The following is a 42,610-nucleotide window of genomic DNA, read 5'->3' as shown; positions in this document are numbered from 1 at the left end:
CGGCTGCCGGGCTCCCCCTGGACCGAACTCGTGACGCTGGCGTTCCTCGCCTCCGTCCTGGTCCTCATGTACGCCGACGGCGGCGCCGGACGCACCACCGTGCTCTGTCTTCCGCTGATCGTCGCAGCGCTGCTCGCGGGCTGGTATGCCATCCGCGGCCGCATATCCCGCACATCCACCGGCGCCGACGCGTGACCCGCGTACCGGCCGACCCCGACTCACGATTCAGGCAGTGATGTACAGCAGTTCCCCCGCCGACGCACCCGTCGTCCGCGAACCCCTCCACGCCCCCGTCGCCCACCTCGTCCGCGGCGGGGTCGTCGAGGGCATCCACTACGGCTCCGTCGTCGTCCTCGGCGCCGACGGCACGGTGGAGTTCCAGCTCGGCGACATCGAGGCCGCCTTCTACCCGCGCTCGGCCGTCAAGCCCCTCCAGGCCGTGGCCATGCTGCGGGCCGGGCTGCCACTGGACGGCGCACTGCTGTCGCTGGCCGCCGCGAGCCACTCCGGCGAGGAACGCCACCTCGCCGGGACCCGGCGCATCCTCGAACTCGCCGGACTCACCGAGGACGACCTGCGCAACGTCCCCGACATGCCGTTCGACCCGGTCGTCCGGGACGCCTGGGTGCGCGAGGGCCGCCTGCCCTCCCGGCTCGCCCAGAACTGCTCCGGCAAGCACGCGGCCATGCTGTGGACCGCCCAGCTCAACGGCTGGTCCCTCACGGACTACCTCGACCCGGAGCACCCGCTCCAGCAGGCGATCCAGGAGATCGTCGAGGACCTCACCGGCCAGCGGGTCGCCCGGGTCACCGTCGACGGCTGCGGTGCGCCGCTGTTCTCCATCTCCCTGCACGGCCTGGCCCGCGCCCTGTCCCGGATCACCACGGCGGCCCCCGGCACCCCCGAGGCGCAGGTGGCCGATGCGATGCGCGAGCACGCCGAGATGGCCTCCGGCTCGGCGCGGGACGTGGCGGCACTGATGCGGGCCGTGCCGGGGCTGCTCGCCAAGGACGGGTTCGAGGGCGTTCAGGTCGCCGCGCTGCCTGATGGCCGAGCCATCGCCGTGAAGATCGCCGATGGGGCGAACCGGGCGCGGATACCGGTCGCGGCGGCGGCGCTCGCCCGCGTGGGCGTCGACCCTGAGCTGCTCACTGAGTTCGCGGGGGAGCCGCTGCTGGGTGGTGGGGAGCCGGTGGGGTGCGTGCGGGCTGTGCGTGCGCTGGATCCGGTTCCGTTCACTGCCTGCGCGTAGTGCTCCGCTGGATCGGCCGTCTTGGATCTGCGGGTCCGTTGTGGCTGGTCGCGCCCACGCGGCGGAGCCGCAAATCGATACAGCCCCGCGCCCCTATTACTCTCAACCCCCTCAGAAAGTGGACCGTACCCTCATGACCGCCGCCACCACCCGCAGCGAACACGATCTGCTCGGCGACCGTGACATACCCGCCGACGCGTACTGGGGTGTGCACACCCTGCGCGCGACGGAGAACTTCCCCATCACCGGTACGCCGATCTCCGCGTACCCGCATCTGATCGACGCCCTGGCTGCCGTCAAGGAGGCCGCCGCGCTCGCCAACGAGGAACTCGGGCGGCTGGCGCCCGAGAAGGCACGCGCGATCGTCGCCGCCTGCCGGGAGATCCGGGCGGGCGAGCTGCACGACCAGTTCGTCGTCGACGTCATCCAGGGCGGCGCCGGCACGTCCACCAACATGAACGCCAACGAGGTGGTGGCCAACCGCGCGCTGGAGCTTCTCGGCCACGAGAAGGGGCAGTACGCCCATCTGCATCCCAATGAGGACGTCAACCTGGGCCAGTCAACCAATGACGTCTACCCGACCGCCGTCAAGATAGCGACGGTGTTCGCGGTACGTGGACTGCTCAAGGCGATGGCTGTACTGCAGGACTCGTTCGCCCGCAAGGCCGTCGAGTTCCGTGACGTGCTCAAGATGGGCCGTACGCAGTTGCAGGACGCCGTGCCGATGACGCTCGGTCAGGAGTTCTCGGCGTATGCCGTCATGATCGAGGAGGACCGCAGCCGTCTTGCCGAGGCCGTCGAGCTGATCCATGAGATCAACCTGGGTGCCACGGCCATCGGCACCGGCCTCAACGCCCCCGCCGGATATGCCGAGGCCGCCCGCCGGCACCTGTCGGCGATCACCGGGCTGCCGCTGGTCACCGCCGCCAACCTGGTCGAGGCCACCCAGGACTGCGGTGCCTTCGTGCAGATGTCCGGTGTGCTGAAGCGGATCGCGGTCAAGCTGTCCAAGAGCTGCAACGACCTCAGGCTGCTGTCCTCCGGTCCGCGTGCGGGCCTCGGCGAGATCAACCTGCCGCCGGTGCAGGCCGGTTCGTCCATCATGCCGGGCAAGGTCAACCCGGTGATTCCCGAGGTGGTCAACCAGGTCGCCTTCGAGGTGATCGGCAACGACGTCGCCATCACCATGGCCGCCGAGGCCGGACAGCTCCAGCTCAACGCCTTCGAGCCGATCATCCTGCACTCCCTGTCGGAGTCGATCACGCATCTGCAGAGCGCCTGCGTGACGCTGGCCGAGCGGTGCGTCAACGGCATCACCGCCAACACCGAGCGACTGCGCGCCACCGTGGAGAACTCCATCGGCCTGGTCACCGCGCTCAACCCGCACATCGGCTACACGGCCGCGACCGACATCGCCAAGGAGGCCCTCGTCACCGGCCGTGGCGTGGCCGAACTGGTGCTGGAGAAGGGCCTGCTGCCGGCCGAGCGGCTGGCCGAGCTGCTCCGCCCCGAGATCGTCGCGGGCAGCGGGGCACCTGCTGCCTGACCTGCGGCGACGCAAGCCCGACTACGCTCCGGGACCGACCGGAAGGCACAATAGTGATCATGACAACGACGTCGTCCCTCACCTTCCTGCCGGTCCTGGAGCGCATCGCCGAGGAGATAGAGCGCACGCCCGGCCGCGGCCGGCCCGCCGACTACATCCCGGCCCTCGCCGCCCGCGACCCCCGCCGCTTCGGCATGGCCGTGGCCGAGCTGGACGGCACGGTGTACGGGGTGGGGGACTGGCGGGAGCCGTTCTCCGCGCAGTCCATCACCAAGGTCTTCACGCTCGCGCTGGACCTGGCCCGCGAGGGCGACGAACTCTGGGAGCACGTGGGCCGCGAGCCCTCCGGCAACCCGTTCAACTCCCTGGTCCAGCTGGAGTACGAGAACGGCATTCCACGGAATCCTTTCATCAACGCGGGCGCCCTCGTCGTCACCGACCGCCTGCAGACCCGTAGCGGAGACGCGGCCGGCGAGCTGCTGGCCTTCCTGCGCGCCGAGAGCGGCAACGCCGACCTGGACTTCGACCTGGAGGTCGCCGCCTCCGAGACCGCCCATGGCGACCGCAACGCCGCCCTCGCCCATTTCATGGCCTCCTACGGCAACATCGACAACGACGTGCCGACCCTGCTCGACCAGTACTTCCGGCAGTGCTCCCTCACCGCGTCCTGCGCCGACCTGGCCCTCGCCACCGGCTTCCTCGCCCGGCACGGCATCCGCGCCGACGGCGGCCGGCTGCTCACCCGCAGCCAGGCCAAGCAGGTCAACGCGGTCATGCTGACCTGCGGGACGTACGACGCGGCCGGGGACTTCGCCTACCGCGTGGGGCTGCCCGGCAAGAGCGGGGTCGGCGGCGGGATCATCGCGGTCGTACCCGGCCGGTGCACGCTGTGCGTGTGGAGCCCGGGCCTGGACGAACGCGGCAACTCGGTGGCCGGAGTGGCGGCCCTCGACCGGTTCACCACACTGACCGGGCTCTCGGTGTTCTGAGCACCCGTGCGGCGGACCCGGTCAGTCCAGGAACTCGTGCAGCAGCGGCAGCAGCAGGGCCGTACGGCGCATGAGCGCCATGTGTGTGGTGCCGGGCAGCACCGCCAGCCGGGCGTCCGGGATGAGTTCCCGCATCTGTGCCGCGTGCTCGATGCGCACGAAGTCCGAGTCCCCGATGACCAGCAGCGTCGGCGCCCGCAGCCCGCGCAGGTCGTCGGCGCTCCAGGGCAGCGGGGCCCGCGCGGCGGCCGAGCACCTGGCCAGCAGGTCCTGGAAGCGCTCCGGATGCGGCGCGACGGCCGCGTAGGCCTCGGCCATCTCCTGGAAGTCCGCCGGGCCCGGCAGCCGCGGTGAGCCGAGATCCGGCTCCCGGACCTCCGGGTAGTAGCCGTCCTGGCGGTACTGGGTGGCCGCCAGGACGAGCCGTCCCACCCGGTCCGGATGCCGTACGGCCACCTCCAGCGCGGTCAGCCCGCCGAGGCTGAAGCCGAGGAAGTCGGCCTGTCCGACGGCGAGTTCGTCGAGCAGGGCCACCACGTCCGACGCCAGCGCGGGCACCGTCATCGCCCGGCCGGGGTCGGCGGTGTGGCCGTGGCCCTGGAGTTCCGGGGCGATCACCTGGCGCGCTCCGGCCAGCGCGGGCAGCACGGCACCGAAGCTCAGCCCGACGGTGCACAGGCCCCCGTGCAGGACCACCAGGGGCCGCCGGCCGGAGTCCTCGCCGTGGATCTCGTAGTACATCTCCAGGTCGCCGACCTTCGCGTAGGCGGAGCTGCTCGCCACTGTCATCACATCCGTTTCCCTCGGTTTCGGCCGCAGTGATGACCTCCCGGACGTCCGGAAGTCATCGTTTCTCACACGCCGGTCACGTGCGGGCCGCCCGCCGGTGAGTGGAGCGTCGCCTTCCGGCCACCCGGCGTTGACACGCTAACCCAGTGTTGGCCATGGCATTTCCCGTCGATCTCCGCCGCTGCCAGGTGCTCGGGCTGGCCGGCACCGCCTTCCTCGCTCTGGGTGGTGAGACGGCCGGTGCCCTGCCCGTGCAGGATCTCCTGGCTCCCGCCTCGGTGCAGGTGGCGCTCGGCCTGGTCGGGGTGTACTTCGGTGTCGTCCTGCTGATAGCGGCCTGGGTGCTCCTCGGCCGGCTGGTGCGCGGCCCCCGGCCGCCCACCCCGCGCGCCCTGCTGCTGGTGCTCGCCGTGTGGGCGACACCGCTGCTGCTGGCACCGCCGCTGTTCAGCCGGGACGTCTACAGCTATCTCGCGCAGGGCGCCATGGTCGACGCCCACATGGACGTCTACGCGCACGGCCCCGCCCAGCTCGGCGGACCGCTCGCCGGCGAGGTCGCCCCGATGTGGCAGCACACCGGCGCCCCCTACGGTCCCGCGTTCATGGCCCTGGCCTCCGCGCTGTCCGGTCTGACCCGTGGCCAACTGCCCGCCGGTCTGCTGGGCATGCGCCTGGTCGCCCTGCTCGGCGTGGCCCTGATGGCGCTCGCGCTGCCGCGCCTCGCCCGGCACAGCGGCGCCGACCCGGCCGCCGCCCTCTGGCTCGGCGCCCTCAATCCGCTGGTCCTGCTGCACCTGGTCGCGGGCGCCCACAACGATGCCCTGATGCTCGGTCTGCTGGGGCTCGGCCTGGTCGCCGCACGCGGGCCCCGGCCGGTGGGCGGTGTCGTCGGAGCGGTCCTCGTCACCCTGGCCGCCCTGGTCAAGGCGCCGGCCGCGCTCGGTCTGCTGGCGGTCGTGGCCCTCCAGGCCCGCTCCGGCCGCCGCCCGCTGCCGGCCGCCCTGACCACGGCGGCGGCCTCCGCCGCGACCACGGTCGCCGCCACCGCCGTCGCCGGCACGGGCTATGGCTGGATCGGCGCCCTGGACACCCCGGTCTCCCCGCACAACTGGGCCCTGACCAGCCTGCTCGGCCGTGCCACCGGCGCCCTGCTGGAACACCTCGGCAGCAGCCTGGCCCCGCTGGCCGTCCCGGCCTGGCATCTGCTCGGCCTCGCCGCCACCGCCGTCGCCGTGGCACTGATATGGCTCCGGCTGCGCCTCAGACCCGTGTACGCCCTCGGGCTCAGCCTGCTGACGGTCGCCGTGTGCGGTCCGGCGATCCGCCCCTGGTACGTGCTGTGGGGACTGTTCCTCATCGCCGCCGCCGCGCCGAACACCTCGGTACGGCACCGGGGCGCGGCCCTGGCCGGCATCCTCGCACTCGCCGTCCTGCCGAGCGGCGGCCCCGCCGACCCCGGGCAGCTGGTGCTTGCCGTCTCCGGCGGGGTGCTCGGCGTGGTCGTCCTGTGGCAGGCCCACCAGGCGGCCCAGGCCCCGGCACCGGGACGTACGGCGTGAGCGGGCTGCCGAGGCCGCGTACGGAGCGCGGACGGGTGCTGCTCGTCCTCGTCCTCGTCGCGGCCGTGACGGTCTTCACCGCCACCGTGCCGCTGCTGCGCGGCTTCTTCGACCTGCGTGTCTACTACGGCGCCGTGCACACCTGGGTGCACCACGGCGGCCGGATCTACGACTACCAGGTACCGGGCACCTCGTACGGCTTCACGTATCCGCCGTTCGCGGCGGTCGCGATGCTGCCGCTGGCCCCGCTGGACCGGACCTCGGCGATCGTGGTGTCGCTGCTGGTCAACCTGGCCGCGCTGGCGGCGATCCTGCGGATCCTGGCCGGTGGGGACTGGCGCCGGCACGGCTGGTTCCGCTGGGCGCTGTGCCTGTGCCTGCTCGCGCTGTTCGAGCCGCTGCGGGACACCTTCAGCTTCGGCCAGGTCAACCTGGTCCTGCTCGCCCTCGTCCTCGGCGACTGCCGGCTGCTGGCGAGCGGCCGGGAGCGCTGGGCGGGTGCCGGGATCGGGCTCGCCGCCGCGGTGAAGCTCACGCCCGCCCTGTTCATCGGCCTGCTGCTGCTCGCCGGGCGCCGCCGGGCGGCCGGGGTCGCGACGGCCGTCGCCGCGGCGGCGACCGCGCTGGCCGCCTGGGCGGATCCTCGGGCGTCCCGTTTCTACTGGACCGAGGCGCTGTGGGACACCGGCAGGGTGGGCCGCCTCGACTATGTGTCGAACCAGTCGCTCCAGGGCGTGCTGGCCCGCCTCGGCGAGCCGGGCCGCCCGCTGTGGGCGACCGCGGTCCTGCTGACCCTGTGCGTCTGGGCGTGGCGGGCCCGCAGGGCGGTGACGGCCGGCGACTGGACGGCGGCCTTCGCGCTCACCGGGGCGACGGCCTGCCTGGTCAGCCCGATCACCTGGGTGCACCACCTGGTGTGGCTGCTGCCGTCCTTCGCCGTGCTGCTGCGCACGGGGCACCGGCGGATCGCGGGCGCCCTGTACGCGGTGCTGTGCACGAGCGTGGTCTGGCTGTGGTTCGACGACGCCTCCGGCATCGGCGGCTTCATCGGCAGCAACACCTACACCTGGATCACTCTGGGGCTGCTGCTCGGGCTGCCGACGGGTCAGTCGCGGGTGGCCCGGCTGCGCCTGGCCCGTACTCTCAGCACCACGATTGCCGCGCCGAGCCCGGAGAGCCCCGCGACGACCGCGGGCCCCGACCAGTCCGAGCCGTCGTCCGCCGACTGCGAGGTGCCCGCGGCCACCGGTACCGCCGCCGACGGCTGCCGCGACTTGCGCAGCCCGTCCAGCGAGCCGACCGGATCCACCCGCCCGGCCGCCTCGAAGCCCCAGTCGAGCAGCTCGCGCGCCTCGTCGTACACGGCGAACCCGCCACCGTCCTGAGGGTTCATCACGGTCACCAGCAGTGTGCGCCCGCCCCGGCGCGCGGCGGCGACCAGTGTGTTGCCCGCGTTGGTGGTGTAGCCGTTCTTGATGCCGATCAGCCCCGGATACCGCTCCACCCCGTCCGCGCCGGTCAGCAGCCGGTTGGTGTTCTGGATGCCGTACGAGGATCCGTCACCGGGGAAGTACGCCTCGGCGGTGGAGCAGTATCGGGCGAAGTCGGGGTTGCGCAGCCCGGCGCGGCCGAAGACGGCCAGGTCGAAGGCGGAGGACACCTGGCCGTCGGCGTCGTAGCCGTCGGGGGAGACCACATGGGTGTCCAGGGCGCCGAGCGAGCGGGCCTTGGCCTGCATCCGCGTGGCCGTGGTCTCCCAGCCGCCGTTCAGCGCGGCCAGCACATGCACGGCGTCGTTGCCGGAGCTGAGGAAGACGCCGCGCCACAGATCGGCCACCTGGTAGGAGTGGCCCTCCTGGATGCCGACCAGGCTGCTGCCCTGGCCGATGTCCGCCAGCTCCTCGTTGCTCACGGTGTGCTTCATCGTGGAGGGCAGCGACGGCAGCACGGTGAGGGCGAACAGCGTCTTCAGGGTGCTCGCGGGCGGCAGCCTGCGGTGCGCGTCGCTCGCGGCCAGCACCTCGCCGTTGCCGGCGTCGGCCACCACCCAGGACAGCGCCGACACCTCGGGCACCTCGGGAGCGCCCCGGCGCAACCGGACCTGGGTGCCGTCGCGGTAGAGCACGGACGGTCCCGGCATCGCGGCCCGCGGGCCCGGTGGGGCGGGTTCCCCGGCCCGGGATCCGGCGGACGCGGTGGCCGGCATGAGTGCCAGCATGCCCGCCACACACAGGGAACACGCCGATGCCGCCGCCCGATGAGAGAATCCGGTGATCATGTGATCAACGTACGAAGCGGACTGTCATCCCTCGCGCCGTGAGGGCCGTTCGGCCCACGCGAGCAACCCGGTCGCCGGACCCCGGCCTTCGCGAGCTGCGTCAGCCGGCGGGCAGGGTGGGACGGATCTGCCGCAGGAACGCGGCGTTGTCGGGGGTGGAGCGCAGCCGCTCCAGGAGGGTCTCCAGCGCGGACGCGCCGCCCTCGCGGGAGCGCAGCACACGGCGCAGACCGTGTGCGGCGGTCAACTCGGCCGGGGTGAGGAGGAGTTCCTCACGGCGGGTGCCGGTGGCGTCGAGGTCCACGGCGGGGAAGAGGCGCCGGGCGGCGGCCTCCCGGTCGAGCCGCAGCTCCATGTTGCCGGTGCTCTTCAGCTCCTCGAAGTAGTAGCCGTCGGCGCGGGAGCCGGTGTCCACCAGCACGGTGGCGAGGATGGTCAGCGAGCCGCCCTCCTCGGCCTGGCGGGCGGCGCCGAAGAACCGCTTGGGGCCGAGCAGCGCGCCCGCGTCGACACCGCCGGTCAGGGTGCGGCCGCCGGCGGCGGAGGCGTTGTTGTGCGCCCGGCACAGCCGGGTCAGCGAGTCCAGCAGGACGACGACGTCCTCACCGGTCTCCACCAGGCGCTTCGCCCGCTCCACGACCAGCTCGGCGAGGGCGATGTGCTCCTTGGGCGTCCGGTCGAAGGTGGAGGCGTACACCTCGCCGCACACCGAGCGGCGCATCTCGGTGACCTCCTCGGGCCGCTCGTCCACCAGCAGGACCATCAGCCGGCACTCGGGGTGGTTGCCGGCCACGGCGGCGGCGAGCTGCTGGAGCAGCACCGTCTTGCCGCTCTTCGGCGGGGCCACGAGCAGTCCGCGCTGGCCCTTGCCGACCGGCGCGAAGAGATCGGTGACGCGCCCGGCCAGGCCGGACGCGGGGTGTTCGAGACGGATGCGGTCGTGCGGGTGGAGCGGGGTGAGATCGCGGAAGTGGCGCCGGCCCCGCAGTTCCGCCGGATCGCGTCCGTCGACGCGTGTGACGTCGGTCAGGGCGCGCTGGGCGCCCCGGACGCCTTCGACGAGGTCGCCCTTGCGCAGCCCATGGCGCCGGATCAGCGCCGCCGCGACCTGCGGATCGGCGGGCGAGGGCAGGAGGCCCGTGGCCCGCAGATGCCCCTTCCCGTGCGCGTCGATGTCGAGGACACCGGTGACGAGCCGGGCGGCCGGGGCCTGCTGGACCACGGGAGGGTGCTCGAGAGTGGTGGTCATGGTGGGAAGTCCTTTCACGGACGGAGAGAAGAGAGAGCGGGAAGGGGGGAGAGGCCGCGAGCGGGAGGCGCTGACAGCTGCCTCCGGGCGGCGGGAACGGCACCTCGGGTATGGCGGAAACGCCCTGGTCACGAGGTGGTGCAGAGAAGAAGCCCGGGCCGGTTCGAAGCCTCGGCCGAGGGCTGGTGGAGAAGACAGCGGCATCGGTGTCCGTACGACGGGACACGCACACGCGCTGATCGCACTATACCCGTGCGTCCGCCTACGTCAACATGACGGCGTCCGCCTCTATTCCCATGGCACGCGGCACCTCGCGGAGGAAACGACTGCTGGTTCTCGGTGGGTTCACCCTCGCACTCGGTGAACTCCTCAACCCGTCGTCCTCGGCCGCTCACGCTGGCGGCAGCGGCGCCGAGCGTGTCCGTGTGAGCGAGCGCGGACAATGGTGGGCCGGGGCTCTGTGCCCCGCCCCTCGTCCGCCAGGTGCGGTTCCCCGTTGCCATGTCATGTCGGAGAATCGGACCAGATGTCCCCAGGCCGTAACGATCCCGGACGTCAAGGGACTTGACCGTCAACCATGGACTATGTTCAAGACATGTCCACGCCACCGCCGCCCCCACAGCCTGCCGGTCAGCCCGCTCCGCAGCCCCAGCAGCAGCCGGCCGTCCCGCCGCAGCCGACGGCCTACCCCTACCCGAACCCGCAGTCCCCGCCGCCGGGCAACTTCTACGCCCAGCCCACGATGGTGGGCCAGCCCGCTCCCCAGCCGGCACCGGGGCAGGGCCAGTTCGGTCAGCCGCAGCCGGGGAACCCCTACGCACAGGCACCGCAGTTCGGTCCCGCGGTGCCTGTGCCGCCGTCCGGTGGGGGCGGCGGGGCCGGCAAGGCGGTGCTGTGGGCGGCGGTCGGCGCGGTGGTCGCCTCCGCAGCCTGGGCGGGCGGTGTCTTCCTCATCGGCGGCAAGGGCGACAGCGCGGACCTGCGAGGCTATGTGGCGCCCTCCGACATGTGCTCCAGTGCCGACTACTCCTCCTTCAAGACCGCGTACCCCGAGGGCGACTCCTCACCGACCAAGAGTTCCCTCAAGAACGCGGCGCTGGACGAGAGTTACTGCTATGTGGACCTGAAGAAGACGGGCTCCTCGTATGCCGACGCCTATCTGTCCATGCAGGTCGACCTGCACAAGAAGACCGACCCGGGGCCCGAGTTCACGGCCATGTGGAAGAACTACGCCGACAGCCACAGCGGTTACGACGTCTCCTCGGTCAGCGGCATCGGCGACGAGGCCTACCTCGTCAGCCAGGACACCAGCAAGGGCTCTTCCAGCAGTGGATCCCGCTACGTGACACTGGCCGTCCGCGACGGCTGGGTGACGTACACGATGAGCTACAGCGTCTACTTCTCGTCGTACGACCAGGACAAGAACCCGCCCTCGCTCAGCGAGGTGGACGACTGGCTCAAGAAGGATGCCAAGGCCACACTGGGGAAGCTGAAGAAGTGACGGGCCTCGGTTGCTTCAGGGCCGGGCCGGCGCGTCGGTGACGCCCGCGGGGCCCAGGCGCGCTCACGCCGACCGTGCCTCCGCCTCCTTCACGATGTCGTCGAACCGCGCGCCCATGGCCTCGGCGAGGGCGTGCGCGCCGGACAGCGGGCGGACCATGACCGTCAGCTCGTCGATCAGGCCGTCCTCGTTCATGTGCAGGAAGTCGCAGCCGGTCAGCTCCCGGTCGCCCACCCGGGCCGTGAAGACCAGCGCATGGTCGGGGCCGGCCGCATCCCCGATCTCGCGGACGTACCGGAAGTCCTCGAACACCCCGGAGACCGCACGCAGGATCGCCGCGGTGATCGCCTTGCCCGGATACGGCTTGAAGACGACCGGGCTGGTGAAGACGACGTCCTCGGCCAGCAGCGCCTCGACGGCGTCGATGTCCCCGGCCTCGACCGCCCTGCGGAACGCGTGCATCGGACCACCTCGCATAGTCAATTAATTGAATAGGTGCGGATGAGATTAATCAACACCTGCTAGCCTGTCCATATGTCGCTCAAGTACGCCGTCCTGGCCGCCCTGCTGGAGGGCGAGGCCTCGGGCTACGAGCTGTCGAAGACGTTCGACGTCTCGCTCGCGAACTTCTGGCCCGCCACCCCGCAGCAGCTCTACCGGGAGCTGGAGCGCCTGGCGCAGGACGGTCTGGTTCAGGCCCGGACGGTGCAGCAGGAACGGCGGCCGAACAAGCGGATGTTCACGCTCACCGAGGCCGGCCGGACCGAGCTGAGCGCGTTCGCCGCCACGCCCCCGAAACGGCCCACGGCCATCCGCGACGAACTCCTGATCAAGATCCAGGCGATGGACGGCGGCGACCCCGAGGTCACCCGCGCGCTGATCGAGGAGCGCATGGGCTGGGCACGCGGAAAGCTGGACCGCTACCGGCGGGTGCGGAGCCGCCTGCTGGACGGCCGCACCGAGGACGAGTACCTGCGCGGTGCCGACCGTGTCGGCCCCTACCTCACCCTCATGGCCGGGATCGGCTTCGAGGAGGAGAACCTGCGCTGGTGCGAGCGGGCCCTCGCGGTCCTTTCCGAGCGGGTGGCCCTAGGCTGAGGAGATGTTCGGTCCCGAAGGCCCCAGCCTGCGCGAACTCGCCGTACAGGCACTGTCCTCCGTCGAGCACGGCTACGACCTGCTCGCCCCGAAGTTCGACCACACGCCGTTCCGGACGCCCGACGAGGTGCTGCGGTCCGTCGCGAAGGCGCTCGCCCCGTTCGGCCCGTTCGAGGACGGGCTCGACCTGTGCTGCGGTACGGGGGCGGGTGCGGAGGTACTGGCCGGGCTGTGCCGTCGCAGCCTGACCGGGGTCGACTTCAGTGCGGGCATGCTCGACGTCGCCCGGCACCGGGCGGGGCCGGCCGGCGGGCCCGGGGTCGCCTGGGTGCGCGGCGACGCCCGTGCCCTGCCGTTCCGCTCCGCCTTCGATCTCGTGGTGTCCTTCGGGGCGTTCGGTCACTTCTTGCCGGACGAACTGCCGGGGCTGTTCGCCCAGGTCCACTCCGTCCTGCGGCCGGGTGGCCGGTTCGCCTTCCCGGTGCTTGCCCCGCCCCGTCCGACGCAGGCCGGTTTCTGGATGCTGCTCGGTTTCGACACGGTGATGCGGGTGCGCAACGCCCTGTGGCGGCCGCCGTTCGTCATGTACTACCGGGCCTTCCGACTCGGCTGCGTGCTGGGGGAGTTGGAGCGCGCCGGGTTCACCGTGGACCTGTGCGCCCTGCCCGAGTTCGGCCGGCGCGGCGACGGCAGCCCGCGGGCCCGGCTGGTGGTGGCCGGGCGGGCTCAGCCCGCGGCGGGCAGCGTGAACTCGTAGACGAGGGTGTCCCGTTCGGCGTCCACCACCAGATCGGTGATCTCCAGCGGCCGGGCGTACTGGTCGTGCACGCGCCGGGTCACCCGTACCGAGGAGGCGCCGTCCACCTGGCTGATGGAGTCGCGGTGGTGCAGGGACAGACCGGCCTTGCGCATCCAGTCGTAGGCCCGGCGCAGCTGCGCGGGGGTGGCGCCGTCGGCCCGGCCCCGGTACCGGGCCAGCTCCGCGACCTCGGCGAGCGCCACCGCCGAGAACGACGTCACCGCCGTCCGCAGCGACCGGCCGTCCGGCGTGGCCGACCGGTAGCGGTGCACCAGCGTCGGCCGGAGCGGCGCGAGGCCCAGCGCCTGGGCGTGCTCCGGCGGCGGCGCCTCCCAGGTCACGGTGGCCTGGTCGATCGCGGCCGGGTCCGCCGAGCGGACGCCCAGCGGGAAGGCCGGAGTCCCCTGGGCCTCGACCGGCAGGGCGGGCAGTGTGGCATGGCTGCCCCGCCGGTCGGTGGCGACCAGACCGCTGCGCCGCAGCACCTCCAGCGCCTGCCGGACGGTCTCCCGGCTGACCTGGAAGTAGGCGGCCAAGTGCCGTTCCCCCGGAAGCCGTTCGCCCGGCGGTATGGTGCCGTCGCGCAGTTCGTCGAGCAGCAGCGCCGCGATCCGTCCGTACAGGGGCCGGTCGTCGCTCGATTCGGGTTCATGCGGGGTGGTGCGGGCCATGCCGCGCCCTCCTGTTGTGACAAGACGTAGCCGTGCGGGCTCATTGCGCGACCACAATTAGCATTGGTCTAAACCACGAGGGAAGAGTGCCCTGCCGGTTCGGCCGAAACCCGCCCACCCGCACGTTTCCGCTGCCCCGGGGGCTGTGCAGGCAGCCCCCGCTGCCTCAGGCGTACGACCGCAGCCAGCGCACCTGCTCCGCCTCGTGGAAGGGGCCGCCGCCCTCGTGGTCGTTGAAGTCGTAGACCTCGATCGCCTTGTCCTCGTGCGGCCAGGCGTTGAATGCCGCGAACACCGTCGACGGCGGGCAGGTCTGGTCCTCCAGTCCCGCCGAGAACAGCGCGGGCGCCCGTCCCCGCACCGCGAAGTGCACCCCGTCGAAGTACGACAGCGTGCGCCGCACCTGGGCCGAGCGGCCGCGGTGCGTCTTCAGGAACAGACCGATCTCGCGGTACGGGTGACGGTCCGTCAGGGTGGTGGCGCGCGGGAAGTCGCACAGGAACGGCACGTCCGGGGCCACCGCGACCAGGTCGGGAACCAGACCGCCGACGGCCAGCGCGATGCCGCCGCCCTGGCTCGCGCCGAGCGCCACGGTCCGCGCCGCGTCGGTCAGCGGGTGCGAACGGGCCGCCTCGACGGCGCGCACGGCGTCCGTGAACACCCGGCGGTAGTAGTAGTTCTCGGGCGCGTCGATGCCCCGCGTCATGAATCCGGGGTACGCCGGTGCCGCGCCCACCGGGTCCGCCGTGCCGCCGCCGCCCCAGGCGCTGCCCTGGCCCCGGGTGTCCATGACGAAGTGCGCCCGCCCGGTCGACGCCCACAGCAGATGCTCGTGCGGCAGCCCGCGCCCACCGCCGTAGCCGACGAACTCCACGATCAGCGGCAGGGGTTCGGACGCACCGGCCGGCAGCAGCAGCCAGCCCTTGACCGGGTGGCCGCCGAACCCGGCGAACGTCACGTCGTACACCTGGACCGTGGACAACCCGGTGTCCACCGGCTCGAAGCGCGCGTCCAGCTGGTAAGCGCGTGCCTGCTGCAGGGTCTTGTTCCAGAAGGCGTCGAAGTCCTCGGGCTCGGTGGAGTCGCTCCGGTGGGTGCGCAGCTCGTCCAGGGGGAGGTCGAACAGGGCCATCGAGAACCGCCTTTGTGAAAGAAGCAGCGACAGCTCACCGTACGTGGGGGACTGAGGACTGGCTAGTAAGCGTTTGCTGTCTCTTGGTGGCGGGTCGCCCTCACGCCTGCGGCTGGTTCCACCTCGGTCCGGTCCGCTCCCATTCCCGTTCCCACTCCGCGAGCCGGTGCCGCAGCGCGATCCGGCGCTCGACGGCGTGTCCGAGGAGTACGACGGCCGCCGTGCCGCCCGCCGCGCACACCCCGACGGTCACCGCGTGCTGCAGGAGCGCGGCGCTGCTCGGCGGTGGTGGGACACTGCGGCCGCGGGCGTCGAACCACACGGCGACCGTGTCTCCGGCGCGGGCCCCCGCCGGCACCCGGGCCGACGCCGTACGGGTCCCCTTGCCGGGCTCGGTCCAGCGGACCTCGGCGCGGTACGGATGCTCGCGGCCGCTCTCCACGGTGGACAGCGACCCGAGCCGGTCGCCGATCACCAGCGCGCGCACCTGATGCCGCTCCGCCCGCTGCGCGGCCGCGACGGTCCGGGCGTGTTCATGGACGCGCAGGCCGACGGCCACGCCGACCAGGGGCGCGACAACGAACAGCAGGACGGCGGCGATCAGCACCGTCCATGCCTCCAGGACATCCGAGCGGCGCCGTAGCGGATTGCGCCGCCAGCGCCAGCCACGCACCCGGGTACGCATGTCCGCCTCCTCGCACCGTCGGAGTCGGAGAGCCGACGAGCCGGTGCATCCGGCCCGTCACCCCCCGCCGCTCACGCACACGAGCGTCCACATACGTCTCGTACCCCGTACGGAGCACCTCGCCCACATCACGAACCGCGAGTTCAAGCCCACCTGGAGCGCGGGAACGCGCCACGCGCCCCACGATCACGCGACCGACCCCGGCGTGCGACCCCAGGGTCAGCCGAAGCGCTCGATACGGATCCGGTCCACCGGCTGGCCCGATGCGACCAGCAGCCGGGACGCATGCTCGGCAAACCCGTTGGACCCGCACACATAGGCCTCCCATCCACCAGGAGGCTGCTCGGCCAGGAGTGGCGCCACATGTGCGGCGGCCATACGTCCCACCGGCACACCCTCTGGGGCGCTCCGGGTGAACACGGCCGTCGTCTCCGTGCCCAGCTCCGACGCGTAGATCAGCTCCTCGGGACTGCGCGCCGACACCAGCATGCGCAGCGGCACCGTGAGGCCGCGCCCGCGGTGGTGCCGCACCATCGACATCAGCGGGACGATCCCGGAGCCGGCGCCGAGCAGCAGCGCGGGCCGGTCGCCCGGCCAGGCGAAGAAGCCGCTGAGCGGTCCGCGCACCTCGACCGTGTCACCGGGGCGGGCGACGGTGTGGAACCAGCCGGAGACCTCGCCGTCCGGCACCTGGTCCAGGGTCAGCTCGATGTGCCCGGAGCCGTCCGGCGCCGACGCGATCGAGTAGTGGCGCTGCGCCACGTAGCCGTCCGCCGCGGTCAGCCGCAGCATCAGGTGCTGGCCGGGCAGATGCCCCGCCCACTCGGGCACCGCCAGCCGGAAGGTGGCCGCGTGCGGTGTCTCGCGCCGGATCTCCGTCAGCGTGGCCGTCTGCCACGCCGCCGCCACCTGCTCGCCCACCGCGATGCGCCCGGGCACCGCGAACCGCGGCGCGGGAACGCCGGAGCCGGTGGCCGGGGCGATCGGGTGCGCCGTCGCCGTGTCGTTCGTCGTCACCGGGTCCCTCACCGAGTCCGTCACCGAATCAGTCGCCGCGTCAGTCACCGGAGTACCGCTGCTCCTCCCACGGGTTGCCCCGCCCGTGGTAGCCGTTGCGCTCCCAGAAGCCCGGCTCGTCGTGGTCGAGGAGGGTGAGGCCCGCGATCCACTTGGCGCTCTTCCAGAAGTACAGATGAGGCACCAGCAGCCGCGCCGGTCCGCCGTGCTCGGACGGCAGCGGCTTTCCGTCGCACTCCCAGACGATCCAGGCCCGCCCGCCGGTGAGGTCGGCGAGCGGCAGGTTGGTGGTGTAGCCGGTGTGGGAGGCGGCGATCACATGGGTGGCGGACACATGGGGCCGCACCACATGGAAGAACGCGTCCAGCGAGACCCCGCCGAACCGCACGCCGAACTTCGACCAGCCGGTCACACAGTGGATGTCGCCGTCGTACGCCGACGCCTCCAGCGCGTGCGCCCCGTCCCAGTCCCAGGTGTGCGGCTGTTCGACCAGACCGTCGATGTGGAAGGACCAGTCGGCCGGCGCGAGGTCGGGGGTGACCTCGGCGGACAGGACGGGCCAGTCCGTGCCCGCGTCGTACTGCCCTGGCGGCAGCCCGGGGTTGTGGACGCGCGGGCGGCCTGTGAAGCCTCGCGTAACGTTCATCCTTCAACCGTACGCTGTCGCTCCGGGTGCTCCGTCCCTGGTCATCGCCCGGATGGCGCCCGGCTGGCGCCCGGATGATTGCGGCCGTATGAACTCTTTCAGGCCAGGGGAATAGCTCTCCGGCGCTTCTCCTTGGCGCTCGATGCCGGCACCGGTACACCGGTGGCAGCGCGAGAGAAGCGAGGAACGAGCATGCCCAAGGCGTATGTCTACACGCGGCACGGAGGACCGGAGACCGAGGCGCTGATCGACCTGGACCGCCCGCGGCCCGGCCCCGGCGAGATCCTGATCGCGGTCCGCGCGGCAGGCGTCAATCCCGTCGACTGGAAGCTGCGCCAGGGCTTCCTCCGCCCTGCCGCGAGCGAGGGCGCCTTTCCCGCGGTCTTCGGCAGCGAGGCCGCCGGCGTCGTGGAGGAGGTCGGCGCGGGGGTCTCCGGCTTCGCCGTCGGTGACGAGGTGTTCGGCAGCACCGTCCAGGGCGGCTACGCCGAGTACGCCCTGCTGGCCGCCGGAGTGAGTGCCCGCAAGCCGGCCGCGTTGTCCTTCCGGGACGCCGCCGTCCTCCCGGTCGCCGCCGCCACCGCGTACGACGGTGTCCGCCAGCTCGACCTGCCGGGGGGTGCGACCCTGCTGGTCACGGGCGCGGGCGGCGGGGTCGGCAGCGCGGCCGCGCAGATCGCCCGCGCCCTCGGACTGCGGGTCGTGGGTGTGGCGAGCGAGGGCAAGAAGGACTTCGTGGAGTCCCTGGGTGCCGTGCACGTGTCGTCCGGGCCCGAGCTGGCCGAGCGGGTGCGGGCCGTCGCTCACGACGGGATCGACGGGGTGTACGACCTGGTGGGCGGCCCGGTGCTCGGCGAGGCCGCCGAACTGCTGAAGGACCGCGGCAAGCTGGTCACCGCGGGCTCCCCGCCGGATGCCGTGGCCGCGCTGGGCGGCGCTCCCGTCCAGCGGGTCCGCACCGCCGCCGTCATGGCGGCGGTGGCCGACCTCGCCGCGCGCGGCGCGCTGAAGCCGCATGTCACCCGCGTCTTCCCGCTTCAGGAGGCCGGCGCGGCGCTGCGTGCCGTGGAGGACGGGCACACCCTCGGGAAGATCGTGATCGAGGTGGGCGCGTGAGTCTCATAACCGGCTCGGGCGCCGAGGAGCGGACCCCCGCCGACGCCCCGCACGTCCTCGACAACCCCGCTCGCGCCGCGCTGACCGGCCCGCACGCCCACTTCGCCGAGCGGCGCGGCCGGGTGCTCCGCTATCCCGTCGACGTGTCGCCGTGGCTGGCGCTGCCCGATGAACCGGACGCGCGGGACTGGGCGGACCTGGCCGCGCTGGCCGGTCCCGGCGCGGAGATCCCGCTGCCGGGCTACCGGGGCGAGGTGCCGGACGGCTGGGAGATCACCTTCCGGGTGGAGGGCGTGCAGTTCGTGGACGACGGCCTGGCCGCCGCGCCGGACGCGGAGGCGGTCCGCCTCGGCCCGGCGGACGTCCCCGAGATGCTCGACCTCGTGGCCCGCACCCGGCCCGGCCCCTTCGAGCCGCGCACCATCGAACTCGGCACCTACCTCGGGATCCGCCGCGCCGGCGCGCTGATCGCCATGGCGGGGGAGCGGCTGCACCCGCCGGGCTGGACAGAGATCAGTGCGGTCTGCACCGACCCGGCCGTTCGCGGTGAGGGCCTCGCCACCCGGCTGATTCTCGCGGTCGCGCACGGCATTCGGGAGCGTGGTGAGACGCCGTTTCTGCATACCGGCGCGCAGAACGTGGGCGCGATCCGGCTCTACGAGCACTTGGGCTTCCGGTTGCGCCGCCGTACGGCGTTCCTCGCGGCCCGTGCCCCGCAGCGGCCGGTTGTCGACCGGGCCGCGGTACCGGCGCCGTGACCGTCGGGTGCGCACTCGTGGCCCGGTGTCCTCGGGACCGGCGGGTCAGTCGGACCCGGTCTCGCCCGGACCTGCGTTGTACCGCTCCAGATAAGCCGCGAAGCGCACCAGGTCCTCCTCCGGCCAGTCCGTGAGCCGCTCGCGGAACGCGGCCCGGCGGCTGCGGGTGACCTGGTCGAGGATCGCCCGGCCGGCGTCCGTCAGATGCAGCACCTGGACCCGGTGGTCCTCCGGGTCCAGGCGGCGCTCGATCAGGTCGGCCCGCTCCAGCGCGGCCACCTGGCGGCTGACCGTGGACTTGTCGAGCGCGTAGTGCGCCGCCAGGTCCGTCGCCCGGCAGCCGCCCTGCTCCTCCAGATGACCGAGCAGGGTGTACGACACCAGCGACAGCTCGGGATGCATCCGCCCCGCCGAGGCGCGGGCCCGGCGGGCGAAGATCGTCATCTCGCGCTGGATCGTCTCGACGGCCGACTCCGCTCTGGTCACGGAATACCTCCTCAGGCGTTCTAGTTGTATAGTACAACTTGAGCTTGAAGTTGTATAAGCCAACTATTGGAGGTCGCCCGAGATGAGGTCACCGGCACTGCGCCATGCGCTCACGCACCTGATCACCCCGCTGCTGATGTGCGTAGGCATGGGGCTCGCGTACATGGGGGCCTTCGTCACCCCCGAGCCGCACCACCTGCCCGTCGCCGTCGTCGGCACCGCCCCGCAGGCGAAGGTGTTCGCCCAGACGGTGAAGGACACCGCCGGGGACAAGCTCGACGTCCGCACCGTCGCCACCCGAGACGAGGCCGTCGACCTGCTGAAGTCCCGGGATGTGACCGGCGCCTACGTGCCGAGCGCCAAGGCGCCCGAGCTGCTGGTGGCGAGCGCCGCGTCCGACATGGGTGCGACGGCCGTCGAGAAGGTCTTCACGCCGGTCGCCGCCCGGGAGGGCGTGCCGCTGAAGGTCACCGACGTGGCCGCGCCGGTCGCCGACGACCCCACGGGGCAGGGCCTGTTCTTCCTGCTGATCGCCCTCAGCATCGGCTCCTACGCCTCGGTCGCCGCCCTCGGTGCCGCGGGCGCCGGGCTCGCCATGCGGGTGCGGGCCCTGCTGGCGCTCGGTGTCTCCGCCGTGGTCAGTGGCATCGGCGCGCTGCTCGCCGGACCGGTGTTCCATCTCGCGCACCACGACCTCGCGGGCGTGTGGGGCATGGCCTGGCTGTACTCGGCCGGCATCCTCTTCATCGGCGTCGGCCTGCACACCTTCCTCAAGCGGTGGACCACGCTCACCATGATGGTGCTGTTCGTGATGCTCAACTTCACCAGCTCCGGCGGGCTGTTCCGCCCCGAGCTGCAGAACGGCTTCTTCGGCACCCTGCACGCCTTCTGGAACGGCGCCGGATTCGTCGAGGGCATCCGCAGCCTGCTGTACTTCGGCGACGACGGTCTCGCGCACAACGTCTGGACCCTCGTGATCTGGCTGGTCATGGGCCTGCTGATCACCGCCGTCGCCGCCCTGTACGAGCGGCCCCGGCACGCCCGGCACGCGGCCGGCCACGGCGAGAGCGCGCCCGAGACGGCCTCCGTGCCGGCCCCCGCGCGGTCGGCCGAGAAGCAGGCCGAGGAAGAGATCGAGGAGGAAGTGGAGGAGACGGTCGGCGTCTGAGCCGATGCCGGACAGGACCAGGGACAGGGACAGGGAGCGCGCCCGGCGACGGGCGGGGGCTCCCTGCCGGCCTTTCATCCCGTCACCCTGTCACCCCGTCGCCGACCCGATCGCCACCACCCGCGCCCACGCCGGCGGCACGTCCGGCCGGTAACCGGGATCGTCCTCGTCGTACGAGCCGCCGGTCCGCGGGAACAGCCCCACCACCGTCCGGCACGCGGGCCGCGCCTCGGGCCACGGCGTCTGCCCGTCGGTCAGGACCACCACCACGTCGGGCCGCGTCCGCAGCGCCCGCGCGAACCCGGTGCGCAGATCCGTCCCGCCGCCGCCCATCAGCTCGATGCCCTCCGTCCGGCACACCGGCTGCACGGTCTGGGCCGCGGCATCGCAGGACAGCACGGAGACCAGGTCCCGCCGGCCGCCCACGGCCCGGCAGATCGCGGCCACCTCCACCAGCGCGCTGCCCAGTTCGGCGTCACTGACCGACCCCGAGGTGTCGACGACCACGCACACCCGAGGCGGCCTGCGCCGCAGACTCGGCAGCACGACCCGGGGCAGCCCGGCCGAACGCCGCGCCGGGCGGCCGTAGTGGTAGTCCTCGCCCGCACCCGGAGCGGAGACCGCCGAGCGCAGCGCCGAGCCCAGCAACTGGCGCCACGGCTGCGGCGGATGGAACACCTCCTCCGCCCAGCGCCGCCAGCCCGCCGGGGCGCTGCCCGGACGGCCCCTGATGCCCTGCGCCACCCGGAACCGCACCGCGTCCCGCTCCTGCTCGCTGAGCCCGTGCGCGCCGTCCGGCCCCAGCTCCCACCCGCGGTCCAGCCCGTCGGCGCCGCTGCCGCAGTCCAGCCACGCCAGCCGTGCCAGGTGCGACCCGAGCCGGAACTGCCCCAGGTAGTCCTCCATCAGCTCGCCCGCGCGCAGCCCCAACCTCTCCGGTGTCACAGCGTCCTCGGGCCGCACCAGCCCGTCGCCGTACACGTCGTCGTTGATCTCGCAGTCCGCCGCGATGTTCATCCGCAGCCGTTCCGCGGGACCGGTCAGCCGGTGCTCGCGGGCGTACCGGTCGCCGCGCCCGTGATGGTCGCGCAGCAGGTGTGCCACCTCGTGCACCCACACCGCGGCCAGTTCCGCCACCGGAGTGCGGTCCACGAACGCCGGCGACACATAGCACCGCCAGTACCGGTCGACCCCCATCGTCGGCACTTCCCGCGATTCCACGGGCCGCAGCGCGAACAGCGCCGTCGCCAGATACGGCCGGACGCGCGCCGCGTGCAGCCGTGCCGCGAAGAGCTTGCCGAGGTCCAGCGTGCCGGGCGGGTCCGCCGTCATCGGCGGGCTCCGGCGGTCCGCGCGGCCGCGCGGGCGGCGTCGTCGGCTCTCCGGGACACCGACACCACCCCGGCGAGCCGCTCGATCGCCGCCGGCACCTGCCAGTCCTCCCGGCGCAGGGAGGCCAGCGTGGTCGCCGGGACGACCACCACGTCCGGCGCCCCCGTCTCCATCGCCCGCACCAGCAACGCCCAGGCGGCGTCCCAGCGGCCGCGCTCCGGACGCCCCCGGACCGCGGCCACCACACCGTCCAGCACGGCCTGCCGCAGATCTCCGCGCTCGGGCAGTTCGGCACCCGCCGGGTCGGCGAGCAGCGTCTCGGGGTCGGGCAGGTCCATCCGGTCCAGGCTGGCCAGCAGCTCCAGCCCGGGGCCGTCTCCCACGGTGCCCCGCACCAGCAGCGACAGCACGTCCCGGGAGGAGCGGGCGGCGGTCGCGAAGGCGATCAGTCGCAGCGTCGCCTCCCAGCTGCGCGGCGACGGCCAGGCGCCGCCCCGGCGGCTCTCCCCGCTGGGCAGCCGGTGGACGAGCCCCGGCCGCGCGACGAGGAACTCGCACACCGCGCGCCGCGCGAAGGCCACGGCCTCCGGCAGCAGCTCCGGGTCGAGCACCGGCAGGGCCGCCCGCGGCCAGGTCCCGCCGAGACCCCGTACGACGACGTCGTGGTCGTGTACCCACTGCAGATGCACGAACCGGTTGGCCAGCGGCGGGCTCAGCTCCCAGCCGTCGGCCGCCGAGGAGCGCGGGTTGGCCGCGGCCACGATCCGCACCCCCGGCGGCAGCCGCAGGGCGCCGATCCGCCGCTCCAGCACGAGCCGCAGCAGGGCCGCCTGCACCGCCGGCGGAGCGGTGGACAGCTCGTCCAGGAACAGCAGCCCCCGCCCGGCCCGCACGAGCCGCACCGCCCAGTCCGGCGGGGCCATCGGGACGCCCTGCACCGCCGGATCGTCGCCCACGACGGGCAGGCCGGAGAAGTCGGACGGCTCGTGGACGCTCGCGATCACGGTGGTGAGCGGCAGGTCGAGGGAGGTGGCGAGCTGGGTCAGCGCCGCCGTCTTGCCGATGCCGGGCTCACCCCAGAGCAGCACCGGGAGATCGGCGGCCACGGCCAGCGTCAGCGCCTCCAGCTGGATGTCGGGGCGCGGCTCGGTGGTCGTGTCGCCGAGCAGGGTCAACAGGGCGTCGGCGACGCGGAGTCGGGAGGTGTCCGGCCGATTCGCCGGCAGGGTCGCGGCAGCGCGAGAAGTCATGAGGGAATCACCTGTGGTGTGAAGTCGGGTGGAAGGAAAGGAGGTTCAGAAGAACGTGACGGTGCGGGACTGCCGGCGGGTGGGGTGGCGGCCTCGGCCGGTGCGGGTGCCGCGGGTGGTGGAGACGTCGCCGGAGCCGGTCAGGCCGGCCCGGTACAGCCCGTAGGCGATGCGTCGCTCGGCGGCCGCCGCCAGTTTGTCCCGCAGCGGCCCCTCGCGCAGCACCGCGCCGGGACCCAGCAGCCCCTCGACCACGGCCAGCGCGCCGTCCGTGTCACCGTGGTCCAGCCGTTCCCGCACACCGGTGAGGCAGTCCGGCCGCCGGTGCGCTTCGTCGATGATCCGCAGACAGGGCAGCGGCGGCCCGCCCAGCGCGAACAGCAGCTCCTCTCGCCGGATCTCGTCCGGATCGTGGTCCAGCGCCACCAGGACGCCGTCGACCAGACCGAGCCGGTGCTGGGCGCCCCGGCACTCCACGAGCCGCGCCCGCGCCACCGGGTCGGCGTCCTGGCCGGGACCCTCGGTCCGGTGACCGGGTGCCAGCGCGGCCGCGACCAGCGGATGCAGCCGGTCCGGGGTGAGCAGGCCGGCGTGGAGCAGCTCCAGGTCGGGCGGGATCCAGGTCGCGGCGTCGGGCAGCACCGGAACGGCGGGCAGGCCACCCGGCGGCGGCTCGGTGACGACCCGAAGGCCCGGCGCACCCCCGCCGTCCCCGAGGTCGCACGCGTGGCCACCGTGCCCGAACCGGGCCGGACCCGGCGCGCCGCCGGCCGGGTCGCGCCGGCACCAGGCTGTATCCGGGGCCGTGCCGTTGCCATCCGGGGCCGCACCGTCGCCCGCGCCCAGCGCCAGAACCAGCCGGCGACGGCCGCCGATCCGTACGGCGAAGGGCGCGCCGGGCCGGCCCTCGGCGTGCAGCAGGATGCCGGCCTCGGCCGCCCACCGGGCGACGGCACAGCCGAGGCCGGGCGGCGCGAGTCCCAGGGGATCGTGGTCCGGTGGCGCGGGCCCGTCCGCGCCCGCACGCGCCCGAAGCTCCCCGGCCCGGCCCGCGTCCCACAGATGCCGGTGCAGGTCGAGCCGGAAACGGCGGTGCGGGCGAGGATGCGGATGCCGGCCGCCCGGGGCCTGGGCCGGATCCCACAGGGCGAGGCTGATCCGCTGGCCGGCGTCCGCCCAGGCGGGCGGCGTACGGGCCACCAGATGCAGGGGGCCGGCCCGGCCGGGCCGCTCGTACCGGACCAGGGTGAGGGTCAGGCCGGGGCGCAGCAGCCCGTCGGGCGCGATCCTCGGCATGTGCCAGCGCAGCAGGTCGGGGGCGAGAGCGCGGAGGTCGGTGCGGAGCCGGGCGGCGATCTCCCGGCCGTGGGCGCGGGCGACGGAGCGGAGATCGAGGTCGACGTCGATCCGGGCGGCGGCGCAGGCCCCCGCCCAGTCGCCGGCCGTACGGCGGGCGGTGGCCCGCTCGATCATGGACGGTGGCACGGCGTACGTCCGTACGCGCAGCCACAGGGAAAGCCGGGAATCCCCGTGCGCGGTGGAAGGGAGCATCAGCGCTCACCTTGCGCGGACGGGTCCCCCAATCTCTGAGAGGCGTGAGTCGTCATCGCGGCGATGGTAGCCGGGCGTACCCCGGCGCGTCACACGGTTTTCCGGCAACTCCGCGCGGCCGAGGGCCGATCGTCCTCGGCCGCGGACGGCGAAGGGCTCGTGATCGTTGGGGTATGGTAGCCGTCCGGTCGTGGACGGTAGCGGCCCTGATCGCCGAGGAGGTGGGACCCATCACCGCTGTGTCAGCCGGGGTGCTCTCCCCTCAGGACGGCGCGGTGCACCGGCAGCGGTGACCGCGGGAGCGCCCCAGAAGCATCGCGCTCCCGAAAGGCTCTTGCCCTTCATGCACTCACCTTCTTCCCCTTCCCCTTCCGCCGTCGTCTCCGCGCTGCGCGCCGCCGGGTGCGTCTTCGCCGAGGACGAGGCGGAGTTGATCCTCGCCACCGCTCGCACCGAGCAGGAGCTGGCCTCGATGGTGGAGCGGCGCGTCGCCGGGCTGCCGCTCGAACAGGTCCTCGGCTGGGCCCGGTTCCACGGACTGCGCGTCGTGGTGGAACCGGGGGTCTTCGTCCCCCGCCGCCGTACCGAGTTCCTGGTCGACCAGGCGCTGGCCCGGGCGCCGCACGCGACCGTGGTCGTGGACCTGTGCTGCGGCTCCGGAGCGCTCGGTGCGGCCCTCGCCGCCGCCCTGGACGGCGCCGAGGTGCACGCCGCCGACATCGACCCCGCCGCCGTACGGTGTGCCGGGCGCAACCTCGCCCCCTACGGCGGCCGGGCGCACGAGGGCGATCTCTACGACGCGCTGCCCGCCGCCCTGCGCGGCCGCGTCGGCATCCTCACCGCCAACGTGCCCTACGTGCCCACGGCCGATCTGCCCCTGCTGCCCGCGGAGGCCCGCGACCACGAACCGCGCGTTGCCCTGGACGGCGGCGCGGACGGCCTGGACGTGCTGCGCCGGGTGGCCGCAGGAGCGGCCGAGTGGCTGGCGCCGGGCGGCTGCCTGCTGACCGAGACCAGCGAGAGCCAGGTGCCGGCCGCCGTACGGGCCTTCGCCGACGCGGGCCTCGCGACCTGTCCGGCGGTGTCGCGGGAGCTGTCCGCGCATGTGGTGGTCGGCGTACGGCCGTGACCGTCAGGCCAGTTCCTGCGCCCGGGCGATGAGCAGGGCCACGTCGTCGTGGTTGTCGGGGTGGTGCAGGGTCAGCAGAAGGAGGTCGCAGATCTCCTCCAGGGGGCGGGCGGGGTCGTCGAGCAGGGACAGAAGGAAGTCCAGGCGCTCGTCCAGGGAGTGGCAGCGGGTCTCCACCAGCCCGTCGGTGTAGAACACCAGCTCGTCGCCCGGCTCGAAGTCGACGGTGACGGTGGAGAACGCGACCCCGCCCACGCCGAGCGGCACCCCGGTCGGCAGGTCGAGCAGTTCCGGCGGCCGGCCCGGGCGGACCCGGGCCGGCGGCAGATGGCCGGCGTTGGCGATCCGGCACTGCCGCAGATGCGGATCGTGGACGGCGTACACGCAGGTCGCGATGGAGTGGTCCAGGGCCGAGGTCGTCTTGTCCAGGTGTTCCAGCAGCAACGCCGGGTCCAGGTCGAGGGCGGCCAGCGTGGTCGTCGCGGTGCGCAGCCGGCCCATGGTCGCAGCCGCGCTGATCCCGCTGCCCATCACATCGCCCACGACGAGCGCGGTCTTGCCGCCCTCCAGCGGAATGACGTCGAACCAGTCGCCGCCGACCTCGCTGGTGGCCCCGGCGGGCTGGTAGCGGGAGGCCACCTCCAGACCGGTCGTGACCGGCGGACGGCTGGGCAGCAGACTGCGCTGCAGCGTGAGGGCGGTGTTACGGGCGTTCTGGTACCAGCGCGCGTTGTCGATCTGCACGGCCGCGCGGGCGGCCAGCTCCCGGGCGAGCACGACGTCGTCCTCGCCGAACGGCTCCGGATTGCGGGTCCGTTTGAGGTCCAGGGCGCCGAGCACCTCACCGCGCGCGATCAGCGGCACCGCCAGATACGAGTGCAGTCCCGCCCGGCCCAGCAGTTCGGCCGCCTCGGCGGAGCGGGCGATGCGCGGCAGGTCCTCGTCCTTCACCTGTGGCACCAGCACCGCCTCGCCCGAGCGCACGCACTCGGTGACCAGCCGGTCGGGCTCGTACCGGGCGATCCGGCCGGGCGGGTCGGCGGCCAGTACGGCGTCCGAGCCGTCCTCGGGGCGCACCGCGAGGGCCCGGATCACCGCCGCCTCCGACGGGCCGAGCGTGCTGGGCCGGCCCTCCACCACCGAGTCCAGCAGGTCCACCGCGGCGACATCGGCGAGTTCCGGTACGGCAACATCCGCCAACTCACAGGCGGTGCGGTCCAGTTCGAGCGTCGTGCCGATCCGGGTGGAGGCGTCGGCGATGACCGCGAGCCGGCGCCGGGCGGCCTCCGCCTCCAGGGAGGCCCGGTGCTGCTCGGTGATGTCGACGACCGAGACCGCGACGCCGAGCACATTGCCGGTGGCGTCGTCGAGCCGGTACAGCGAGTGCGCCCAGGTGTGGTCCTCGTCCGGGTCGGCGGGGGTACGGCCGACCAGCATGTTGTCGATCACCGGCACGCCGGTCTCCAGCACCCGCCGGGCGTCGGCCTCCACGGGCTCGGAGTTCAGCATGGGGAGCACCTCGCGCAGCGTCCGCCCCATGTGCTCGGCGGCCGGCACCCCGTTGATCTTCTCCAGGGCCGGGTTGACCGAGACGTACCGCAGCTGGGTGTCGAGGACGGCGTAGCCGATCGGCGACTGCTTCACCATCCGCTCGGACAGCGCCACGTCCTGCTCCAGCCGCCGTACGGTCGACTGGTCGGCGGCGAGGCCGAGCGCGTACACCTCACCGCGGCCGTCCAGCAGCCGCATGTTGCGGAACTCCACCAGACGGGTGCTGCCGTCCTTGTGCCGGATCGGGAAGCCGCCCGCCCAGCTCTGCCCGGTGCGCATCACATCGGCGAAGAGCTTGCCGACCAGCTCCAGGTGCCGCTCGTGGACCATGAGCCGGGCGGCGTACTGGCCGAGTGCCTCCCGGGCGCTGTACCCGAACAGCTCCTCCGCCTGCGGGCTCCACAGCATGATCCGGCCGTCGGTGTCCAGCACCACCGACGCCACGCCCAGCACGTCGAGCAGACCGCCGGGCCGCACCGGACCGCGTACGGTCTCGCCGCCCTCCGGTACCGGAGCCTCGGCTGCACTCATGCCATGTACCGCCTTCGCCCGTTCGCACGGCACGTCGTCCCCCGTGCCGACTCCCCTTGATCCACCGTGCTCACACCCGACTCTCCGGCGCCGTCGCCGGTTACCTCCACCATCTCTCACCACAGCGGTGCACGTCCGCCGAGACCCGTACGCCGGGGCCGGCCTCCCTTCCCGGACATCCTGCACGCCCCTGCGGCGGACCGGGAGTGTTCACGCTCATGTTGCCGTATTGGTCTGTACATGACTATCGCGCCACGCCAGACTGTCCGCCGACCGAGTGCCCCACCCCCTGTCCGAGGAGTCGGCCATGCCCGCGTCCGCCCGGCAACGTTGTCACGCAGTCCTCGCCGGACTCGCCACCCTCGCCACCGCCGCCGTCGTGTCCCTCGCCGCGCCCGCGCCCGCCTCCGCGGCCGACAACTGGACCGAGACCGGCTCGGACCGCGCCGACCCGCTGACCGAGAGCCAGGGGCTGACCTCCGTCGAGGTCCCGGCGAACAGCCCCAACCGGTACACCGGTATCGGCACCATCCCCTTCAGCGTCTACACCCGCGGCTGGAACCACGTCGGCGACCCCGACGCCTCGTACAACGGCTACTACATCGAGCCCTACCAGCAGGACTCCGGCAACTCGAAGATGTACCGCGTGCAGGCGCCCGACGGCACCTGGTCGGAGTACGTCCACACGCTGAGCCCGGGCGAGGCCCTGAACAACTCCTGGGACGCGATCTCGCCCGACGGCCAGTGGATGCTCTCGGGCGAATGGGGCACGATGAACCGTCTGCTGGTCTTCCCGACCCCCGGCGTCAACCCCTCCACCTCGCCCTCGGCGAACCTCCCGCAGGCCTCCGCGGTCGACCTGGACCACGCCGTCCGTGACATCCAGGGCTGCGACTTCTCCGGCCCCACGACCCTGCTGTGCGCCTCCGACGACCCGGACGGCAGCCTCTTCGGCATGACCAAGCCGCTGCTCCAGATCGACCTGTCGGCCGCGCCGAACGGCTCCGGCGACGTCACCGGCCACGTCACGGCCCTGCGCCAGCTGCCGCTGCGCAGCTCCTGCTCCGGCACCTTCGAGGTGGAGGGCATCGACTACGACCGCCGCACCGGCGTCCTGCGCGTGATCGTGATGTCGCCCGGCTTCTGCATCCTGACCGACAGCAAGACGTACAAGTTCTCCCGGGGCTGAGCCCGGCCGGGGTCGACAGGGGCGGCTGGGGGTGTGGCGGACGGCCGGTGGTGCTTTCCTGGGGGTGAACGCGGTTCGGCTGGGTACCACCCCTCCACCGCGGCGCGGCACGAAAGGAGCGATCAATGGCACGCACGGAGCGGTCGCATCCGGAAACCGTCACGGTGGAGATCAGCGGTTCCAAGGAAGACGCCCGCCTCGTCTTCGACGCGCTGAGCAGCTGCTTCGCGTCCGACCGGGGCCCGGACGAGATCCCTCAGCAGCTCCACGAGATCCGGCCCATGGTGTGGCTCGGCACGTACGACGTCGCGGACGCCCGGGGGCCGGGCTGCCTGCCGGTCCATCTCGACGCGTCCGTCCAGGCGGACATCCAGGGCGGCTACTGGGCCGTGGACCGGTTCCGGCACACCCTGGACGCGATGTTCACCGTCGAGGAGACCTGCACGGCCTCCGGCGACCAGGAGAGGGACCTCCATCTGCTGCTGCAGAGCCGCTGACCCTCTCCCGCCCTACGGCAGTGCCCCGGCCGGCTCCTCACCGGCCGGGGCGTACTGCGCCTCGCCGTCACCGAAGGACCAGTCGACGAGCGAGTTCTCGGTGACGGTGACGACGACGTTGCGCGGCTCGGCGCCGGTGCGCTCGTGCACCAGCTCGGCGATCCGCCGGTACAGCGCGCGCTTCTGCTCCGGGGAGCGCCCGGAGCGCATGGTGACGGCCACGAACACCACCGAGTCGTCCTTGCGCAGGCCCAGGTGGTCGTCGTAGCGCAGGGTGCTGGTGACGCCGTCGTGGCCGGTCAGCACCTGGAAGCGGTCGTCGGGCGGGACACCGAGCGTCTCGATCAGGGCGTCGTGGACGGCCTGGCCGAGCGCGTCGAGGCGGGCGGGGTCGGTACCGAGCGCGTCTATCCGGACGAAGGGCATGGTGAGGCGTCCTTTCGGGGCGGGCTGGATCCGTTGCTGGTGTACATACTAGTAGGTACAGAGTGGTTGGTGTCACCCCCAGTGTTTATGCAACTAGTTGCACAAAGGGCCGGGTGTCCTCTACAACAAGAGGCACGACACCGCGCACGGAGGGCCCGATGAGCCGTTACCCGCACCTGATGACCCCGCTCGACCTGGGCTTCACCACGCTGCCCAACCGCGTGCTCATGGGTTCCATGCACGTCGGACTGGAGGAGGCCGAGCGCGGCTTCGAGCGGATGGCGGCGTTCTACGCGGCCCGCGCCCGCGGCGGGGTGGGCCTCATCGTCACCGGCGGCATCGCGCCCAACGAGGAGGGCCGGCCGTACGACGGCGGCGCCAAGCTCACCACCGAGGCCGAGGCCGAGCAGCACCGGGCCGTCACCGACGCCGTGCACCGCGAGGGCGGCCGCATCGCGATGCAGATCCTGCACTTCGGGCGGTACGCCTACCACCGGGACCTGGTCGCGCCGAGCCCGCTGCAGGCGCCGATCAGCCCCTTCGTGCCGCGCGAGATGAGCGACGCCGACATCGAGCGGACCATCGACGACTACGCCCGCGCCGCCCGCCTCGCCCGGCAGGCCGGCTACGACGGCGTGGAGATCATGGGCTCCGAGGGCTACCTCATCAACGAGTTCATCGCGCGCCAGACCAACCAGCGCACCGACCGCTGGGGCGGCGCCTACGCGAACCGGATGCGCTTCCCCGTCGAGATCGTCAAGCGGGTACGCGAGGCCGTCGGTGAGGACTTCATCGTCATCTACCGCCTCTCCATGCTCGACCTGGTCCCGGGCGGCTCCTCGCTGGAGGAGGTCGTCACCCTCGGCAAGGCGGTCGAGGCCGCCGGGGCGACCATCATCAACACCGGCATCGGCTGGCACGAGGCCCGCATCCCCACCATCGCCACCTCCGTGCCGCGCGGTGCCTACACCTGGGTCACGAAGAAGCTCATGGGCGAGGTGTCCGTGCCGCTGGTGACCACCAACCGCATCAACACCCCCGAACTCGCCGAGGAGTTGCTGGCCGGCGGCCACGCCGACATGGTCTCCATGGCCCGCCCGATGCTCGCCGACCCCGACTTCGTCGCCAAGGCCGCCGCCGGCACCCCCGAGGCCATCAACACCTGCATCGGCTGCAACCAGGCCTGCCTCGACCACACCTTCAGCGGCCAGATCACCTCCTGCCTGGTCAACCCGCGCGCCTGCCACGAGACCGAGCTGGTGCTCGCGCCGACCCGGCTGAAGAAGCGCGTCGCCGTCGTCGGCGCCGGCCCCGCCGGCCTCGCCTGCGCGGTCTCCGCCGCCGAACGCGGCCACGAGGTCACGCTGTTCGACGCCGCGAGCGAGATCGGCGGCCAGCTCAACGTGGCCCGCAAGGTCCCCGGCAAGCAGGAGTTCGACGAGACGCTGCGCTACTTCCGCCACCAGCTCGACGCACACGGCGTCGACGTACGCCTCGACACCTGGGCCACCGCCGAGACCGTCGCCGACTACGACGAGGTCGTCGTCGCCACCGGCGTCACCCCGCGCACGCCGGACATCCCCGGCATCGACCACCCCCGCGTCCTCGGCTACCTCGACGTGCTCCAGGGCCGCGCCCCCGTCGGCGACCGGGTCGCCGTCCTCGGCGCCGGCGGCATCGGCTTCGACGTCGCCGAGTTCCTCACCGACGGAGGCGACAAGGCGAGCGAGGACCCGCGGACGTACTTCCGCGCCTGGGGCGTCGACATGGACTACCAGGCGCCGGGCGGCCTCGCCGCGCCGCAGCGGCCCACGCCGCCGCGCCAGGTCCACCTGCTCCAGCGCAAGACCACCAAGGTCGGCGCGGGCCTCGGCAAGACCACCGGCTGGATCCACCGCACCGAGCTGAAGCACCGTGGCGTGACCATGGTGCCGGGCGTCCGCTACGACCGGATCGACGACGCCGGCCTGCACATCACCGTCGGCGAGGAGAGCACGGTCCTGGAGGTCGACACGGTGGTCCTGTGCACCGGCCAGGAGCCGCGCCGCGACCTGTACGAGGAGCTGGCCGCGGCCGGGCGCAGCGTCCATCTGATCGGCGGCGCGGACATCGCGGCCGAACTGGACGCCAAGCGGGCCATCAAGCAGGGCACGGAGCTGGCGGCGGCGCTGTAGGGCGCCTGACCCACCTCCCTAGGATGAGCCCATGTCACTCCCGCACGCGATCCTCACCGCCCTGCTGGAAAAGCCGTCGTCGGGACTGGAACTGACCCGCCGCTTCGACAAGTCGATCGGCTATTTCTGGTCCGCGACGCACCAGCAGATCTATCGCGAGCTGGGGAAGCTGGAGGCCGAGGGTTTCATCCGCACGCTGCCGTCCGAACAGCCGGCCCGCGGGCAGAAGAAGAGCTACGACGTCCTGCCCGCGGGCCGCGCCGAACTGGCCCGCTGGACCTCCGCCGCGCAGGACCCGAAGCCCCAGCGGGATGTGCTCCTGCTGCGGCTGCGGGCCGCGGCGGTGGTCGGCACGGCGGGCCTGGAGGCGGATCTGCGGCGCCATCTGGAGCTACACCGGCGGCAGTTGGCCGAGTACCAGGAGATCGAGCAGCGCGACTTCCCGCCGGACCGGGACGCCCCCGAGGACCGGCTGCGCCACCTGGTGCTGCGGGCCGGCATCGACCTGGAGACCTTCTGGACGCAGTGGCTCACCCACGCCCTGGCGGAGTTCACCGCACTGCCCGACGCCGACTGAGCCCCGCTTCCGTACGGCCGCTCAGAGCCGGTACGGCTTCGCGCGGCGGCGCAGATACCAGCCCGTGGCGAGCACTCCGGTGCTCACCAGGGCAGCGCCGATGCCCAGCGTCAGCGGCCCGTAGTCGCGCGCGGCACCGCCCAGGCCGCCCAGCACGCCACGCGAGGGCGCCGGCGAGGAACCCGCCGGGGACGCCGGGGATCTCGTCGCCGGTCTGTTCGCCGAGGACGCCGAGGCCGACGACGAGGGCGCCGTCGAGGGCTTCGTCGAGGCCGTCGACGCCGAGGACGACGCGACGATCACCGACTGGGTGCCCGCCGTGCCGCCGCTGGAACAGACCACGACCACCGTGTACATCCCCGGGCTCACCCCGGTCCAGCCCGCGGACTGGCTGACGGACGTGCCCGCCAGCGCCGACTGCCGGCCCTGGGCGAAGTTCGCCTGCCGGCTGGTGAGCAGGGCCGCGTTGCCCCAGCTGCCGTTGATCTGGGTGCACGCGGTGGTCACCACCGAGACGGTGGACCCGTTCGCGGTGACGGAGACGCCCGAGGCCGCGGCGGACGGCCCGGCGAGGGCGGCCGGGAGCGCCGCGGCGCCCGCCAGGGTCAGACCGCAGCGGACGAGAGGTCGCGAGGTGTGCATGGGCCGGCCTTCCGGCGGCACGGTCGGCGGTACGTCCCATGCGCCGCCAGGAGTCGGGAAGCGTCCGTGCTGCCTGGGCAGCAGCCAACGCGGCTCCGGACGCGCCCGCACCCGGAAGTCGCCCGGCCAGGTGACGTTTTCCTTCGTCCGGCACAGGTGGGGGCACGGGGGACAGGCGGCCCGCTGCGGGGATGCGCCCGTCAGCCCCCCGTGGTCACCGTCCGCTCCGCCGACCAGCCGCCCCAGGTGCCGTCGGGCAGCCGGGCCCGCAGCCGCAGCCGGTGTTCCTCTCCCGCGGTCCGGCCGACGTAGAAGCCATAGCTCGCCCGGCCGCGCGGGGGTGTGCCGCCCCACACCAGTGAGGTGGCCGAGGCGCCGTCGAGCCGGATCTGGTACTCGGTGATCACCCCGTCCACCCGTGGCGGGTCCCAGGCCAGGTCGACGTAGTACGCCCCGTCGGCCCGGTGGGTCCGCGCGGTGAATCCGGTGGGCGCGGTGCTCCGGCCGTCGTCGGTGCCCGGGGTGGTGAGGCGGACCGGGGCGCTCGCGGGGGAGAGGTTGTCGGCGGCGTCGCGGGCCCGCACCGTGAAGACGTACCCGGTGCCGGGGCGCAGCCCGGTGACCACGGTCGCGGTCTGGTCCCCTCCGACGCTGTGGATCTTCACCCCTCCCTGGTACACGTCGTACGACACCACACCCCGGTCGTCCCGGGACGCGCCCCAGGACAGCTGGACCTCCCGGCTGCCGACGGCCCGCCCGGCGGGCTTCGACGGCCGGGTCGGTGCCGAGCGGTCCGCCGCCACCCTGGCCGGTGTGCGCGCCCGCACCGGACGGCTCGGCGGGCCGAGCCGGCCGCCCGTGTCCTGGGCCCGCACGGTGAAGGCATACAGGGTGGACGGCCTGAGCCTGGTGACGTCCACCATGTGCTGCGAACCCGGCACTGCCTCGACCTTCGTGGTGCCGCTATATACCTCGTAGCGGCGGATGCCGGGGCTGTCCGGCACCGCGTTCCACATCACGTGCACGCTCGTGGCGCTGCCCGCCTGCGCGGTCACGCCGGTCGGCGCGCCGGGCGCCCGCCCCTCGTCGCCCTCGGCCTGACTCCAGCCGCAGGACGCGACCAGCAGCAGGGCCCCGCAGACCAGGGCGAGCGGCCACGGAACGCGTCGCACGGCTCTGCCTCCCCGGGGACGGCGGCATGGGCATCACGTAAAGGTCCGGACCAATATGGCGCGAGGGGTGCGGGTCCGGCAAGAGGCCCGTGCTGGTGACCATCTCGGGAAGTTACGTATGCTGAGGCTCCCTACGGCTGAACTGCCCTAGGGGACATGGCAGTTCATGCCTGTGGCGCGGACACGCTGTCGTCGCCGATCCCGCGCCGACGCGGGCGGCCGGGGGATCCGGACCGGCTTCGGACCGGATCCCCGGCCCCTGTTGTCGCTGAGACCCCTGTGACTCCGGCTACTCCTTCTGCAGCCGTTGTCCCTCAACGGGGTGTCAGAAGCGTGCTCCATCCGGCCCCTTCGGAGCGGTCCGGACGGCCGACGGCGCCGGCGAGCACCACAGTGGGCGGGATGCCCGCCCCGTAGGGGCCGGACGTCCGTCCTGTCCTCGACGAGAGGGTCCGTCATCGTGCGTGTCCCGTCCCTGACGCTGGCCGCGGCCGGCGCCACCCTGCTCGCCCCGGCCGCGCTGACCGTCGCGGCCGCCGCCCCGCCCGGGGACCGTCTCGCGACCGGCAGCGAAGGAGCCGTAGCCGCCGCCGACCTGCTGGCCCGGACGGGCGAGTGCAACGAGATCTCCCAGGGCCGGTACCGCCCCGACGACGGCAGCCCCGCGAACGTGCCCGTCTGCGGCACCAAGGACGCCGTCTTCTGGAAGGCCGACCTGGACGTCGACTGCGACGGACAGCCCACCGAACACTGCAACAGCCGCACCGACCCGCAGTTCTCCGCGACGACCGCCTACCAGCAGTCCGACGGCCGCTATCTGAACGCCGAGACCCTGCCCTACATCGTCGTCCCGGCCCCGAGCGGCATCTGGAACCCCGACAAGGACGGCGTGCGCGGCGGTTCCGTGGTCGCCGTCGTCTACCGGGACCGGGTGCAGTACGCCGTCGTCGGCGACATCGGGCCGGGCGACCTCATCGGCGAGGCCTCCTACGCCACCGCCAAGGGCCTCGGCATCCCGACCGACCCGAGCGCCGGCGGGGCGCCCTCCGATGTCACCTACATCGTCTTCAAGGACTCCCACGTGGATCCCATCGAGGACCACCCGGCGGCGGTCGCCGAAGGGGAGCGGCTGGCCGGGCAGTTCGTCGCCGACAAGTGACCGGCCGGGCCCCGCGGCCGCGTCACACCTTGCGGTAGCCGTACGCCTCCACCGCCGCGGCCTCCACCGCGTCCAGGTCGGCCCCGGCGGCGGCGGTGACCACCGCGGCCACCGCACCCTCGACGAACGGCGCGTCCACCAGCCGTGTGCCGTCCGGCAGTTCGTCGCCCTCGGCGATCAGCGCCTTCACGGTGAGCACGGCACTGCCGAGATCGGTGAGGACCGCGACACCGGCGCCCCGGTCCACCGAGGCCGCCGCCGCACAGATCAGCTCGGCGCTGGTGCCGAGCCCCCCGCCCTCGGTGCCGCCCGCCGCGGCCACGGGCACCGCCGCGGCCCCGCCCGCCAGGCCCTTCGCCAGCTCGGCGACCGAGGCGGCCACCTCCGCGCTGTGCGACACCAACACGATCCCGACCGGCCTCTCGTGACTCACCGTCAGTCCTCCGCCGCTTCGGCCAGGGCGGCGATCAGCAGCGCCGACGAGGTCGCGCCCGGGTCCTGGTGGCCGATGCTGCGCTCGCCGAGATAACTCGCCCGGCCCTTGCGGGCCTGCAGCGGCGTGGTGGCCTCCGCGCCCTCCTCGGCGGCGACCCGCGCGGCGGCGAAGCCGTCGCCGAGCGCGTCCACGGCCGGCACCAGGGCGTCGATCATGGTCTTGTCGCCGGGCGCCGCCCCGCCGAGCTTCATCACCCCGTCCACGCCCTCCCGCAGTGCCCCGGCCAGCTGCTCCGTGCTGACCTCGGCGGCCTCGCCGAGCGCCTTGCCGGTCCGGCGCAGCAGCGTGCCGTACAGCGGCCCCGACGCGCCGCCGACCGTCGAGATGAGCTGCCGCCCGGCGAGGGTCAGCACGGCGCCCGGGGTGTCCGGTGCCTCCTTCTCCAGGGCGGTCGCCACGGCCCGGAAGCCGCGCTGCAGATTGCTGCCGTGATCGGCGTCGCCGATGGCCGAGTCGAGGGCGGTGAGCCGCTCCGCCTCGCGGTCGACGGACACGGCCGTCGCCGCCATCCAACGGCGGAAGAATTCGGCGTCGAGCACTGGATCTCCTTGCGTGGTAGGGGTGTTGACCGGCGTGCTGCGGGTGTTGGTCGCCTCGTCCGCCGTATCACATCCCCCAGCGCAGCGCAGGGGTCTTCACCGGCGCGTCCCACAGCCGCAACAGCTCCTCGTCGACCTGGCACAGCGTCACCGAGGCGCCCGCCATGTCCAGCGAGGTGACGTAGTTGCCGACCAGCGTGCGGGCCACGGCCACCCCGCGCTCGCGCAGTACCCGCTGCACCTCGGCGTTGAAGCCGAACAGCTCCAGCAGCGGGGTGGCGCCCATGCCGTTGACCAGCAGCAGCACGGGGTTGCGCGGCGGCATGTCCTCCAGGATCGCGTTCACCGCGAAGTCGGCGATCTCCCCGGAGGTCATCATCGCCCGCCGCTCCCGGCCCGGCTCGCCGTGGATGCCGATGCCCAACTCCAGCTCACCGTCCGGCAGATCGAAGGTGGGGCTGCCCTTGGCCGGAGTCGTACAGGCACTGAGGGCCACGCCGAAACTGCGGGAGTTCTCATTCACCTGACGCCCGATCGACTCCACCCGCTCCAGCGGCTGCCCCTCGGCCGCCGCCGCGCCCGCGATCTTCTCCACGAACAGGGTCGCACCGGTGCCGCGCCGACCCGCCGTGTAGAGGCTGTCGGTGACCGCCACGTCATCGTTGACCAGCACCTTGGCGACCTGGATGCCCTCGTCCTCGGCCAGTTCGGCCGCCATGTCGAAGTTGAGCACGTCACCGGTGTAGTTCTTCACGATGAACAGCACCCCGGCGCCGCTGTCCACGGCGGCCGCAGCACGTGCCATCTGGTCCGGCACCGGTGAGGTGAACACCTCGCCGGGACACGCGGCGGAGAGCATGCCCGGGCCGACGAACCCGCCGTGCAGCGGCTCGTGCCCCGACCCGCCGCCGGACACCAGCGCCACCTGCCCGGCCACCGGAGCGTCCCGGCGCACGATCACCCGGTTCTCCACGTCCACGGTCAGCTCGGGATATGCGGCCGCCATACCGCGCAGCGCGTCCGCCACGACGGTCTCGGGCACGTTGATCAGCATCTTCATGGGTGTCTCCTCGCGAGCGTAGCACTAGGGCTCATGATCTGTGTCTTAGCAGGTCACCGGCGGTGAGGGCAGTATTTGATCTTGGCGGTTCGTTGTGATCCGAGGCGGGTCGTGGCGGGTCTGTTGCTGACTCAATGCTGACTTCGGTGACGGGTCGTCAGGTGCTGTCGGCCGCCCGATGGAGGGTGCCGCCTATCCCGTCTATGGGCAGTATCGACCTTGCGGCAGCGAAGGTCACCTGCGACTGTGAGGCCTTACGGTTCGCAGCGTCCAGTCAGCCGACGTGCTCGCTGCTTGTGTTCGGTGACGCCGAGTGTGACGCCGGCTGGCAGGATGGTGACCTTCGCCACCGGGTCTGCGTGCTCGCACAACGCCGCGACCAGGGCGTGCCCCGATTCGTGGACGGCCACCGAGCGGCGTTCCTCGGGCAGCAGCGCGTTGGAGGACTCCCGGCGTCCCAGCAGCACACGGTCGCGGGCGGCATCCAGGTCGTGCGGCTCGATACGGGTGCGGTCGTTCCGCACGGCGTTGATGGCGCCCTCGTTGACGAGGTTGGCGAGATCCGCGCCGGAGAATCCGGGCGTGGCGCGCGCTACGGCGTCCAGGTCGATGTCCGGGGCCAGGGTCTTGTCACGGGCGTGGACGGCGAGGACCGCGGCCCGCTCGGCCTGGTTGGGCGGCGGCACGGTGACCTGGCGGTCGAAGCGCCCGGGGCGCAGCAGGGCCGGGTCGAGGGCGTCGGGCCGGTTGGTGGCGGCGAGGACGACGATGCCGCTGGACTGGTCGAAGCCGTCCATCTCGGACAGCAGCTGGTTGAGGGTCTGCTCGCGCTCGTCGTTGCCGCCCAGTCGCATCCCGCCGCCGCGGCGCGATCCGAGGGCGTCGATCTCGTCGATGAAGATGATCGACGGGGCGCGTTTGCGGGCCTGGTCGAACAGGTCGCGCACCCGGGATGCGCCGACCCCGACGAACATCTCCACGAACGCGGATCCGGTCACCGACAGGAACGGCACGTCCGCCTCGCCGGCGACGGCCCGCGCGAAGAGGGTCTTGCCGGTACCGGGTGGCCCCACCATGATCACGCCGCGGGGTCCCTTGGCTCCTGCGGCGGTGTACCGGGCGGGATTGCGCAGGAAGTCGACGACCTCGCTGATCTCCTGCTTGACCCCGTCGTAGCCGGCGATATCGGCGAAGCGGGTGGTGGGCCGCTCCGCCTCGATGATCTTCGCGCGTGAGCGTCCGATGGCGCTCAGCCCGCCGGTCAGCGACCCTGCGGCCCGGCGTGCCATCCACGCGAAGAAGCCGATCAGCAACAGGAACGGCAGGAACGAGAAGAGCACCGACAACCATGTCGAACCGTTGCTGCTGCTCTGGCTGGCGGTGATCTTCACGTGGTGGGAGGTCAGCTGTTGCTGCAGCTGGGCCCCGGTGCCCAGTGCGGTGGGGAGCTGGGTGGTGAATTTCGTGCCGTCCTTCAGGGTGCCGCTGACCGCGCCCTTGCCGTTGATGTCGACCGTCTGCACCTGGCTGGCGCCGACCTTGCCGACGAAGTCGCTGTAGGACAGTGAACTCGTGTGCGACCCGGACCGTGCGCGAGAGAGCAGCAGGACGAAGACGAGCGTCATCAGGATCCACCAGAGCATCCACCGCCCGCCGAACGGCTGCGGTTGCCGGGGCGGAGGGCCGGGCGGCTCGCGCGGCGGCCCGGGCTTGGCGGGCGGCGTCAGGTGCCGGTGCGGCACCCGCACTCGTGTGATCACCGATCCCACGCCCCTCGGTCGGCAGTGAACCCCGTCTACCAGCCTCAACCCGGCCGTTCCTGGGCGGCAGGGGTCGAACGGCCCTGATGGGGGCCGTCTGGTCAGAGTCCCCAAGGACCACGGCCGGCCGTCGGACAGTGACCAGGAGCCGGCTGACAGGTATGCATGGCGTCCCGCTGCCATATCGACGACGCGCGCTTGTGCGCGGCCGTCGGGGTGAGTGGGTCGTTCGGACCGTAGGTCTGGGCGATCGGCCCTGGACCGGGTTGTCCGTGCGGCGGGACGCTGGAACGCAGGTCGAGGCGGGCGAGGTGAATCATGGGTAGTCCGCCAACAGCGAGGCCGGCGGATGCGCCGCCGCGTGACAAAGCCGCTGCAGCGGCCGCGGTGGTCGATGTCGTGGGACTCAGCAAGCGCTACGGGGCCGAGGTGGCGGTCCGGCAGGTGTCGTTCTCGGTCCGGGCGGGCGAGGTATTCGCGTTCCGCGGCCCCAACGGCGCCGGGAAGACCACGACAATCAAGCCCGGAAAGAGCCCGGAGGACCAGGTCCGCGGTGCCGAATGACCGCGGCGAGCACGCCGTGCCCGTCCAGCCCGTCGCTGGGCCCCGGCGCCTGAACCCTCATGACGCCTGTCGGGAGTGATGGCCGATGTCCGGGAGGCGGGAGTTTCAGGTGGGGCGTGGCTTCGGGTGGCAGGAAGGACGTCCTACGGGACCGCGCGCGCTGTGGTGGGTGGTGGCCGTACTCGTTGTGGCGGCCGTGGTCCTGGTCGCCGTCCTGCGGCGGCGTGAACTGGCGCAGGCCTATCACCTCATCGCGGGAGTACGTCCGCTGCCGGTCGCGGTCGCCGTGGTGTGCCAGGCGCTGTCGCTCCTGTGCTTCGCTGCGTTGTACCGCTGGCTGCTCGGGGCCGGTGGGGCCCGCTGGAGCCTGCGGCGCACGACGGCGACTGTCGTGGCCGCCAACGCCGTGGCGGGCGCGTTGCCCGGCGGGGCGGCGTTCTCCGCAGCCTGGGTCTACCGGCAGTTCCGCCGCCGGGGCGCGGAGCAGGTACTCGCGGCCGCTGTCCTGGTGGTGGCCGGCGCGCTGTCGGTACTCGGTCTGGCCGTCCTGCTCGTGGTCGGCGTGGTCGCCGCGGGGCAGGCGGAGTTGCGTACCGTTCTGCTTCCTGTGGCCGGGGCGCTGCTGGTCCTGGGGGCGGCGTTGGCGATCTTCGGAGCATCCCGCTCCTCGGGCTTGCGGAGCGCGATGGGGCGAGCGTGGAGAGGCACCGGTCGGCGTTCCCGCCGCATCCGGCAGGGCCAGGACGCACTCGCGCAGCTGGTCGAACAGGCCCACAGCCTGCAGTCCGGCCTACGGCCCTGGTCGCGTCCCTTCGCGCTCGCGCTGTTGAACTGGGTCTTCGACGTGGCGTGCCTGGCCGCGAGCCTGTGGGCGCTCGGCATCGGCGTGCCCTGGCACAGCCTGCTGCTCGCCTACGTTCTCACCCAGATCCCAGGCAGCCTGCGCCTGACCCCGGGCAGTCTCGGCATCGTGGAGACAAGCCTGTCCGCACTGCTCGTCCTGTACGGTCTTTCGCCCGGCCCGGCGATCGCCGCGACGCTCCTGTACCGGGCCGTCAGCTACTGGGCCCTGCAACCCATCGGCTGGACCAGCTGGCTCGCCATCACCCTCCAGACCGGTGCGTCCCGCTCGCCGCCACGCCACTCGGATCGACGCGGCGACCTCAGCCCATAACGGTTGGAGAACGGTCTCGGGAGACCGACGTGCTCCGACTCAGGTCACTGGATTCCGGTTGCTCTGGTCACCATGCGTTGATGACCGGCGCATGGGGTTCGTGCTGCCTCCAGGCCTCGTTGAGGCGCGAGCCGGTCCGCGGCGGCGATGCCGCGCAAGGAGGCGACCTTGCCGTGGCTGACTTCGAACGTCACGGCGCCCACGACCCGGTCGTCGACCACGGCGAGGACGGCGGGGGAGTCGTTGACCAGCGCGATGTGGATCGAGGGGGAGCCGCCGGCCAGCCGCCGCTTCGCCGGAGTGGGCTTGAAGCCGGCCCGCACGTAGGAGGCGACCCGCTCGGGCGAGTTGTACCGCAGCCGCCGCCTGGCCAGTCCGTAGCCGTGCGAGACCGCGGTCGCATCGTCGGTGAGCATCGCCACCAGCAGTTCGGCGCGCCCCGACGTGGCGACGGCGAGGAACTCCTCGACGATCCGGCGCACGGACGCGGGCTCCACCTCGTCGCTGCTGCGGCGCTCGGCGGTGACCCGGATCCGGGCCCGGTGGACATGCTGTTGGCTCGCGGACTTGGTGATGTCGACGATCCCGGCGATCTCGGCGTGGGGGTACGAGAAGGCCTCGCGCAGGCCGTAAGCGGCTTGCTCGACCGGCGAGAAGCGCTCCATGAGGGTCAGGACGGCCAAGGACACCGATTCGCGCTGCTCGAAGGTTTCGGCCGGACCGAGCATCGGGTCGCCCTCAAGGAGCGGCTCGGGCAGCCAGGCACCGGCCGCTCGCTCGTGGCGCGCCTGCGCCGAGCGGAGCCGGTCGAGGCAGAGATTGGTGACGACCTTGGTCAGCCATGCCTCCGGCAGCTCGATACGTTCACGGTCTGCGGTCTGCCGAAGGTCAGGTGGGCGATGTCCCACCCGGCCCCCTTGAGTACCTCCGACTTGAGCCGCGCGGCGGTCCGGCCGCCCAGGTACAGGACTTCGAGTGGGCGTCCCCATCCACCGTCTCGCACGCGATGTGCCGGCTGATCGATGAGCGCGACGGTCTTACGGTGTTCCAACTGCCAGCCTACGCGCTCGACTTCAACGCCTTCGGCAACCTGCGGTC

Annotated in this window: 40 protein-coding genes and 3 pseudogenes (1 of these 43 only partly in view); 21 read left to right on the top strand and 22 right to left on the bottom strand. The window is 72.7% G+C overall.

All coding sequences use genetic code 11. The annotated features are described in order from the left end of the window. From AB0L75_RS14870 to AB0L75_RS14855, 4 genes and pseudogenes are all read left to right on the top strand, one after another. Positions 1-195, top strand: a pseudogene (locus AB0L75_RS14870) (L-asparagine permease); the annotation flags it as partial. 40 nt (positions 196-235) lie between these two features. Next, a complete protein-coding gene (locus AB0L75_RS14865) occupies positions 236-1,252 on the top strand; it encodes an asparaginase (RefSeq protein WP_365180610.1) in 1,017 nt (338 codons plus the stop codon). A gap of 133 nt (positions 1,253-1,385) precedes the next feature. Further along, positions 1,386-2,798: an aspartate ammonia-lyase gene (gene aspA / locus AB0L75_RS14860; protein ID WP_365180607.1), complete on the top strand. Its 1,413-nt coding sequence runs from the start codon at positions 1,386-1,388 to the stop codon at positions 2,796-2,798. Between the two features lie 59 nt (positions 2,799-2,857). Further along, positions 2,858-3,787, top strand: coding sequence for a glutaminase (locus AB0L75_RS14855; RefSeq protein ID WP_365180604.1), 930 nt, complete (start codon positions 2,858-2,860; stop codon positions 3,785-3,787). Positions 3,788-3,808: 21 nt separating this feature from the next. On the opposite strand, the gene AB0L75_RS14850 is transcribed toward AB0L75_RS14855, so the two are convergent. Next, positions 3,809-4,576 carry an alpha/beta fold hydrolase gene (locus AB0L75_RS14850; RefSeq protein WP_365180601.1) on the bottom strand — a complete coding sequence of 256 codons (768 nt, stop codon included), beginning with the start codon at positions 4,574-4,576 and terminating at the stop codon, positions 3,809-3,811. Between the two features lie 155 nt (positions 4,577-4,731). Here AB0L75_RS14850 and mptB point away from each other — a divergent pair, with 155 nt between their 5' ends. Beyond that, positions 4,732-6,135: a polyprenol phosphomannose-dependent alpha 1,6 mannosyltransferase MptB gene (gene mptB / locus AB0L75_RS14845; protein ID WP_365180598.1), complete on the top strand. Its 1,404-nt coding sequence runs from the start codon at positions 4,732-4,734 to the stop codon at positions 6,133-6,135. Positions 6,136-6,140: 5 nt separating this feature from the next. Further along, positions 6,141-7,520, top strand: a complete 1,380-nt coding sequence (locus tag AB0L75_RS14840) for a glycosyltransferase family 87 protein (RefSeq protein WP_365180649.1) — start codon at positions 6,141-6,143, stop codon at positions 7,518-7,520. An 11-nt stretch (positions 7,521-7,531) separates the two neighbouring features. Here AB0L75_RS14840 and AB0L75_RS14835 read toward each other — a convergent pair. Together AB0L75_RS14835 and rho are read right to left on the bottom strand one after the other, a co-directional pair. Further along, a pseudogene (locus AB0L75_RS14835) lies at positions 7,532-8,275 on the bottom strand (D-alanyl-D-alanine carboxypeptidase); the annotation flags it as partial. A gap of 238 nt (positions 8,276-8,513) precedes the next feature. Further along, positions 8,514-9,662 (bottom strand): transcription termination factor Rho, encoded by a 1,149-nt coding sequence (gene rho / locus AB0L75_RS14830; RefSeq protein WP_365180595.1) that lies wholly within the window; start codon positions 9,660-9,662, stop codon positions 8,514-8,516. 595 nt (positions 9,663-10,257) lie between these two features. Here rho and AB0L75_RS14825 point away from each other — a divergent pair. Continuing rightward, entirely contained in the window at positions 10,258-11,163 is a 906-nt protein-coding gene (locus tag AB0L75_RS14825; protein ID WP_365180593.1) for a hypothetical protein, read from the top strand. A 63-nt stretch (positions 11,164-11,226) separates the two neighbouring features. Here AB0L75_RS14825 and AB0L75_RS14820 read toward each other — a convergent pair whose 3' ends face one another. After that, positions 11,227-11,625 (bottom strand): nuclear transport factor 2 family protein, encoded by a 399-nt coding sequence (locus AB0L75_RS14820; RefSeq protein ID WP_365180590.1) that lies wholly within the window; start codon positions 11,623-11,625, stop codon positions 11,227-11,229. 72 nt (positions 11,626-11,697) lie between these two features. Between AB0L75_RS14820 and AB0L75_RS14815 the strand changes: the two genes are divergently transcribed. Both AB0L75_RS14815 and AB0L75_RS14810 read left to right on the top strand, forming a co-directional pair. Next, a complete protein-coding gene (locus tag AB0L75_RS14815; RefSeq protein ID WP_365180587.1) occupies positions 11,698-12,261 on the top strand; it encodes a PadR family transcriptional regulator in 564 nt (187 codons plus the stop codon). A 4-nt stretch (positions 12,262-12,265) separates the two neighbouring features. Further along, a complete protein-coding gene (locus AB0L75_RS14810) occupies positions 12,266-13,018 on the top strand; it encodes a class I SAM-dependent methyltransferase (RefSeq protein ID WP_365180584.1) in 753 nt (250 codons plus the stop codon). On the opposite strand, the gene AB0L75_RS14805 is transcribed toward AB0L75_RS14810, so the two are convergent. From AB0L75_RS14805 to AB0L75_RS14785, 5 genes are all read right to left on the bottom strand, one after another. Then, on the bottom strand, positions 12,988-13,731 hold the full coding sequence (locus AB0L75_RS14805) for a GntR family transcriptional regulator (RefSeq protein WP_365180582.1): 744 nt from the start codon (positions 13,729-13,731) through the stop codon (positions 12,988-12,990). The two genes, AB0L75_RS14810 and AB0L75_RS14805, sit on opposite strands and share 31 nt — an antisense overlap. Before the next feature lie 166 nt (positions 13,732-13,897). Then, positions 13,898-14,863, bottom strand: coding sequence for an acetylxylan esterase (locus AB0L75_RS14800; protein WP_365180579.1), 966 nt, complete (start codon positions 14,861-14,863; stop codon positions 13,898-13,900). Between the two features lie 100 nt (positions 14,864-14,963). Further along, positions 14,964-15,548 carry a hypothetical protein gene (locus AB0L75_RS14795; RefSeq protein WP_365180576.1) on the bottom strand — a complete coding sequence of 195 codons (585 nt, stop codon included), beginning with the start codon at positions 15,546-15,548 and terminating at the stop codon, positions 14,964-14,966. A 219-nt stretch (positions 15,549-15,767) separates the two neighbouring features. After that, the gene (locus AB0L75_RS14790; RefSeq protein WP_365180646.1) at positions 15,768-16,487 is read right to left on the bottom strand and encodes a ferredoxin reductase; all 720 of its coding nucleotides are present in this window, start codon (positions 16,485-16,487) and stop codon (positions 15,768-15,770) included. A 118-nt stretch (positions 16,488-16,605) separates the two neighbouring features. Beyond that, on the bottom strand, positions 16,606-17,211 hold the full coding sequence (locus AB0L75_RS14785; RefSeq protein ID WP_365180573.1) for a sulfite oxidase-like oxidoreductase: 606 nt from the start codon (positions 17,209-17,211) through the stop codon (positions 16,606-16,608). Between the two features lie 192 nt (positions 17,212-17,403). On the opposite strand from AB0L75_RS14785, the gene AB0L75_RS14780 reads away from it, so the two are divergent. Further along, positions 17,404-18,327 carry an NADP-dependent oxidoreductase gene (locus AB0L75_RS14780; protein ID WP_365180571.1) on the top strand — a complete coding sequence of 308 codons (924 nt, stop codon included), beginning with the start codon at positions 17,404-17,406 and terminating at the stop codon, positions 18,325-18,327. Next, positions 18,324-19,085, top strand: coding sequence for a GNAT family N-acetyltransferase (locus AB0L75_RS14775; protein ID WP_365180568.1), 762 nt, complete (start codon positions 18,324-18,326; stop codon positions 19,083-19,085). Before AB0L75_RS14780 ends, AB0L75_RS14775 begins: the two co-directional genes overlap by 4 nt. Positions 19,086-19,130: 45 nt before the next feature. Here the strand turns inward: AB0L75_RS14775 and AB0L75_RS14770 are convergent, their stop codons facing one another. Next, positions 19,131-19,529 (bottom strand): MarR family winged helix-turn-helix transcriptional regulator, encoded by a 399-nt coding sequence (locus tag AB0L75_RS14770; RefSeq protein ID WP_365180643.1) that lies wholly within the window; start codon positions 19,527-19,529, stop codon positions 19,131-19,133. A gap of 124 nt (positions 19,530-19,653) precedes the next feature. On the opposite strand from AB0L75_RS14770, the gene AB0L75_RS14765 reads away from it, so the two are divergent. Continuing rightward, positions 19,654-20,739: a hypothetical protein gene (locus AB0L75_RS14765; protein WP_365180565.1), complete on the top strand. Its 1,086-nt coding sequence runs from the start codon at positions 19,654-19,656 to the stop codon at positions 20,737-20,739. A gap of 90 nt (positions 20,740-20,829) precedes the next feature. Here AB0L75_RS14765 and AB0L75_RS14760 read toward each other — a convergent pair whose 3' ends face one another. From AB0L75_RS14760 to AB0L75_RS14750, 3 genes are read right to left on the bottom strand one after another with little or no spacing between them, the layout of a single operon-like run. Next, the gene (locus AB0L75_RS14760; RefSeq protein ID WP_365180562.1) at positions 20,830-22,071 is read right to left on the bottom strand and encodes a VWA-like domain-containing protein; all 1,242 of its coding nucleotides are present in this window, start codon (positions 22,069-22,071) and stop codon (positions 20,830-20,832) included. Then, positions 22,068-23,321: an AAA family ATPase gene (locus tag AB0L75_RS14755; protein WP_365180560.1), complete on the bottom strand. Its 1,254-nt coding sequence runs from the start codon at positions 23,319-23,321 to the stop codon at positions 22,068-22,070. The genes AB0L75_RS14760 and AB0L75_RS14755 overlap by 4 nt, the downstream gene beginning before the upstream one ends. A gap of 45 nt (positions 23,322-23,366) precedes the next feature. Next, a complete protein-coding gene (locus AB0L75_RS14750; RefSeq protein WP_365180557.1) occupies positions 23,367-24,872 on the bottom strand; it encodes a hypothetical protein in 1,506 nt (501 codons plus the stop codon). A gap of 343 nt (positions 24,873-25,215) precedes the next feature. On the opposite strand from AB0L75_RS14750, the gene AB0L75_RS14745 reads away from it, so the two are divergent. Continuing rightward, the gene (locus AB0L75_RS14745) at positions 25,216-26,001 is read left to right on the top strand and encodes a putative protein N(5)-glutamine methyltransferase (protein WP_365180554.1); all 786 of its coding nucleotides are present in this window, start codon (positions 25,216-25,218) and stop codon (positions 25,999-26,001) included. 3 nt (positions 26,002-26,004) lie between these two features. On the opposite strand, the gene AB0L75_RS14740 is transcribed toward AB0L75_RS14745, so the two are convergent. Beyond that, a complete protein-coding gene (locus AB0L75_RS14740) occupies positions 26,005-28,083 on the bottom strand; it encodes a SpoIIE family protein phosphatase (RefSeq protein WP_365180551.1) in 2,079 nt (692 codons plus the stop codon). Between the two features lie 307 nt (positions 28,084-28,390). Between AB0L75_RS14740 and AB0L75_RS14735 the strand changes: the two genes are divergently transcribed. After that, the gene (locus AB0L75_RS14735; RefSeq protein ID WP_365180548.1) at positions 28,391-29,272 is read left to right on the top strand and encodes a hypothetical protein; all 882 of its coding nucleotides are present in this window, start codon (positions 28,391-28,393) and stop codon (positions 29,270-29,272) included. Between the two features lie 125 nt (positions 29,273-29,397). Then, the gene (locus AB0L75_RS14730) at positions 29,398-29,769 is read left to right on the top strand and encodes a hypothetical protein (protein ID WP_365180545.1); all 372 of its coding nucleotides are present in this window, start codon (positions 29,398-29,400) and stop codon (positions 29,767-29,769) included. Positions 29,770-29,781: 12 nt separating this feature from the next. Here AB0L75_RS14730 and AB0L75_RS14725 read toward each other — a convergent pair whose 3' ends face one another. Further along, positions 29,782-30,195 carry a tautomerase family protein gene (locus AB0L75_RS14725; RefSeq protein ID WP_365180542.1) on the bottom strand — a complete coding sequence of 138 codons (414 nt, stop codon included), beginning with the start codon at positions 30,193-30,195 and terminating at the stop codon, positions 29,782-29,784. 158 nt (positions 30,196-30,353) lie between these two features. Here AB0L75_RS14725 and AB0L75_RS14720 point away from each other — a divergent pair, with 158 nt between their 5' ends. Next, positions 30,354-32,369, top strand: a complete 2,016-nt coding sequence (locus AB0L75_RS14720; protein WP_365180539.1) for an NADPH-dependent 2,4-dienoyl-CoA reductase — start codon at positions 30,354-30,356, stop codon at positions 32,367-32,369. Between the two features lie 31 nt (positions 32,370-32,400). After that, positions 32,401-32,946 carry a PadR family transcriptional regulator gene (locus AB0L75_RS14715; protein ID WP_365180537.1) on the top strand — a complete coding sequence of 182 codons (546 nt, stop codon included), beginning with the start codon at positions 32,401-32,403 and terminating at the stop codon, positions 32,944-32,946. Positions 32,947-32,967: 21 nt separating this feature from the next. Here the strand turns inward: AB0L75_RS14715 and AB0L75_RS14710 are convergent, their stop codons facing one another. Further along, positions 32,968-33,588 (bottom strand): hypothetical protein, encoded by a 621-nt coding sequence (locus AB0L75_RS14710; protein ID WP_365180534.1) that lies wholly within the window; start codon positions 33,586-33,588, stop codon positions 32,968-32,970. Positions 33,589-33,788: 200 nt separating this feature from the next. Continuing rightward, the gene (locus AB0L75_RS14705; protein WP_365180531.1) at positions 33,789-34,760 is read right to left on the bottom strand and encodes a fibronectin type III domain-containing protein; all 972 of its coding nucleotides are present in this window, start codon (positions 34,758-34,760) and stop codon (positions 33,789-33,791) included. 460 nt (positions 34,761-35,220) lie between these two features. Between AB0L75_RS14705 and AB0L75_RS14700 the strand changes: the two genes are divergently transcribed. Next, positions 35,221-35,919 (top strand): glycoside hydrolase family 75 protein, encoded by a 699-nt coding sequence (locus AB0L75_RS14700; RefSeq protein ID WP_365180528.1) that lies wholly within the window; start codon positions 35,221-35,223, stop codon positions 35,917-35,919. 22 nt (positions 35,920-35,941) lie between these two features. On the opposite strand, the gene AB0L75_RS14695 is transcribed toward AB0L75_RS14700, so the two are convergent. The 4 genes from AB0L75_RS14695 to AB0L75_RS14680 form a co-directional block, all read right to left on the bottom strand. Then, positions 35,942-36,352 carry a PTS fructose transporter subunit IIA gene (locus AB0L75_RS14695; RefSeq protein WP_365180526.1) on the bottom strand — a complete coding sequence of 137 codons (411 nt, stop codon included), beginning with the start codon at positions 36,350-36,352 and terminating at the stop codon, positions 35,942-35,944. Between the two features lie 2 nt (positions 36,353-36,354). Beyond that, on the bottom strand, positions 36,355-36,954 hold the full coding sequence (gene dhaL, locus AB0L75_RS14690; protein ID WP_365180524.1) for a dihydroxyacetone kinase subunit DhaL: 600 nt from the start codon (positions 36,952-36,954) through the stop codon (positions 36,355-36,357). A 67-nt stretch (positions 36,955-37,021) separates the two neighbouring features. Then, positions 37,022-38,014 carry a dihydroxyacetone kinase subunit DhaK gene (gene dhaK / locus AB0L75_RS14685; protein ID WP_365180521.1) on the bottom strand — a complete coding sequence of 331 codons (993 nt, stop codon included), beginning with the start codon at positions 38,012-38,014 and terminating at the stop codon, positions 37,022-37,024. A 254-nt stretch (positions 38,015-38,268) separates the two neighbouring features. After that, a complete protein-coding gene (locus AB0L75_RS14680) occupies positions 38,269-39,774 on the bottom strand; it encodes an ATP-dependent metallopeptidase FtsH/Yme1/Tma family protein (protein ID WP_365180519.1) in 1,506 nt (501 codons plus the stop codon). A 399-nt stretch (positions 39,775-40,173) separates the two neighbouring features. Here AB0L75_RS14680 and AB0L75_RS14675 point away from each other — a divergent pair, with 399 nt between their 5' ends. Next, the gene (locus AB0L75_RS14675; protein WP_365180516.1) at positions 40,174-40,338 is read left to right on the top strand and encodes an ATP-binding cassette domain-containing protein; all 165 of its coding nucleotides are present in this window, start codon (positions 40,174-40,176) and stop codon (positions 40,336-40,338) included. A gap of 172 nt (positions 40,339-40,510) precedes the next feature. Continuing rightward, positions 40,511-41,512 carry a lysylphosphatidylglycerol synthase transmembrane domain-containing protein gene (locus tag AB0L75_RS14670; RefSeq protein WP_365180513.1) on the top strand — a complete coding sequence of 334 codons (1,002 nt, stop codon included), beginning with the start codon at positions 40,511-40,513 and terminating at the stop codon, positions 41,510-41,512. 67 nt (positions 41,513-41,579) lie between these two features. On the opposite strand, the pseudogene AB0L75_RS14665 reads toward AB0L75_RS14670, so the two are convergent. Next, positions 41,580-42,399, bottom strand: a pseudogene (locus AB0L75_RS14665) (sigma factor-like helix-turn-helix DNA-binding protein); the annotation flags it as partial. 155 nt (positions 42,400-42,554) lie between these two features. On the opposite strand from AB0L75_RS14665, the gene AB0L75_RS14660 reads away from it, so the two are divergent. Further along, positions 42,555-42,610: the start of a transposase gene (locus AB0L75_RS14660; protein WP_365180510.1), read on the top strand. 199 nt of this gene lie beyond the right edge of the window; 56 of the gene's 255 nt are visible here — the first part of the coding sequence; its start codon is at positions 42,555-42,557; its stop codon lies beyond the right edge, outside the window.

The sequence above is a fragment of the Streptomyces sp. NPDC052101 genome (genome assembly GCF_040680235.1).
GTDB lineage: Bacteria > Actinomycetota > Actinomycetes > Streptomycetales > Streptomycetaceae > Streptomyces.
This window is presented reverse-complemented; position numbering and strand designations above follow the sequence as displayed.

Excerpts from the sequence above, each read along its gene's own strand:
- AB0L75_RS14865 (WP_365180610.1), top strand. The coding sequence starts at position 236 with ATGTACAGCAGTTCCCCCGCCGACGCACCCGTCGTCCGCGAACCCCTC.
- aspA (WP_365180607.1), top strand. The coding sequence starts at position 1,386 with ATGACCGCCGCCACCACCCGCAGCGAACACGATCTGCTCGGCGACCGT.
- AB0L75_RS14855 (WP_365180604.1), top strand. The coding sequence starts at position 2,858 with ATGACAACGACGTCGTCCCTCACCTTCCTGCCGGTCCTGGAGCGCATC.
- AB0L75_RS14850 (WP_365180601.1), bottom strand. The coding sequence starts at position 4,576 with ATGACAGTGGCGAGCAGCTCCGCCTACGCGAAGGTCGGCGACCTGGAG.
- mptB (WP_365180598.1), top strand. The coding sequence starts at position 4,732 with ATGGCATTTCCCGTCGATCTCCGCCGCTGCCAGGTGCTCGGGCTGGCC.
- rho (WP_365180595.1), bottom strand. The coding sequence starts at position 9,662 with ATGACCACCACTCTCGAGCACCCTCCCGTGGTCCAGCAGGCCCCGGCC.
- AB0L75_RS14825 (WP_365180593.1), top strand. The coding sequence starts at position 10,258 with ATGTCCACGCCACCGCCGCCCCCACAGCCTGCCGGTCAGCCCGCTCCG.
- AB0L75_RS14820 (WP_365180590.1), bottom strand. The coding sequence starts at position 11,625 with ATGCACGCGTTCCGCAGGGCGGTCGAGGCCGGGGACATCGACGCCGTC.
- AB0L75_RS14815 (WP_365180587.1), top strand. The coding sequence starts at position 11,698 with ATGTCGCTCAAGTACGCCGTCCTGGCCGCCCTGCTGGAGGGCGAGGCC.
- AB0L75_RS14810 (WP_365180584.1), top strand. The coding sequence starts at position 12,266 with ATGTTCGGTCCCGAAGGCCCCAGCCTGCGCGAACTCGCCGTACAGGCA.
- AB0L75_RS14805 (WP_365180582.1), bottom strand. The coding sequence starts at position 13,731 with ATGGCCCGCACCACCCCGCATGAACCCGAATCGAGCGACGACCGGCCC.
- AB0L75_RS14800 (WP_365180579.1), bottom strand. The coding sequence starts at position 14,863 with ATGGCCCTGTTCGACCTCCCCCTGGACGAGCTGCGCACCCACCGGAGC.
- AB0L75_RS14795 (WP_365180576.1), bottom strand. The coding sequence starts at position 15,548 with ATGCGTACCCGGGTGCGTGGCTGGCGCTGGCGGCGCAATCCGCTACGG.
- AB0L75_RS14785 (WP_365180573.1), bottom strand. The coding sequence starts at position 17,211 with ATGAACGTTACGCGAGGCTTCACAGGCCGCCCGCGCGTCCACAACCCC.
- AB0L75_RS14780 (WP_365180571.1), top strand. The coding sequence starts at position 17,404 with ATGCCCAAGGCGTATGTCTACACGCGGCACGGAGGACCGGAGACCGAG.
- AB0L75_RS14770 (WP_365180643.1), bottom strand. The coding sequence starts at position 19,529 with ATGACGATCTTCGCCCGCCGGGCCCGCGCCTCGGCGGGGCGGATGCAT.
- AB0L75_RS14765 (WP_365180565.1), top strand. The coding sequence starts at position 19,654 with ATGAGGTCACCGGCACTGCGCCATGCGCTCACGCACCTGATCACCCCG.
- AB0L75_RS14760 (WP_365180562.1), bottom strand. The coding sequence starts at position 22,071 with ATGACGGCGGACCCGCCCGGCACGCTGGACCTCGGCAAGCTCTTCGCG.
- AB0L75_RS14755 (WP_365180560.1), bottom strand. The coding sequence starts at position 23,321 with ATGACTTCTCGCGCTGCCGCGACCCTGCCGGCGAATCGGCCGGACACC.
- AB0L75_RS14750 (WP_365180557.1), bottom strand. The coding sequence starts at position 24,872 with ATGCTCCCTTCCACCGCGCACGGGGATTCCCGGCTTTCCCTGTGGCTG.
- AB0L75_RS14745 (WP_365180554.1), top strand. The coding sequence starts at position 25,216 with ATGCACTCACCTTCTTCCCCTTCCCCTTCCGCCGTCGTCTCCGCGCTG.
- AB0L75_RS14740 (WP_365180551.1), bottom strand. The coding sequence starts at position 28,083 with ATGAGTGCAGCCGAGGCTCCGGTACCGGAGGGCGGCGAGACCGTACGC.
- AB0L75_RS14735 (WP_365180548.1), top strand. The coding sequence starts at position 28,391 with ATGCCCGCGTCCGCCCGGCAACGTTGTCACGCAGTCCTCGCCGGACTC.
- AB0L75_RS14730 (WP_365180545.1), top strand. The coding sequence starts at position 29,398 with ATGGCACGCACGGAGCGGTCGCATCCGGAAACCGTCACGGTGGAGATC.
- AB0L75_RS14725 (WP_365180542.1), bottom strand. The coding sequence starts at position 30,195 with ATGCCCTTCGTCCGGATAGACGCGCTCGGTACCGACCCCGCCCGCCTC.
- AB0L75_RS14720 (WP_365180539.1), top strand. The coding sequence starts at position 30,354 with ATGAGCCGTTACCCGCACCTGATGACCCCGCTCGACCTGGGCTTCACC.
- AB0L75_RS14715 (WP_365180537.1), top strand. The coding sequence starts at position 32,401 with ATGTCACTCCCGCACGCGATCCTCACCGCCCTGCTGGAAAAGCCGTCG.
- AB0L75_RS14710 (WP_365180534.1), bottom strand. The coding sequence starts at position 33,588 with ATGCACACCTCGCGACCTCTCGTCCGCTGCGGTCTGACCCTGGCGGGC.
- dhaK (WP_365180521.1), bottom strand. The coding sequence starts at position 38,014 with ATGAAGATGCTGATCAACGTGCCCGAGACCGTCGTGGCGGACGCGCTG.